The sequence below is a fragment of the Sphingomonas canadensis genome (genome assembly GCF_026013525.1).
In the GTDB taxonomy this organism is placed as follows: domain Bacteria; phylum Pseudomonadota; class Alphaproteobacteria; order Sphingomonadales; family Sphingomonadaceae; genus Sphingomonas; species Sphingomonas canadensis.
The window spans coordinates 1-53551 of the sequence record NZ_JAPDRA010000003.1 but is presented as its reverse complement, the minus strand read 5'-3'; the positions used below and the strand labels follow the sequence as shown (position 1 = coordinate 53551).

Sequence of the window (53551 nt, the reverse complement as noted above, 5' to 3'; positions counted from 1 at the left end):
GCCCGCCGCCCTGCCCCGGCCGGCGCTATTGCACGGGCGCGCTGGCGTTGCCGGCGGGCTGCTGTTCGGGCTGTTTCTGGTCCTTCTGCGGTTCGCCCTGCTTCGGGCCGGGCTTGTTCGGCGCCTGTCCGTCCTGCTTCGCGGGCGGGGTGCAGGCGGTGGAGACCGCGTCGGCGCTCACCCACAGCAGCGCCAGCCCGGCCGCGAACATCGCGATCCATACCGGCGCCTTGGTCAGTGCCTCGATCAGCTTGCCGATCGAATCGAGCAGCATGTTGACCGGGACCGCCTTGTGCGCGCCGGCTCCGCCGTCCGGCGCCCACAGCGCGGCGAGCTTCTCGACCAGCGCCATCACCGCCCCCGCCACGCCGATCGCGATCGCCGCGGCCAGGAACCACCACACCAGCTCCAGCCCCCATCCGCCCATCGCGGCGGAGAGCTTGTTGCAATAGTCCTGCATCTTGTCCTCCATCCCGTTGTGAAGCCCGGCTTCGGCGCGGCGGGTCAGGCCATCTTCGCGCGCACCACGCACTGCTGGAGCTTCGCCTGCAGCTCATCGAGCTGGATGGTGACGAAGCGCTTCTCCCGCTGCTGAAGCAGTTGAAGGGCCAGCGCGGCCTTGGCCCGCCCGGCATCGGTGTCGAGGTTCGATAGGAGCTGGGCATCGAGGTTCTTCCCGGCGTTCTTCACCTCCTCACCCGCCGCCCGTGTTTCTCCCGCAGCAACCTCCTCCTGCTTGAACAGCTTCTTCAACTCGTCGGTCACCCCGGCGGCGTCATATTTTCCCGAATCGCTCAGCCGGGTGGCCAGCACGCGCTCGACCGTGAGCAGCGCCGCCAGCACCATCTCGAAATACTGCCGCTCGGCGGGCACCGAGACGCTGGCGGGCGCATCGATTCCAAGCGCGCGCCAAAGCCCCTTCGCGCCGCCACCATCAGCGCCGGGAAGTTGCGCCGTCCTATCGAAATAATGCGCGCCGACCGACTCCATCTTGATGCACAGCAGCGCATCCAGCGCTGCGTTGAGGATGCCGGCCTTCTCCTTGGGTGCAAAATACCGGTTCGCACCGCCGGCCACCGCAGCGCCCCCCGCGATGATCGTCGCGCTGTTGTCGCCGATGCCCAGCGGCCCCGCCATCGCGGCGGTTGCCAGCGCGAGGAACGACGGAACCTCGAAAATCCGCCGTCCGTCCGTCGCCTGAACCTGCGCGCAGCGATAGGCGAGCACGAAATTGTCGATCAGCCTGGCAGCGCCGTCGATGGTCCGCGCGTCCAGCGCTACCGCTGCCTTCGCCGCGCCGGGGCACTTCTCAACCACCGCCGCCGTGCTGAGATTCACCGGCGGAGGCGCGAAGCTGAACGTCTGGCACCCCGCAAGCAGCGATCCCGCCGCAACCACCCCGGCCAATGCGCCGGCTTTCCGCACGATCCTGCTGCCCGTCATTCCTTCCTCCATCGCTGTTGGAGCCCCGAAATCCGGCACAGGATGCGCGATCCCCCTCCCCCCCGCGCGTGACCGCCGTCACGCCGCGCGACGATCCGCTTGCCGCCCGCCGCCGCAGCCCCCAAATGACCCGGGGCGCGTTGACCTGATGCGCCGCCTTCTGTACCCACCGGAACATAACTGGAACGGTCCCGACGCCCCATGGCACTCACCACCATTTCCGTGCGCGGCGCGCGCGAGCACAATCTGAAGGGCGTGGACGTGGATATCCCGCGCGACACGCTGACCGTGATCACGGGGCTTTCCGGATCGGGCAAATCCAGCCTGGCGTTCGACACCATCTATGCGGAGGGGCAGCGCCGCTACGTCGAATCGCTCTCCGCCTATGCGCGCCAGTTCCTGGAGCTGATGCAGAAGCCCGACGTCGAGCATATCGAGGGGCTGAGCCCCGCAATCTCGATCGAGCAGAAGACCACCAGCCGCAACCCGCGTTCCACCGTGGCGACGGTGACCGAGATCTATGATTACATGCGCCTGCTGTGGGCGCGCGTCGGAGTGCCGTACAGCCCGGCCACCGGCCTGCCGATCGCGGCGCAGACGGTGAGCCAGATGGTGGACCGCGTGCTCGCGCTGCCGGAGGGCACGCGCCTGCTGCTGCTCGCCCCCGTCGTGCGCGGCCGCAAGGGCGAGTATCGCAAGGAGCTGGCCGAGTGGCAGAAATCGGGCTTCCAGCGCGTCCGCATCGACGGCGAGACCTATCTGATCGAGGACGCCCCCGCGCTCGACAAGAAGTACAAGCACGATATCGAGGTGGTGGTGGACCGGCTGGTCGTCCGCCCGGACATCGCCACCCGGCTGGCCGAAAGCTTCGAGACCGCGCTCAAGCTGGCCGAGGGGCTGGCCTATGTCGACCTGGTGGACACGACGGTGGCCGATCTAGCTCCCCTCCCGCTTGCGGGAGGGGCTGTCCGGGAGATCCCCCAGACGTTCGTTGCGGAAGGCGACACGCCCTCCCCCGACCCCTCCCGCAAGCGGGAGGGGAGTTTGGGCGGCATGAAGAACACCGGTCTCCCCCCCAACCGCATCGTCTTCTCCGAAAAATTCGCCTGCCCGGTCAGCGGCTTCACCATTCCGGAGATCGAGCCGCGGCTGTTCAGCTTCAACGCGCCCCAGGGTGCCTGCCCGGCGTGCGACGGCCTTGGCGAGCGGCTGGTGTTCGACGAGGACCTCGTCGTCCCCAACCATGATCTCAGCATCAAGAAGGGCGCCGTGGTCCCCTGGGCCAAGTCCAACCCGCCCAGCCCCTATTATATGCAGGTGCTGGGCAGCCTGGCGCGCGAGTTCGGATTCAGCCTGGAAACGCCGTGGAAGGACCTGCCCGGCGAGGTGAAGCTGATCATCCTCCACGGCACCGGCGGCAAGCCCGTCACGCTCACCTTCGTCGACGGCAAGAAGTCCTACGACGTGCGCAAGCCGTTCGAGGGCGTGATCGGCAACCTCAACCGCCGCATGCTCCAGACCGAGAGCGCCTGGATGCGCGAAGAGCTGGGCAAATATCAGGCAAGCCACCCGTGCGAGACCTGCGAAGGCGCGCGGCTGAAGCCCGAGGCGCTGGCGGTGAAGGTGGCGGGGCAGGACATCAGCCACGCCACCCGCCTTTCCGTGGTGGACGCGCTCGCCTGGTTCAAGACGCTGCCGCAGAGCTTCACCCCGCAGCAGGCGGAGATCGCCCGCGCGATCCTGAAGGAGATCGACGAGCGGCTGGGCTTCCTCAACAACGTCGGGCTCGATTACCTCAACCTCGATCGCACCTCGGGCACGCTTTCCGGCGGCGAGAGCCAGCGCATCCGCCTGGCCAGCCAGATCGGCAGCGGGCTTTCGGGCGTGCTCTACGTCCTCGACGAGCCCTCGATCGGCCTGCACCAGCGCGACAACGACATGCTGCTCGCCACGCTCCGGCGGCTGCGCGATCTGGGCAACACCGTGCTGGTGGTGGAGCATGACGAGGACGCGATCCGCACCGCCGACCATATCATCGACATGGGGCCGGGCGCGGGCGTCCACGGCGGCCAGGTGGTGGCGCAGGGCACGCTGGAACAGGTGCTGTCGAGCGAGGGCAGCATCACCGCCGACTATCTGAACGGCACGCGCCGCGTTCCCCTGCCCCTCGTCCGGCGCAAGGGCACGGGCAAGTTCGTCACCGTGGAAAACGCCACCGCCAACAATCTGCGCGGCGTGACGGCGAAGATTCCGCTCGGCACCTTCACCTGCATCACCGGCGTCTCCGGATCGGGCAAGTCCAGCCTGACGATCGACACGCTCTATGCCGCCGCCGCGCGCCAGCTAAACGGCGCGCGCGTGCTGGCGGGCAAGCATGACCGGATCACCGGGCTGGAACAGCTCGACAAGGTGATCGACATCGATCAGTCGCCGATCGGCCGCACCCCGCGCAGCAACCCCGCGACCTACACCGGCGCCTTCACCAACATCCGCGACTGGTTCGCCGGCCTGCCCGAGGCGCAGGCGCGCGGATACAAGCCCGGCCGCTTCAGCTTCAACGTCAAGGGCGGCCGCTGCGAGGCATGCCAGGGCGACGGCGTGCTCAAGATCGAGATGCACTTCCTCCCCGATGTCTACGTCACCTGCGACGTGTGCCACGGCGCCCGCTACAACCGCGAGACGCTGGAGGTGAAGTTCAAGGGCAAATCCATCGCCGACGTGCTCGACATGACGGTCGAGGATGCGGTGGAGTTCTTCAAGGCCGTGCCGCCGATCCGCGATCGCATGGCGATGCTGGCGGAGGTGGGGCTGGGCTATGTGAAGGTCGGGCAACAGGCCACCACGCTGTCGGGCGGCGAGGCCCAGCGCGTGAAGCTCAGCAAGGAACTGTCGCGCCGCGCCACCGGCAACACGCTCTACATCCTCGACGAGCCCACCACCGGCCTCCATTTCGAGGACGTCCGCAAGCTGCTGGAGGTACTCCACGCGCTGGTGGACCAGGGCAACACGGTGGTGGTGATCGAACACAACCTCGACGTCATCAAGACCGCCGACTGGATCATCGACCTCGGCCCCGAAGGCGGCGTGAAGGGCGGCGAGATCGTCGCCGCGGGCACGCCCGAAGATGTGGTGAAGGAGGAACGGAGCTTCACGGGGCGGTATCTGCGGCCGTTGTTGGGGTGAGGTGTTCAGTCACACCGGTGTGAATCAATAACAGCCATGCAAGGCCGCATAGCGCACAGCAATTCCGGCCCTTGCCACCAATATTACCGCGCCCAACAATGGCCGCCCGCAAGTCATGTAAAATCCGGGGGGACGGCATGAGCCAGGCATTTCAGGTGCTTTTTCTGATCTTCGCGGTGGCGTTCCCGTTTATCGCGATGCCTCTGATGTGGCGCCGCATGAAGCGCGTCCGCGGCCAGGTTTACGGCGAGCGCGAGGAACCGTTGCACGAACAGCCGTGGCAGGAACCGGCTGGCGAAGCCGGAGCCGAACGTGGACTCGCCCGCTCCAGCAGCCCCAATGACGAACTCATCGCGCTGGGTGACCGGGCGCGGCACGGTCGCTGGCCGCTCGACAACCAATAGCGGAGCCGCCAGCGGTCCTCCCATATTCCACGGGACGGCTTCCGCCCGCCCCAGCTTCCCGCCCATCCCCCCATTCCACCGCGATGGGCAGTCCCCGCCCTGTTCGCACTTGCGAATTCGCGCGCGCCGCAGCAATCGGGCGGCGGGGGAAGGTTGATGGATTCGCAGAAGCTGCTCGGGCTGTGGCCCTATGTCCTGGTCGCGGCCGTGCTCGCGGGCGTGGTGTTCGCCGTGCGCATGCGGGTGGAGGCGCGGCGCAGCGCCCAGCGCGTCGAACGCGCCGAGGAGCGCCGCCGCAACATCGCCTATGACAAGCTGTGGCGGATGGTGATGCTCCGCCCCCGCCTCCAGCGCCTCACCGATCAGCGCCCGCGCGACGAATAGGGTCCGCGAAAAACCGCTGTCCTACAGACCCCCGGCTGGCATAGCTGGCCTGTCCGCCCCGCTGCACCAAGCGAAAGGACAGGACGATCATGGCAATGTTCGATATCGCCCCCGGGCTGCGTTTCTGCGCGCGCGCGGCATGGGGCGCCGATCCGCGGCTTCCCCGGCTGGGGGCGCCCGTGCCCCGGACGGCGCGCACGCATGTGTTCGTGCATCACTCCACCCTGGGCGAGCGCGACGCCACCCCCGCGCTGTGGGAGACGGAGGCGGGCATCTTCGCGGCGATGCGCACGCTCCAGCGCTGCCGCCCCGATCTGGGCCTGGACGTGCCGTACAGCTTCGTCGCCTTCCTGGCCGCGCCGAACGACGGGCTCTATATCTGCGAGGGCCGGGGCGAGGACCGTTCGGGCGCGCATACCGTGGGGCATAACAGCGCGGCGATCGGCATCGCCTTCGCGGGCGATTTCGAGAACCGGCCGCCCGCGCCCGACGCGATCGCGCGGCGCATGCCGGCGCTGTCGCGCTTCCTGGGCTGGCTGCGCCACGAATGCGCCCATCCCGGCTATGCGGCCCCCGCGCCGATGGAGCTGCTCGACAGCCGCCACCCGGCGGGCCGCGCGGTCTGGTTCCATTCGGATGTGAAGGCCACCGCCTGCCCCGGCCGCCACCTGAAGCCGCATCTGGAAGGCGTGATCTTCGCCCCTCCCGGCGGCTGAGGCCGTGCCGAAGGGGCATCGCGGGCTGGAAAGCCGCCCGATCCGCGCTAGGATCGGCGCCGTCCAACCCATGGCGAGGATCGCGCCGATGCCCCGTTTGCCCCATGTCGTGCCGCTGGCCGCCGCAGCCGCGCTGGCCGTGGCCGCCCCCGCGCATGCCTGTCCCCCGCCCGCGCCGCCGCCGCCGCCGCCCGCGCGCGAAATCGGCGAGAGCGACGCCGCCTATCAGGCGCGCTATGCCGCGATGCTCCAGGCCCAGGAGGCGGAGCGGCACCGCGCGGCGGAGGCGTGGATGCTCGCGCGCGACAGCGGCCTGTGGGCGGAGGCGCGCGCCGTCGTGCTCGCCACGGTGACCAAGGGCGACCTGCGCCGCAAGCGCAACGGGCTGGAGGTTTCGGCGGTGGAGATGCGCCCAGTACGCCGGCTGAAGGGCAAGATCCCTCCCGGCCGCTTCCTGGTGGCGCAGGAAGGGCTCACGAGTTGCGGCTTCTATGGCGGCGGCGATGCGATCGGGGCGCGGCCGGGCCAGCGCTTCGTGGTGTTCGTCCTGCCGCGCGGCGAACGCGGGCGGGCGGATCGGCACGATTCGCTGGGCGCCGAATCGGCGCGCGATCCCCGCACCCGCGCGGCGCTGGGGCTCGATTGAGCGCGGATCGAACGGCTTTCGATCCGGTCGCACCGGATCGCCGCGCGATTTTCCCCGTCTGCCGCGATTTCCGGGCAGCCGGGTGATTCACCCGGCCGCAATAGGCGCCATGCCGGCCCGCGGGGGGGAGCATCTTCCCGCGGGCCGGCGGCCGGTCACTGCTTCACGCACGCCTTCAGCGTGACATAGGGTGCGTTGGTGCCCGGCTGGATCGTCTCGCCGGGGTTCAGCGCCCGCGTCGGCCCGGCGCACGCAATTGCCGGCCGGGTCTAGCGGTGGAGGAGCCCAGATCCGCGTGACAGCCGTCACGCCTGCCGCGCCCCCGCGAAACCTTTTGCGCCGCCCGTGCATTCCCTTCCCCGCGGGGAAGAAAGGAGATGGACATGCGCGCAATCACCCTGGGATTGCTGGCCACGGCCGCGCTCGCCACCGGATGCACCGATACCGGCTATGGCTATGGCGCGGGCTATTCGGGCTACCGCGATTATGACTGGAACCGCCCGGATCCCAGCTACGGCGGCTATTACGCCGATCGTTATTACCGCAGCGACCGGCGCTATCGCCCGCACCGGATGAGCCGTTCCGACCGTGTCTATCGCGGGCAGGACGGTCGCTATTACTGCCGCCGGCCGGATGGCACCACCGGGCTGGTGGTCGGCGCGATCGCTGGCGGCGTGCTGGGCAACATCATCGCGCCGGGCGGATCGGAGACTCTGGGAACGCTGCTGGGCGCGGGCGTCGGCGCGGCCGTGGGTGCCGAGGTCGATCGCGGCAACGCGCGCTGCGAATAGCGCCCGTTCTCAGCCGAGGATCTGCAGCACTGAGAAGAGGAAGTAGAAGGCCAGGATCGCGCCGAGCAGCAGCCCCGTAGCCCAGTGCGGCTTCACCACCGCGGCCGCGGCCATCACCGCCAGCAGCCCGCCGTGCATCCCCAGCGCCGCCGGGGTCAGCATGGCGGGCGGCAGTTGCGAGAACATCGCCACGGTCGCCATCAGGTTCGCGGCGAAAACGCCCCCCAGCGCCCGCCGCTTGTACCGTTCGGCCCATAAATCGAAATCGGGCCAGTCGGCCGGATCGTCCGGAAACACCATCGACGCGGCGAAATAATAGACGCCGGTAATCGCCAGCCCCAGCAGCAGCACCCCGAAATTGGCGGGCACCAGATCGCGTATCTGCCACGCCGCGCTCCAGAACGACACCAGGTCCACCATCACGAACAGGCCCAGCAACGGCGTGACCCAGCCGATGCGCACCGCCCCGCGCAGCTTCAGCGTGCGCACCAGCCCGGACATCACCTCGACCAGGCTGAACCCCAGCAACAGGCCGAACAGCGAGAAGGTGAATTCGAACGCGCTCATCGCCCCCGCTCCGTCAGCGCCGGCCCAGCAGCCGCTCGATGCCCAGGTGGCGCGCGGGCTCATCCTGCCCGCATTCGCGCTCCAGCGTCTCGCGGATTGCCATCAGCTCGCGCTCGGTAAGATGCTCGATGCCGATGAACTCGTTGCGCCCGTTGTCCAGCGCGCGGATGATCTCGTCCAGCTTGGCCTGGATCGCCGATGCGTCGCGGTTCTGAGCATTCTGGATCAGGAACACCATCAGGAAGGTGACGATGGTGGTGCCGGTGTTGATCACCAACTGCCAGGTGTCGGAAAAGGCGAACAGCGGCCCCGTGATCCCCCAGACCACGATCACCATGAAGGCGAGGACGAAGGCCGGCGGACGCCCGGCCCAGCCCGCCACCGCCTGGGCGAATCGTTCGAACAGCCGGCCCACCATCGCGCATCTCTCCGCATCGCCGCGCCAGATGGCGGCGCGCATTGACTGGCGCGGAAGGCGGGGGCGCGCAAGGGGCGGGCGCGTGCGGCGGCGCGGGCACAGCAAAAGGGGGCCGGCATTGCTGCCAGCCCCCATGTCGCCGGTTTCGGCCGCATGCCCGGACGGGTGTAGCGGTCAGCTTCGGCGGCAGCCCATCCCGCGCCGGCAAGGGCATGCGGGCTTGGCGTCGGTCGTCGAGGCCGGCCGTTTTCCACCCCCGAAGGAGTTTCGGTTGCCGGCCTCGGCGACCCGCTCCACGTCTGCCCGGGGGCAGGCGCGAAGCCTTGCCGGATGTCCTGCTCCCAGTTGTCCGATCCTTCCGCATCGCTTGCGCAATCCGAACGATCGCTGGTCCCCGATCCTCCCGCACCGCTTGCGCGATCCGGGCGATCCCGCGGCCTTGGTCCCCGCTTTCGCGGTTTCCTCCACCCCGGTGCCTCCAGCCCCTTGCGAGGCTTTCCGCAGGCACGTCCGGTTCCCTTTCGGGTCCCTTCCGCGGGAGCTTCCGGTGTCGCTTGCGCGCCGCCTTCCGCTCCGGTCCGCCGGAACATCCCCGTCCCTGCAACTAGCGGTTTCCCGAAGGCACCTGCCCGTCGCCGGTCCGTTGTAGAGCCTTGATTTACCCCGGTTTCCCTGGGCGCCATCGCCTCTCTACAAGTCAGAGACTGTCACTGAATCGCGGGGTGCGGAAGCGGGAAAATGGCCGCTTCGGCCTGTTAATAACGTGGATAACGGGGATAATCCGGGCCTTGAGCTTGTTCGCCCTTGGCAGCTTCGGCCCCGGCCCGCCTGGACGGAACACACTCTATTCCACCCCCGGCGGAGCCCATCCCGGCGGCGCCAGCTCGAACCCGGCGAAGTCGAATCCGGGTACCACGGTGCAGCTCACCAGCCCCCAGCCCTCGCGCGCCTCGGTCGCCTGCCAGCGGCCGGCGGGCACGATTCCCTGCGGCGCGCAGCCCCCTAGCACATCGCCGCCCAGGCGCAACTCCGCGATCGCGCCGTCCGCCTGCTCGATCATCAGCGCCAGCGGGCTGCCGGCGTGCCACAGCCAGATCTCGTCGGCGTCCACCCGGTGCCAGTGCGATCGTTCGCCCGCCATGAGCAGGAAATAGATCGCCGTCCCCGCCGCGCGCGTGCCCTCCGCGCCGTCCGCGCGCCAGGTCTCGCGATACCAGCCGCCCTCCGGGTGCGGCTTCAGCCCCAGCCTGTCGATGATCGCGCGCGCCTGATCGTCCATCCGCCCGTTCCCCTTCCCCGCCTCCCTCGCCCGAAGCGGGGGCGGATGCAACCGCACGGCCGCCGGGACGTTGATTGCGCGCCCAGGCCGGCACCGACCGGCCCCGTAAAGGGAGTAGAACCATGCGTACCATCATGCTCGCGCTCGGCGCGGCCTCGCTCGCGATTCCGGCGGGATTCACCATCCCCGCCGCCCCGGCGCAAGCCAAGGCGGCGGCGGCGAAGGACAGCCAGGATCGTCGTTATCACAAGAAACGCTATGCCTATCGCGAATGGCGCGGGCGCGACGGCCGGATGTATTGCCGCAAGCCCAACGGCACCACCGGGCTGGTGGTCGGCGCCGCGGCGGGCGCGTTGATCGGCCGCAGCGTGGACACCCATGGCGAACGCACCACCGGCACGCTGATCGGCGCCGCCGCCGGCGCGCTGATCGGCCGCGACATCGATCGCAACAGCAGCCGCAAGCGCTATTGCCGCTAACCCGGCGCCGCCGGCCGCAAGCAGCATGTTAACCCGGCCGCGCTAAGGCCGGGAGCATGCTGCGCGTGCTGACCCTGGCGACGCTGTTCCCCGATGCGTCGCGGCCCAATTTCGGCATCTTCGTCGAACGGCAGACGCTGTCGCTCGCGCGGCGCGGCGATGTGGAGATCCGCGTCGTCGCGCCCGTCGGCATCCCGCCCTGGCCGCTGTCGCGCCACCCGCGCTATCGCGCGCTGGCCGGGCTGCCCGATCGCGAGCGTTGGAAGGGGATCGAGGTGCATCGCCCGCGCTTCCTCAACCTCCCCGGCACCGGCGGACGGTTCCACGCGCGCATGGTGGCGCGCGCCGCCGAACCGGTGATCGCCGCGATCCGCCGCAGCTATCGCTTCGACATCCTTGTGGGCGAATTCTCCTATCCGGACGGCCCGGCCGTGGTGGCGCTGGCGGAGCGTTTCGGCGTGCCCTGTTCCTTCACCGCGCGCGGGGCGGATATCTCGCACTGGGCGCACCAGCCCGCCACGGGCGCGCAGATCGTCGCCGCGTCGCGCCGTGCCAGTGGCATGCTGGCCGTCTCCGATGCGCTGCGCGACGAGATGATCGCGCTCGGCATGCCCGGCGATCGCATCCGCCAGAACACCACAGGCGTAGACCTTTCGCGCTTCGCCCCGCGCGACCGGGCCGCGGCCAGGCGCGCGCTGGGCGTCGCCGGCCCGCTGGTCGCCTCGGTCGGCGCGCTGATTCCGCGCAAGCGCCACGATATCGCGATCGACGCCGTCGCGCGCCTGCCGGGCGTATCGCTGCTGATCGCGGGCACCGGGCCGGAACAGGGGCGGCTCCAGGCGCGGATCGACCGGCTGGGCGTGGGCGATCGCGTGCGGCTGCTGGGCGCGGTGCCCGGCGAGGCGATGCCGGAGCTGCTGGGCGCCGCCGATGTGATGGCGCTGGGTTCCGAAAGCGAAGGCCTGGCCAATGTGTGGATGGAGGCGCTGGCCTGCGGCACCCCGGTGGTGGTGCCCGATGTCGGCGGGGCGCGCCAGTTGCTCACCGCGCCCGCCGGCGGCCGCATCGTCGCGCGCACGCCGGAGGCCTTTGCCGATGCGATCGCCGCCACGCTCGCCAGTCCGCCCGCCCCGGCCGATGTCCGCGCGCTGGCCGAGCCCTTCACCTGGGAAGCGAACAGCGCCCGCATCCACGCCTGGTATTCGGGGCTCGTCGCCGCAGGTCCGGTGGCTGCGGCCGCCTGACCGCGCGGGAACCGGCCGCCGCTTTCGCCCGTTCCTTCCCTGACAGGGGCGAAACGAAGGAGCAGGCCGATGCGCCTTACCCCCACCAATGCATCCCATGACCAGAATGGCACCCGCCGCCCGCCCCAGCGCCCCAAGCCGCGCCGCGCGGCTCCGCGTCTGCGCGAGGAAGAGCCCGATCTGCTCGAGATCATCTTCATCCCCGAGCCGCGGCGCCGCGACTCCTGATCCGGTGCGCAGTTGACAAGCCGGCACGCTTGCTGAGACGCTGCACGCCCGATCACGGAGACCGCCGATGGCCAAGAAGAGCGAACGCAAGCTGCTGCGCCTGCCCAAGAAGCTCGCCGGGGTGAAGATCCCCAAGGCGCTGCGCGATCAGGGCCATGCCATCGCCAAGCTGGCCAAGCATCCGCTGGTGGCCGATATCGTCGCCGCCGGGCTGGTCGCGCTCGCGGCGAAGGTGCGCGACGGCAAGGCCGGTCCCGCCGCCGATACCGCCCCCGCCGACGCGCCCAAGCCCGCCGAGCCGCTGAAGACCGCGCCGACGCGCAAGGCGCCAAAGGCCAAGGCACCGCCCGCGCCCGCCGATGCGGCACCGGCCGAGCCGCCGGCGCCCCTGGTTCCCGCGCCCGCCCCGGCTCCCGCTGCGAAGGCGGCAAAGCCCAAGGCCGCCGCCCCGCTGAAGAAGGCCGCCACGCGCAAGGCCCCTGCGGCGAAGCCGGCCGCGGCCCCCGCGCCATCGGCCTCCGCCGATGCGCTGGTCCCCGCCGCACCGGTCAAGAAGGCGCCGACGCGCAAGGCGCCCTCGGCCGCGAAGCCCGCCGCCGCCAAGCCTTCCGCCGTCCCGCCCAAGCGGCCGCGGCGCCGCCCGGCGGCCAAGCCGGGAAGCTGATCGCCTCTCAGCACGGGGGCGCCTTGGGGAACCGGCAACGGTGGTGCGGCGGCGGCGCTGGCTACAGCATCGCGTCTCGAATCCCGGTCGCGTTCTCTGTCGGATGGAACGCAGCCTTCCATAGAGGCGGGGCGGCGGTGCCCGCGCGGCGGCGTTGGACCGCCCCTGTTTGAATCACGCGACGGCGCGAAGAGGGGCCTGCTGCGACAGCGGCCCTCCATTCCCAGCGCCGCCGCGCGCGCAGACCGCCGAATAAGCGCCTTCGGCGCGATCGGGCGACGCATCCCAGCGCCCGCCGAGCCTCTACGCGAACCCAATTCTCTCTAGATCTCCGCGCCTTCGCGCCTTCGCGTGAAAAAAAGCGAAGCCGGGATAGCCCAGGGCGAACGGATCAAAGCCCGCCCCGTTGCGCAACGCCGGTACCCGCCCGATAAGGGCGCGCGCCGGGCGTCAGCCCTCGTCGCGCGGCCCCATGCGCTCGGCCCCGGCGATCGGCGAGGTCACTTCCTTCGGCACGAAGCTGTCGGGCTTCAGCCGCAGCCACAGCAGGATCGCGGCGGCGACATAGATCGACGAGAAGGTGCCGATCACGATGCCCAGCAGCATCGCCGCGGTGAAGCCGAAGATCACGTCCGGTCCCAGCACCAGCAGGATGGTGAGCACGATGCCCAGCGAAAGGCTGGTCACCACGGTGCGCGACAGCGTCTCGTTCACGCTCAGGTCGAGCAGCTCGGGGATCGCCATCTTGCGGTATTTGCGCAGATTCTCGCGGATACGGTCATAGACGACGATCGTATCGTTCAGCGAATAGCCGATGATCGTCAGGATCGCGGCGACGATGTTGAGGTCGAACTCCAACTGCGTCACCGCGAAGAAGCCCAGCGTCAGCACCACGTCGTGGAACAGCGCGAACAGCGCGCCCACCGCGAAATGCCATTCGAACCGCACCCAGATGTAGAGCGTGATGCCCAGCATCGCGAGGATCAGCGAGATCATGCCGGTGCGGAACAGTTCGTTCGAAACCTTGCCCGACACGCTTTCCACGCCGCCCACATGCGCGCCGGGATAGTTCTTCTCGATCATGGCGCGCATCGCCGCCGCGGCGCGATCGGCCGCGGCCGCGTCGCCTTCGGGCAGGGGCGCGCGGATGCCGATCTCGGTCGGCTTGCCATATTGCTGGATCGTCGCCTCGCCCACGCCCAGCGCGTCGAGCTTCGAACGCAACTGATCGAGCTGCACCGGCTGGGCAAAGGTGACGCGCACATTCTGGCCGCCGACGAAATCGATGCCCAGGTTGAACCCGTTGATGAAGCACAGCGTCAGGCTGCCGAGGATCAGCGCCAGGCTGAACGCCATCGCCCAGAAGCGATAGCGCAGGAACGGGAAGTTCGTGTTGTCCGGGACAAGCTTGAGGGGGCGCATGACCGGCAATTCCTCAGATGTTGATCGACTTCGGCCGGTTGCGCTTCAGCCAGTCCGCGACGAGCAGACGGGTGAAGGTGACGCCGGTGAAGACCGAGGTGACGATGCCGATCGCAAGCACGATCGCGAAGCCGCGGATCGGGCCGGATCCGAACGCGAACATGATCACGGCGGAAATCACGTTGGTGATGTTCGCGTCGAAGATCGCGCGGCTCGCTTCCTTATAGCCGAACTCGACCGAGGAGAGCGCGTTGCGGTTGCGGATGCGCTGCTCCTCGCGGATGCGCTCGTTGATCAGCACGTTGGCGTCCACCGCCGCACCGATCGTCAGCACGAAGCCGGCGATACCGGGCAGCGTCAGCGTGGCGTTGAACACCGCCATGATGCCGATGATCATCACCGCGTTCACCAGCAGCGCCAGCGTCGTATAGACGCCGAAGCGCATATAGGTGATCAGCATGAAGAAGATCAGCGCCGCCGTGCCCAGCACGCCGGCCAGCACGCCCTTCTCGATCGAATCGCGGCCCAGTTCGGGCGAAACCGTGCTTTCCTGAACCACCTTCAGCGCCACGGGCAGCTTGCCCGAACGCAGCGAGATCGCCAGCTCGTTCGCGCTCTCCACGGTGAAGCCGCCGGAGATGCGCGCCTGGCCGCCGATGATCGGCTCCTGGATGTTCGGCGCGGAGATCACCACGCCGTCGACGATGATCGCGAACGGCCGGTTGACGTTCTCGGTCGTCACCTTGGCGAAGCGCTTGCTGCCCGCGCCGTCCAGCGTCAGCGTCACGATCGGGCGGCCGTTCTGCTGGTCATAGTCCTGGATGGCGTTGACCACCATGTCGCCGGTGATCAGCGCGTTGCTGAACACCGCGATCTTGCCGCGGCCCGCGGGATCGCCGGGATAGCTCAGCACCTCGCTGCGCTCGCCGTTCGCGGTCGGCGCGACCAGGCCGGATTCCAGCTCCTTGTCGCTGGCGGCGGTGTTGACCAGCTTGAACTCCAGCTTGGCGGTCTGGCCCAACTGGCGCTTCAGCCCTTCCGGATCCTGCAGGCCCGGCACCTGGACCACGATGCGGTTGGTGCCCTGGCGCACGATCGTCGGCTCGCGCGTGCCCATCGCGTTGATGCGGCGCTCCACCACTTCGCGGGCGTCGCCCATCGCGGTGTCGATCGCCTCGTTCAGACCCTGCTTGGTGGGGGTCAGCACGAATTCCTGGCTGTTCACCACCTCGATGTTCCAGGTGCGCTGGCCGCTCATCCCGGCGCCGGTGGTGTAGGGGTTCAGCCGCTCGCGGACCAGGTCCACCTTCGAAGCGTCCGCCACCATGAAGCGCAGCTTGCCGTTCTCGGTGGAGATCGGGCTGATCTGGATCTTCTCGCGCCGCGTCTCGTTGCGCACATTCTCGCGCATCTGGTCCAGCTTGGCGGCGGCGACGTCCTTGGTGTCGGCCTCCAGCAGCAGATAGCTGCCGCCCGCCAGGTCCAGGCCCAGGCTGATCGTGGGGCGCATCCAGCCGGGCAGGCCGCTCAGCGCGCTGGCCGGAAGGAAGCTGGGCACGGCGAGCAGCGTCGTGACGACGATCGTCACGATAACCGCCCACACCTTCCAGCGCGGAAACTCGAGCATCAGTCGTTCGCTGGCTTGGCGCCGCCCGCGGGCCGGACTTCGGCGAGCGTGGACTTGACCGCGCGGACCTTCACATTGGTCCCCAGTTCGATCTCCACCTCGGCCTCGTCAACCTTGGTGACCTTGCCGATCAGGCCGCCGGCGGTGACGACCTGGTCGCCCTTCTTCACAGCGTTGATCGTGGCCTGATGCTCCTTCTGCCGCTTCTGCTGCGGACGGATCAGCAGGAAATAGAAGGCGACGAAGAGCAGCGCGAACTGGCCGAAGAACAGGACGGTCTGAATCGTACCGCCGCTATCGGCGGCCGCGCCTGCGGTCTGGGCATAAGCTGGGGTGATGAACATAGGTTCCCTGGGGCCTGGTTCCCGGGGCGGGATTATCCGCCTCCGTACAAGGGGCGCGCGCTATCACGCGCACATCGGCCGCGCAACTCTTGAAGATTTGCCGCGCCGTCCCCAGCGGCCCTGCGCCGGCCGCCGCATCCGCCCTTGCATCCCGCCGCACACCCGCCTAGATGCGCGTCCCTCGGTCGGGGCGTAGCGCAGCCTGGTAGCGCATCACACTGGGGGTGTGGGGGTCGCAGGTTCGAATCCTGTCGCCCCGACCAATTTTCCACATCATTAGAATCGCTTGCGCGAGTGCTTGCCAAGAGCACCACGCGGCACCGCGCACGCTCCTAGCATATTTCCAGCCGTCGCCCCCGAATGAACGCCATCAGCGATTGCTCCAGCGGCAGCACCTCGTTGCAGAATGCAGATTCTCCGCACCTCGTCGTCGATCATCGCCAGATTGCTCTCGGGGCAGCCACGTTAGGCAAGCTGCGGCCGGAAAAACCCGCAATGCCGCGGCGGGGGCGCCTTTGCAGCCCGCGTTTCGACGGAGGCGGGTTCGGCAAGACAATCCAGTGACGGGCTCATGGCTGCGCGGAGCCGATGTTCCCGTCTGCGGATTCGAGGGACCATCGAAATCGGCTCTCGAATGCACCGGGGACTGGCTTCCCCTGCGCATTCTTCGCTGGGTTGAAGCGAGCTCGTCGCATCAGGAGTGAGCATGTCGCGTTGTCCAGAACCGAATGACCACTTGACTGCGTGATCGTGCAAGCGACAGGCGATCCGGAAACATCGATGTCGATCCTGAAGCTCGTAACGCCTTGCTGCCCCGCGCGCCTCGCACCGGGCGGGTAGTCGTCATTCGTAACCCACGAGCCAACCATTCCGCGCGGCGACGCCGGGCTTGCTCCCACGGACGTGCGCGGCGGCACGTCCGGATCCGCGAACGGGTCCCGCGGATGCTTGCGCGCAAAATTCCCGCCGCACTTAACCAGCAAGAACACGGCCTTCGAGCTACCCTTCAAGCTCAGCTTTTCAACCCTTCTCCCGCGATATAGAAATGAAATACCGTCCGCCGCCGCGATATCGTCGAGCACTTCAGCATCCAATGTGATGCCCACTGCGCGACCGGAAACCCCCAGAAAATCCTTCGAGCCCCAGCCGTCGTCTGTCCGCCCCCGTGTGTGGAATAATATCTCTATCGGATAGATCGTCCCAGATTCCACCGAAGCGAACAGCTCGTTCGAAATGATCAACATGGAGGTTGAATCGTAGGCTCGGTAGGTGAAGGTAAGATCAGTACCACCGACGAAAGACGCAGTGGCGAAGCATCCGTCATTCGACTCAGCAATTAGCCAAGGCCCAACCTGCCCGTAAATTTCATCGCCCCGGGATTGCGCCCGTATCGGAGGCGCAACCACGATCAAAATCAAGATCATCAACCAACGTACTGATTTTCCTAAAAAACAAACGAATTCAGAAAAATAGAAATAATGATCTTCATTTGAATTCGACTGCAAATTTCGGCGCTCTGACTGTCTCATTTTCATGCTGGTCCTGATAACAGGACGGAGGATGCCAACGGTTATGACCGCTAGCAAACCTATTCTCGAGGGTTGTGGATCGAAGATAGAGAACCACGCCGCATGGAATATTGCGAGGGGCCATTCTTCCGAGGACGTTACCGCCGCGCCTCTGCGTGAACCAATGAGACACCTCCGGAATCCGAAGGACGCGGGAACGGGATAAACGATACTGGCACACAACCCACGGCGGCGGGCGCCGCGCCGCCCGCCGCCGCGGCCCTCACCCGATCAGCGCTTCGCCAGCTTCTTCGCGATCACCGGATGGGCGTAATGCACCGGCGTGTCCTGGCGGTACGGCCAGGTCTCGCGCTTGGTGTCGAGCAGCACGTCGGGGCCAAGCGGGTCTTCCGGATACAGCACCTGCGCCGGGCGCAGATGGGCGTCGGTGTGGGCCCAGCCGGTTTCGTAATCGGCCTGCCACTGCAGCATGTAATCCAGCCGCTTGATCTTCCACACGCCGTCCTCGCGGACATAGTCGTTCTCGTAGATGCCCGATTCCATGAACTGCTGGGGCACGCCTTCCGGCCGGAACTTGCGGATGTCGTGCGATCCGCCGAGCAGCACGCCGCGGAAGCGGCCCTTGGCGGTCTTGCGGTCGTCGGCGATGGTGATCACGTCCTGCATCTGGATGTGGTCGAACAGGAATCCGTCGTCGGCGCCCTCGCGGCCCTGGTTGAAGAGCTGCTGGATCCAGTCGATGTACAGGCGGCGGATGCCCGCGTGCCCCTTGTACACGCCGGAGAGGAAGATGACCTCCGCATCCTCGGCGAACAGGTTCACCACATCCTCATAATGGCAGTAATCGATGTAATAGCCGTAGGAGAACTGGATCCGGCGGATGTCGGTGATGTCCTCCAGCCGGCCCAGCCGGTCGGCCAGCTCGGCGTTCTGCTGCTTCAGCGCTTCGATCTCGTCCATGTCCTGCTTCCTGCGTTGGCGGGATCGCGATCCCGGGGTTCGTGGGGGGTGAAGGGAGGGGCTGCCTCAGCCGACGGCCAGCGTGCCCAGCACGCCGCCGTCGACCGACCATGACTGGCCGGTCACATGGCTGGCGGCTTCGGAAAGGAGGAAGGCGGCGACCTCGCCCGCTTCCTCCGCGCTACCCATCCGCTTCTGCGGGATCGATCGCGCCAGCCCGGCCAGCGCAGCGGGATCGATCGCGGCCATCATCGGCGTCTCGATGAAGCCGGGGATCAGGCAGTTGGAGCGGACGTTTGCGGGCGCCGCCTCGATCGCGATCGCGCGCGCCAGCCCCAGCAGGCCGTGCTTCGATGCGACATAGGCGGCGTTGTTGGCCATGCCCCGCGCGCTCGCCAGGCTGCCAGTGAAGAGCAGCGTGCCGCGCCCGCGCGCCATCATGCCGGGCAGCACGCGCTTCACCGCCCAGAAGGGGCTGGTCAGGTTGGTGCGGAGCACCGCGTCGAACTCGGCGTCGTCATAGTCTCCGGCGGCGGCGAAGCGCCCGCCCGATCCGGCGTTGGCGAACAGGCCGTATAGCGGGCCGAACGCCGCCTCCGCCGCGTCGATCGCGGCGTCGAGCTGGTCGCGGTCGGATATGTCGGCGGCCAGGCATTCGGCGATGCCGCCGGCCTCGCGGATCTCGCGCGCCGCCGTCTCCACCACCTCGCGCCGCCGCGCGACCAGGAACACCCGCGCGCCGCGCGCCGCCAGCAGCCCCGCGGTGGCGCGGCCGATGCCGGTCGATGCACCGGTGACCAGGATGGAATCGCCGTCGAACGTCAACTTCGAAGTCGACTTGTTATGCATCAGCATCTCTCCTGCCCCGGTTATTCCGCCTCCTCCGCCGCGCCGGAAGGGGTGCTCCGGTCATGTTGGACATGAATGGGATTCATGAATATGCCCGTTGCGGGCGAGCGGAACCGGGGAGAGGATGGATGGCGCGCCGCGATTCGCATGAGACGCTGCGGCGGCTGGACCTGAACCTGCTGGTGGTGTTCGACGCGATGATCCGCTTCGGCAGCATCACGCGGGCGGCCGGTCACCTGGGCATGACGCAGAGCGCCGCAAGCCATGCGCTGAAGCGCCTGCGCGGCTTCTTCGGCGATCCGCTGTTCGTGCGCAGCGGCCAGGGCATGCTGCCCACCAGCCGCGCCGAGGAGATCGGCCGGTCGGTGGCGGAGATCGTGGCGGTGCTGCGCAACACGCTGTTGACCAGGACCGGCTTCGATCCCTCGCTGGCCGATCGCGACATCACGCTGTTCCTGCACGATTACGGCGAGCTGGTGATCCTGCCCGCGCTGGCGGCGGAGCTGCGCGCGGCGGCGCCGCGATGCCGGATCAAGGTGGCGCCGGTCTCGGGCGACAGCCTGATCAAGGGGCTGGAGGAGGGCTGGATCGATCTCGCCATCTCAGGCCCCGCCGCCTTTTCGGGCGAGGTGCTGCAGCAGCGGCTGTTTGACGCGGGCTATGCGGTGGCGGCCAGCACCGCCGCGCGCTTTGCCGAGCCGCTGTCGGCGGAGGCCTTCGCGGCGCTGGACCAGGTGGTGATCCGCCCGGTGCGGCCGGACAAGCTGCCGGTCGACACGCTACTGGTGGAGAGCGAGATGCCGCGGCGCGAGCGGGTGGTGACGCCCTACACCATGGCGGTCCCGGCGCTGCTGGCGGCCAATCCGGACATGGTGGCGATCGTCCCCGGCGCCTTCATCGCCAGCCCGTCCGCCGCCGGGCTGATCCGCCGGGTGGAGACCGCATTCGGCTTTCCCAGCGTGCCCGTGTTCCAATATTGGCACCGGCGCCACCATGCCGATCCCTTCAGCGTCTGGCTGCGCGGCGTGGTGCGCAGGTTGTTCGGCGGCGGTGACGACCCCACCGCCCCTGCCCCCGCGGCGGCCGGCGGAGGTGCCCGGCCGATATGAACACCATTCATGGCCGGTGGGCAGGCCCCTACCGAGCCCCCGCCACCAGGATCGTCGTCCCCGCGACGTAGGATGCGCGGTCAGAGACGAGGTACATCACCGCATCCGCCACCTCCTGCGGCTCGCCGATGCGCTTCATCGGCAGGGCGTCGACGATGCGGTCCAGATGGCCCTCGGCATGGATCTCGGTGACGATCGGGCCGGGCGCCACGCCGTTCACGCGGATGCCCTCCGCCGCCACTTCCTTGGCCAGCCCGATCGTCAGGCTGTCGATCCCGCCCTTCGACGCGGCGTACCACACATGCTGCGCGGGCGATCCGATCTGCGATGCGCGCGAGGAGAGCAGGACGATCGAACCGCCCTGCCCGCCCAGCCGCGTCGACATCCGCCGGATCGCCTCGCGCGCGAAGATCAGCGCGCCGGTCAGGTTCACCTCGATCACGCGCGCCAGCGTCGCGTCGTCCTGATCCGCCAGCATCCCGACGCCGCCGGTGATTCCGCCGTTATAGACCGCGGCCGCCAGCGGCCCGCCCATCCGGTCGGCGGCGGCGAACAGCGCGGCCACGTCCTCCGGCCGCCCGGTATCGGCCCGCACGGCCTCTGCCACGCCGCCCTCCGCGCGGATCGCATCGGCCACCGCCTCGGCAGCATCCGCGCGCCCGGCATAGCTCAGCAGCACGCGGTATCCGGCCACGGCCGCGCTGCGCGCGATCGCCGCGCCGATGCCGCGGCTGCCGCCGGTGACGAGGAACAGAGGGCTGGTCATGCTGCGCGGCTCACCTTCCATCGGATCGGCCCCGGAGGGTCTGGCCGGTGCCGTGCCACCGGCGCGCGCCGGGGTCATGCACCATGCGGCAGCAATTTGCGCACGAAAGCCGTGCCCGGGTCAAACCTGCCCGTTGCCACCCCCGTGCCAGCGGCCGGGAACGGGCACCAGATCGAACAGCCCGCGCCCCTCGAACAGCAGCGCCGCGCCCAGCGATGCCGCCAGAAAGGCCGCCGCGGCGAGCAGCATCGCCAACGCCCCGGGCGCCATCCCGCGCAGCGCCTGCCCGGCCAGCGCGGCGATCGAGAGCAGCAGCATGCCCGCTGCGCGCAGCAGCAGGGCGGCGGAGGTGCGGCGATGCCATTCCATGCCGCTTCAGCTAGGCCCGCGCGCATAGGCAAGCGAGACGGGCGCCGCGCCAATCGCATTGGAATCGCATAAGGTTCGGCGGCGGCGCGGCTATCCCTCGGCGCCCATCAGCCGGTATCCCACGCCCAGTTCGTTGACCACGATCGCGGGCCGTGCCGGATCAGCCTCCAGCTTCTGGCGCAGGTTGCGGATCACCACGCGCAGATATTCGATGTGCCGTTCATGCTCCAGCGGCCACACCGCATCCAGGAGCTGACGGTGGGTGATGACGCGCCCGGGAAAGCGGGCCAGCTCGGCCACCACGGCGAACTCCTTGGGGGTCAGGTGGATCTCCTCCCCGTCCCGCGTCACGCGATGGTTGACCAGATCGAAGGCGACGCCGCCCGCGGTGACGCCCGTGCGCCCGCCCTCCGCCGTCAGCCGCCCGCGCAACGCCGCGCGCACCCGCGCCAGCAGCTCCTCGGTATCGAACGGCTTGGTGACGTAATCGACCGCGCCCAGATCGAGCGCGGTCACCTTCTGCTCGGTCGCCTCGCGCGCGGAGACCACCAGGATCGCGGCACGCGATTGCTTGCGGATCGCGGGGATCAGCTCCAGTCCGTCGCGATCGGGCAGGCCCAGGTCGAGCAGCACCACATCGGGCTGTGCCTGGGGCAGCGCCTCGATCGCCTGGCGGCCGTTGGCGGCCTCGGCCACGCGGTAGCCCGCGCGGGCCAGCGTGCCGCTCAACAGGCGGCGGATGTGCGGCTCGTCGTCGATCACCAGCACGGCGGGCAGGCTGCTCATAGGGCGCTCTCCTCTCCGGTCTCGCGGATCAGCAGCGCCTCGGGGAAGCGCAGCGTGAAGCGCGCGCCGCGCGGCTCGCCGCGGTTGGCGGCCTCCACGCTCAGCCCCATCGCCTCGGCAAAGCCCTTGACGATGGCCAGGCCCAGCCCGGTGCCGGTCTTGGACCGGTCCGATCCCTCCAGCCGGCGGAACCGCTCGAAAACCTCCGCCTCGCGCCCCGGGGGCAGGCCCGGCCCTTCGTCCAGCACCGACAGCGCGAGCGACCCGGCAGAACGCTCGGCGGCGATGGCGATCGGCGTGCCGGGATCGGCATAGCGCCCCGCATTGTCGAGCAGGTTGATCAGGCAATGGTGGAAGAGCTGCGGATCGACGCGCACCAGCGGCAGGCCGGGCGACACGTCCAGCCGCACCGCATGCCCGTCCAGCGTGGCGCGCGTATCATGGACCGCGGCGGCCACCGCGTCGGTCAGGTCCACCGGCTCGACGCCCAGCTTCATCGCCCCCGCCTCCACCCGCGCCATATCGAGCAGGTTGGCGACGAAACGGTTGAGCCGCTGCGATTCGGCGTCGATCGTCTCGATCAGCGCGGGGCTGGGCGCTTGGCGCAGCTCGCGCACCGCCGCCAGGATCGAGGTGAGCGGCGTGCGCAGATCGTGGCTGACCGACGAGAGCAGCGCCGCGCGCAGCCGGTCGCGCTCGCGCAGCTCGGCCACGCCGCGCATATCGTCGCGCAGCCGCATCCGCTCTAGTGCCAGCGCGGCCTGGTCGAGCAGGCTCATCAGCAGCGGGATCTGGTCCGAACGCACCGTGCCCTGCGCGTCGTCGCGCGCCAGCCCGATCGCGGCGATCGTGCCGCCCGCGGCCTTGAGCGGGTAGAACAGCCAGTCGGACGCGGTCAGCGTGTCCGATCCGCGGCCCGCGGGCAGGCCGCGCTCCAGCGTCCATTGCGCGGCGGCGCGCTCCATCGTCTCCAGCCGGTCCTCGGGCGGAAAGGCGGCGCGCAGCAACGGCCCGTCGGGCGACATGGTGAGCATCACCGTGCGCAGGTCCAGCAGCCGCGCGACCTCCGCGCACACCGCCTGCATCAGCTCCTCCTCGTTCGCCGCATCGCCCAGCCGCCGCAGGAATCCGGCCAGCGCCGCATTCTGCCGCGCGCTGCCCGCCGCCAGGTCCGCCTGCGCGCGCACCCGCGCCGAAAGCTGGCTGGTCGCCACCGCCACCCCCAGCAGGACGATGATCGTCACCACATTCTCGGGGTTCTGCACGGTCAGCGTGCCGGTGGGCGGCAGGAAGAAGAAGTTGTACGCCAGCGACGATATCGCGCCGGCATAGAGCGCCGGCCAGCGGCCGTAGAGGCTGGCCGCCACCATCACCGGCAGCAGATAGAGCAGCGCTACATTGCCCAGGTCCAGGATGTGGAGCAGCATGCTCCCCGCCATGGTCACCGCCGCCACCATCGCGGTGGTAAGGCCATAGGCGGCGGGCGAACCGTAATCGCGGCGGCGCTGGCGGGGGGCGGCCGGGGCGCCGCGCTCCATCGGCATCACGTGCACGGCCACCCCGGGGGTGGAGCGCACCAGCCGGTCCACCACCGATCCGTGGCGCAGCTCGAACCAGCGCGACCGCGCCGACTTGCCGACGATGAGCTGGGTCGCGCGCGCCTCCGCCAGATAGCTGCGGATGCCCTCGGTCACCGTCTCCGCGGGCACGGAGACCACCGCCGCGCCGAGCTGGCTCGCCAGGTTCAGCGCGGCGGCCAGGCGGCGGCGCTCCTCCTCGCCGAAATGCTGCTGGCGCGGGGTTTCGACATGCAACGCGGTCCAGGGCGCGCGCATCGCGTCGGCGGTGCGCTTGGCGGCGCGCACCAGCTCCTCCGATCCGGACAGCTCGCTCACCGCCACCACGATCCGCTCGCCCACCGCCCAGTTGCCCGCCAGCGCGTGGCTGCGCAGATAGTCGAGCATCTGCGTGTCCACCGCCTGCGCGGCGCGGCGCAGCGCCAGCTCGCGCAGCGCCGACAGGTTCGATTTGGAGAAGAAATGCGCCAGCGCGCGCGTCGCCTCCTCGGGGACATAGACCTTGCCGGCCTTCAGCCGCTCGATCAGCTCGTCGGGGGGCAGGTCCACCACCTCGATCTCGGCGCGCTCCAGCAGCCGGTCGGGCACCGTCTCGCGCACCCGGACATGGGTGAAGCTGGCGACGACGTCGTTCAGGCTCTCGATATGCTGGATGTTGACGGTGGTGAACACGTCGATCCCGGCATCGAGCAGCTCCTCCACATCCTGGTATCGCTTGGGATGGCGGCTGCCGGGCGCGTTGCTGTGCGCCAGCTCGTCGACCAGCACCAGCCCCGGGCGGCGGGCCAGGATGGCGTCGATGTCCATCTCGCGCAGCACATGGCCCTGGTGCGCGATCTCGCGCCGCGGCACGATCTCGTACCCGCGGGTCAGCGCCTCGGTCTCTGCGCGGCCGTGGGTTTCCACCACGCCGATGACGACATCGGCGCCGTCGCGCATCCGCTCCGCGCCGCCCAGCAGCATCTCATAGGTCTTGCCGACGCCGGGGGCGGCGCCCAGGAACACCTTCAGGCGCCCCCTGCCTTCCTGCGCGGCGACGCGCAGCAGGGCATCGGGATCGGGACGATCGGGATCGCTCACCGCGCGGCTGTAGCATCCAGCGCGCGGTTGAGCAGCAGCACATTGACGCGCGGCTCGCCCAGGAAGCCCAGCATCGGCCGCTCGATCTGCCGCGCGATCAGCGCGCGCACCGCGTCCTCGCGCATCCCGCGCGCCCTGGCGACGCGGGCGGCCTGGAAAAAGGCCGCCTCGGGGCTGACATGGGGATCGAGCCCCGAGGCGGAGGCAGTCACCAGATCGGCGGGAACCGGCTGGCCTGGTGCGGGGGACAGCGCGGCCGCATCGGCGCGCACGCGATCGGTGAGCGCCTGGCTGGCCGGGCCAAGGTTGGAGCCGGCGGAGGCGAGCGCGTCATAGCCCCTGCCCGCCGCCGAGGGGCGCGGGTGGAAATAGCGATCGGCGGCGAAGCCCTGGCCGATCAGGCTGGATCCGATCACATTGCCCTTCGCATCGCGGATCAGGCTGCCGTTGGCCTGCGCCGGGAACAGCGCCTGGCCGATGCCGGTCAGCGCCAGCGGATACAGGATGCCCAGCAGCATCGCGAACAGGATCGTCATTGCGATCGCGGGGCGGAGCGAGGTCTTGAGGTCTGCGAACATTGTCTTCTTCCTTCCCCCCTCCCGCAGGCGGGAGGGGTCGGGGGAGGGCCTGCTTGAAATCGCTGGGGACAGGCCCTCCCCCAGCCCCTCCCGCAAGCGGGAGGGGGGCTAGGCCAGGCCGATGGCGTTCACCGCCAGATCGATCGCCTTGATCCCCGCGAAGGGCACCAGCACCCCGCCCAGCCCGTAGACCAGCAGGTTGCGCCGCAGCAGCGGCCCGGCGCCGATCGGGCGATACTTCACGCCCTTCAGCGCCAGCGGCACCAGCGCCGGGATGATCAGCGCGTTGAAGATGATCGCGGAGAGGATCGCCGATCCGGGGCTCGCCAGCCCCATCACGTTGAGCACCCCCAGCCCCGGATAGAGCACCGCGAACATCGCCGGGATGATCGCGAAATATTTCGCGATGTCGTTGGCGACCGAGAAGGTGGTCAGCGATCCGCGCGTCATCAGGAGCTGCTTGCCCAGCCCCACGATCTCGATCAGCTTGGTCGGATCGCTGTCCAGGTCGACCATGTTGCCGGCCTCGCGCGCGGCCTGGGTGCCGGTGTTCATCGCCACCCCCACGTCCGCCTGCGCCAGCGCGGGCGCGTCGTTGGTGCCGTCGCCGCACATCGCGACCAGCTTGCCGCCGGCCTGCTCGCTGCGGATCAGCGCCAGCTTGTCCTCCGGCGTCGCCTGGGCCAGGAAATCGTCCACCCCTGCCTCGGCGGCGATGGCGGCGGCGGTCAGCGGATTGTCTCCGGTGATCATCACGGTGCGGATGCCCATGCGGCGCAGCTCGCCGAAGCGTTCGCGGATGCCGGCCTTCACCACGTCCTTCAGCGCCACCGCGCCCAGGATGCGGCCGTCCTTCGCCACCGCCAGCGGGGTCATGCCCGCGCGCGCGATCTCGTCGGTGGCGCGGCGCAGTTCGGTGGCGGCGGGCGTGTCGTCCAGCCCCGGATGCGCGCGCAGCACCGAATCGACCGCGCCCTTCTCGATCAGCACTGCGCCGGTGCGCACCCCCGATATGCGCGTCTGCGCGGTGAAGGGGATCACCTCCGCGCCCGCCGGCAGCGCCTCGTGGCCGATGTCGAAGCGTTCGCGCGCCAGCACCACGATCGAACGGCCCTCGGGCGTCTCGTCGGCCAGGCTGGCGAGCAGCGCGGCCTCGGCCAGCTCGCTCACCTGCACGCCGGGCACGGGGCGGAACTCGCTCGCCTGGCGGTCGCCCACGGTGATCGTGCCGGTCTTGTCGAGCAACAGCGTATCGACGTCGCCCGCCGCCTCCACCGCGCGGCCGGACTTGGCGAGCACGTTGAAGCGCACCAGCCGGTCCATCCCCGCGATGCCGATGGCGGAAAGCAGCGCCGCGATCGTCGTCGGGATCAGCGTGATCAGCAGCGCGGCCAGGATCACCACCGGGATCGCCCCGCCCGCATAGCCGGCAAAGGCGGGGATGGTGCCCACCGCGATCAGGAAGATGATCGTCAGCCCGACGAGCAGGATCGTCAGCGCGATCTCGTTCGGGGTCTTCTGCCGCTCGGCGCCCTCGACCAGCGCGATCATGCGATCCAGGAATCCCTGGCCGGGGTTCACCGTCACACGGACCTTGATCTGGTCGGATATGACGCGCGTGCCCGCGGTGACGGCGGAACGGTCACCGCCCGCCTCGCGGATCACGGGCGCGCTCTCGCCGGTGATCGCGGCCTCGTTCACCGATGCCACGCCCTCCACCACCTCGCCGTCGGCGGGGATCAGGTCGCCGGTCTCCACCAGCACGACGTCGCCGATGCGCAGCTCGCCCGCGCCCACCTGCTCGACGCGGCCGTTCCTCAGCCGCTTGGCCGTCAGCTCGGCCTTGGTCGCGCGCAGCGACGCGGCCTGCGCCTTGCCGCGCCCCTCGGCCAGCGCCTCGGCGAAGGTGCCGAACAGCACCGTCAGCCACAGCCAGATCACGATCTGCGCCTTGAAGCCCAGGCCCAGCGGGTCCTGCCCCAGCACGAGCAGCACGGTGAGCAGCGCCGCCACGCAGGCTGTGACGAACAGCACCGGGTTGCGCACCAACTGGCGCGGATCGAGCTTGCGGAACGCTCCGCCGATCGCGGGCGCGATCAGCTCGGCGGTGAACAGCGATTTGCTTGCGGTTCTTGTCATGGTTGCGGTTCCGGTCACGAGAGCGTGCCGCCGATCATCGCCAGATGATCGGCAATGGGTCCCAGCGCCAGGCCGGGCAGGAAGGTGAGGCCGCCGAGGATCAGGATCGTGCCGATCAGTAGCCCGACCCACAGCCCGCCCGTGGTGGGGAACGAGCCCGCCGTCTCCGGCGTGTAGCGCTTGGCGGCGAGCGAGCCCGCGATCGCCAGCATCGGCACGATCACGAAGAAGCGCCCCACCCACATCGCGATGCCCAGCGTCAGGTTGTAGAAGGGCGTTCCCGCGGTCAGCCCGGCAAAGGCCGATCCGTTGTTCCCCGTCGCGCTGGAGAAGGCGTAGAGGATCTCCGAAAAGCCGTGCGGCCCCTTGTTCAGCGGCCCCGCCAGCCCGGCCGGCAGCACCGCCGCCAGCGCCGTGCCGCCCAGAATGAACAGCGGCAGCACCGCGATCGCCAGCACCGCCAGCTTCACCTCGCGCGCTTCGATCTTCTTGCCCACATATTCGGGGGTGCGCCCCACCATCAGCCCCGCGACGAACACGGCCAGGATGGCGAACAGCAGGAAGCCATAGATGCCCGCGCCCACGCCGCCGACCACGATCTCGCCAAGCTGCATGTTGACCAGCGGCACCAGCCCGCCCAGCGCGGTGAAGCTGTCGTGCATCGCGTTGACCGCGCCGCACGAGGCCGCCGTAGTGATCGCCGCGAACAGCGAGGACGCGGCGATGCCGAAGCGCACCTCCTTGCCCTCCATGTTGCCGCCGGCCACGCCGAGCTGGTGGAGCGCCGGGTTGCCCGCCGCTTCCTGCCAATAGGCGATGCCGGTTCCGGCAAGGAACAGCAGCATCATCGCCGCCAGGATCGCCCAGCCCTGCCGCGTGTTGCCCACCGCCTTGCCGAAGCACCAGGTAAGCCCCACGCCGATCGCGAAGATCGACAGCATCTGCACCAGGTTGGTCAGCGCGCCGGGGTTCTCGAACGGATGCGCGCTGTTGGCGTTGAAGAAGCCGCCGCCGTTGGTGCCCAGCATCTTGATCGCCTCCTGCGAGGCGACGGGGCCAAGCGCGATCGCCTGTTTCGCGCCCTCCATCGTGGTGGCCGTCACCTGCTGGTCCAGCGTCTGCGGCACGCCCGCCGCGATCAGGTAGATCGCATAGACGACGCACAGCGGCAGCAGCAGATACAGCGTCACGCGGGTGATATCGGCCCAGAAGTTGCCGATGCCGCCCGCGGTTTCGTTTGGGGCCTGGCGCCGTGCGAACCCGCGGAACAGCGCGAAGGCCAGCGCGATGCCGGTCGCGGCGGAAAGGAAATTGTGGATGGTCAGCCCCAGCATCTGGCTGAGGTTCCCCATCGCCGCCTCGCCCGAATACCATTGCCAGTTGGTGTTGGTGGTGAAGCTCACCGCGGTGTTGAACGCGCCGTCCGGCCCGATATTGGCCATCCCGCCGCTCAGCGGCAGCCACGCCTGGGTGCGCAGCACGGCATAGGTGAGCAACAGCAGCGCGACGTTGAAGACCAGCATGTGGGTGGCGTATTTGCGCCAGCCCATCTCCGCCGCCGGATCGATGCCCGAAAGCCGGTAGAAGCCGCGCTCGACGGGGCCGAGGACGGCGTGGAGCGGCGTGCGCCGCCCTTCGTAAAGCGCGAACAGCCACACGCCCATGGGCTTGGCGATCGCGACGATCAGCGCGGTGAACACCGCGATCAGGGTCCATCCCTGCCAGGTCATGGAATCCCTCCTGTCAGAAGCGTTCCGGCCGCAGCAGCACCGCGACCAGATAGGCGAGAAGGCCGAGCGCCACCGCGCCGGCCAGCCAGAGTTCGAACGTCATGGCGGTCATGCCTCGTCGCACAGCCGGGCATAGCCGAGCGTCGCCGCCAGCAGCCCGAGGACAAGGCCGACCCAAAGGAGATCCTGCATCTTGTGCCTCCATGGAAATCGTCAGGCGCCCGATTAGGAGCGCGCCGCGTTTGGAAGCGAGACGCCAAGCCGTGCCGTGCATTTGTTTTGCATAGGAATCGCGGATTTGCCGGGCAGCCCACAGATCCTCCCCGAGCTCGCCTCGGGGAGGGGGACCGCCGCCGAAGGCGGTGGTGGAGGGGCGGCGCGAAGCGCCGATGTTCCTTTCCGCGGCGGCCCCTCCACTACGCCGCTTCGCCCCGCGCCCGGCTACCCTGCCCGCCGCCGGTATTCGCTGGGCGCCTCTCCCGCATGCCGCGCGAAGAAGCGCGAGAAATAGGCCGGATCGGCGAAGCCCAGCGCATAGCCGATCTCCGCAACGGTCAGCGTCGAATAGAGCAGCGCCCGCCGCGCCTCCAGCAGCGCGCGATCGTCCAGCATCGCCATCGGCGATTGGCCCGCCGCAGCCGCGCAGGCCGCGCGCAGCGTGCTCACGCTCACCCCCAGCGCCGCCGCATGCGCCTCCACCGGCTCGCGCAGGCGGAAGCGCTGCTCGATCCGCTCGCGCAGCCGCGCCACCAGTTCCGCCTGCCGCCCCGGCCGCGGCGCCCCGCCCGCCGCGCCGCGCAGCCGCAGCAGCCCGACGAGCAGCTCCAGCAGCACCGCCTCCGCCGCCGCGCGATGCCCCGGCGCCGCCCAGCTCAGCTCGCGCGCCAGCCGCGCCGCGCGCGCCTCGATCTGGGCGCTCATGTCCCTATCCACCGGAATCGCCCCCAGCCGGATCACCCCCGCCAGCCCGGGATCGCGCAGCTCCAGCCCGCGCAGATAGCCGCTCGACGCGGTGATCACCCAGCCGCGCGATTCGGGATCGAAGTCGAATCCATGCACCGTCCCCGCCGGCACGGTGAGCACGCAGGGCGCGGCGAAGCGCAGCGCCTCGCCCTCGGCGGTCAGCGTGCCGCCGCCCTCCACGATATGCAGCATATGTGCGAGCTGGGCATGGGCATGCGGGCGGATCGTCCATTCGCTGGGGCGCGATCGATCGTCCAGGCTTTCGATGTGCAGGAAGCCCTCGTCCACCTGCCGGTGCGGCTCTCCATAGAGATAGAAGCGCGGCACCGCGCCGTTCGCGCCCTCCCCCGCCGCCTTCCCTGCTCCGCGCATCGCCCGCTCCTTCGGCGAATCGTCCAATGAAACTGCCGCCGCATCCATGGCCCCTTCCCCCCGTCCGCGGCAAGCTCAGGCTTCCAGGGAGAGGTTCATGCGGACACAGGTTGCGATCATCGGCGCCGGCCCGGCAGGCATGCTGCTGGCCCATCTTCTGCATCGCGAGGGCGTGGATTCGGTGGTGCTGGAGCACCGCGACCGCGACTATGTGGAGGGCCGCGTGCGCGCCGGCGTTCTGGAACAGGTGGCGGTCGACCTGATCGACCGGCTCGGCCTGGGCGAGCGCATGCACCGCGAAGGGCTGGTCCATGAAGGCACCAACCTGGCCATCGACGGCGCGATGTTCCGCATCGATATGGCCGCGCTCACGGGCGGCAAGGCGGTGTGGGTCTATGGCCAGCAGGAGGTGATGCGCGACCTGTTCGACGCCGCCGCCCCGCGCGGGATCGAGCCGCTGTGGGGTTCGGAGGACGTGGCGCTCCACGGCATCGACAGCGCGACGCCGCACGTCACCTTCCGCCGCAATGGGCAGGAACATCGCCTCGACTGCGATTTCATCGCCGGGTGCGACGGGTTCCACGGCGTCAGCCGCGCCGCGATGCCCGCCAGCGTGCTGAAGACCTTCGAGCGCGTCTATCCCTTCGGCTGGCTCGGCATCCTGGCAGAGGTGCCGCCCGCCGATCACGAACTGATCTACGCCAACCATGAACGCGGCTTCGCGCTCGCCTCGATGCGCTCGGCGACGCGCAGTCGCTATTATGTCCAGTGCGGCCTCGACGACCGGATCGAGGATTGGAGCGACGCGCGCGTGTGGGACGAAGTGTGCCTGCGCCTCGGCCCCGTGGCCGCGGCGAAGGTGACGCGCGGGCCATCCTTCGAAAAATCCATCGCGCCGTTGCGCAGCTTCGTCGCGGAGCCGATGCGCCACGGCCGGCTGTTCCTGGCGGGCGACGCCGCGCATATCGTGCCGCCCACCGGCGCCAAGGGGCTGAACCTGGCCGCCACCGACGTGATCTTCCTGGCCGAGGCGCTGGCCGATCATTTCCGCACCGGCGCCAGCGCCGGGATCGACGGCTATTCGGCGCGGGCGCTGGCGCGGGTGTGGAAGGCGGAACGCTTCAGTTGGTGGTTCACCAGCCTGACGCACCGTTTCCCGGACATGGACCCCTTCGCGCGGCGCATGCAGATGGCCGAGCTGGACTATATCCGCGGCTCCGAAGCCGCCCAGCGCACCGTCGCCGAAAACTATGTCGGCCTGCCGCTGGACTGAGGCGCTCCCCGCACCGGGGAAGCAGGAACAGCCCGCCGCCCAGCTCCCCGATATGGAGCAGGACACCACCAACCCCGTTCGCCCCGAGCCCGTCGAAGGGCGTCAGCCACAGACGACTCGCTTGAGGGACGCGCGCTTCGGCATCCCCAGGGCGAACGGGCAGGAGTGCCCCCGCCGCTACAGCACGTAGCGGCTGAGGTCCGTGTTCCGCGCCACGCTGGAAAGCTGGCCGTCGACATAGGCCGCGTCGATCACCAGCGCCGATCCGGCGCGGTCCTCCGCGTCGAAGCTCACCTCCTCCAGCAGCTTTTCCATCACCGTCTGCAGGCGGCGGGCGCCGATATTCTCGATCTCCGCGTTCACCTCCGCGGCGATCTTCGCCACCGCGCGGATGCCGTCTTCGGTGAAGTCGATCGTCACCCCCTCGGTGCCCAGCAGCGCGGCATATTGCTGCACCAGGCTGGCCTTGGTGTCCGACAGGATCGCGACGAAATCCTCCTCGGTCAGCGCCTTCAGCTCGACGCGGATCGGCAGGCGGCCCTGAAGCTCGGGCAGCAGGTCGCTGGGCTTGGCGACGTGGAAGGCGCCGCTGGCGATGAACAGGATGTGGTCGGTCTTCATCGGCCCATATTTGGTGGCCACCGTGGTGCCCTCGATCAGCGGCAGCAGGTCGCGCTGCACGCCCTCGCGGCTCACCGATCCGCCGCGCACGTCGCTGACCGCGATCTTGTCGATCTCGTCCAGGAAGACGATGCCGTTGGCCTCCGCGTCCGCCAGCGCGACGCGGCTCACCTCCTCCTGGTCCAGCCTTTTGTCGGCCTCTTCCTCGACCAGCTTGGCCCAGGCGGCGGGGACGGTCATCTTGCGGCGCTTCAGCGGCGGGCCGCCGAACGCCTTGCCCATCATCTCGCCCAGGTTGATCATCTGCGGGCCGGCGCCGGGGACGTCGAACGGCATCTGCGGCGCCTGCTCCACCTCGATCTCGATCTCGGTCGCGTCGAGCACGCCGTCGTGGAAGCGCTGCTTGAACGCCTCGCGCGTGGCGGTGGAGCTGTCCTTGCCGGTCAGCGCATCGAGCAGCCGGGCCATCGCCGCCTCCTCCGCCTTGTCCTTCACGGCGGCGCGGCGGCGCTCCTTCTCAAGCCGGATCGATTCCTCCACCAGGTCGCGGGCGATCTGCTCGACGTCGCGGCCGACATAGCCGACCTCGGTGAACTTGGTCGCCTCCACCTTGATGAACGGCGCGTCGGCCAGCTTGGCCAGGCGGCGGCTGATCTCGGTCTTGCCGCATCCGGTGGGGCCGATCATCAGGATGTTCTTGGGCGTCACCTCGTCGCGCAGCTCGGGGGCGAGCTGCTGGCGGCGCCAGCGGTTGCGCAGCGCGACGGCGACCGCCTTCTTCGCGTCCTTCTGGCCGATGATATGCGCGTCCAGCGCGGCGACGATCGTCTTGGGGGTAAGATTCTGGTTCATGCTTCTTTCTCTCCCCTCCCGCTCGCGGGAGGGGCCGGGGGATGGGGTGATGCCCGCTTGCGAAGCGGCCCGGGGGAACACGCCCTCCGCTGGCCCTTCCCGCAGGCGGGAGGGGATTCAGGTCGCGCTGTCCATCGCCTCCACGGTCAGCCGGTCGTTGGTGTAGACGCACAGCTCCGCCGCGATCGCCATCGCCTTGCGCGCCAGCGTCTCGGCGTCCTGCTCATAATCCACCAGCGCGCGCGCGGCGGCGAGCGCATAATTGCCGCCCGATCCGATCGCGGCGACTCCGCCTTCGGGCTCCAGCACGTCGCCGTTGCCGGTGATCACCAGCGTCGCCTCCTTGTCGGCGACGATCAGCATCGCTTCCAGGTTGCGCAGATATTTGTCGGTGCGCCAATCCTTGGCCAGTTCCACCGCGGCGCGCATCAGATGGCCGTTGTGCCGCTCCAGCTTGGCCTCCAGCCGCTCGAACAGGGTAAACGCATCCGCGGTCGCCCCGGCGAAGCCCGCGATCACCTTGCCGTCGCCCAAAGGCCGTACTTTCCGTGCGTTGGGCTTCATCACCGTCTGGCCGGCGGTAACCTGGCCGTCTCCGGCGATAACCACCTTCCCGCTCTTCCTAACCGACAGGATGGTGGTACCATGCCATGCCGGCGCTTTCCCGTTCTCGCTCATGGCGAGCCATATGGGGAGGGCCGGGCGCCGCAATCAAGGGCAGTTGCCCGAAGGCGGGCGTGTTCGCGTTCGATGCAAGCGGAGGTGGCCGATGATCGAGCGGATCAGGAATCTGATCGCCAACCCCAGGGAGGAATGGGGCCGGATCGACGCCGAGCCGATGCGCGTGCGCGGCATAGTGACCGGCTGGGTACTGCCGCTTGCGGCGATCGGCCCGGTGGCGTCCACGATCGCGCTGATCGCCTTCGGCCTGCCTTCGTTCGGCGAGGTGGTGCGGCCTTCCGCCGTCTATCTCGTGGCCGGGGCCGTGCTGGGCTATGCGCTGGCGGTCGCCGGCATCTATCTGCTGTCGATGGTCATCGACATGCTGGCGCCGGGCTTCGGCGGCCAGCGCGAGCCGGTGCAGGCGATGAAGGTCGCCGCCTATTCGGCCACCGCGAGCTGGCTTTCCCAGATATTCCTGATCGTCCCGCTGCTGAACGTGCTGGTGGTGGTGGGGCTCTATTCGATCTTTCTGTTGTGGACCGGCCTGCCGCGGCTGATGCGCGCCAATCGCGAGCAGGCGGCGGCCTATACCGTCGTCGTGCTGGTGGCCGCGGTGGTGATCCAGATCCTGATCTCCACCATCTCCAATTCGGTGCTGGACCGGATCGGGCCGCCGGCACCACCCCTGTTGCTGCCCGCCCGCTGAACCGGCGGCAGAGTGCGTGCGCGTAACGCTTACCGTTCCTGCGTAGCCATTCCTGCGACGGAGAAGTTCATGGACAACGGTTTCTTCGGCAAATTGCTGAGTTTCGACGAGATGATCGGCGGCATGCTGATCCGGATCCTCTACTATATCGGGCTGGTGGGCATCGCGATCTACTCGCTGGTGCTGCTGGCGGCGGCCTTTTCGGCCGCGCAATATTCGGTGGGCTATTTCCTGCTCGGGATCGGCGCGGCGGTGATCTGCCTGGTGGTGGGCACGCTGTTCTGGCGCTTCTATTGCGAGCTGATGATCCTGATGTTCCGGATCTATGACCGCATGGGCGAGATCCGCGACCGGCTGCCCCCCGCACCCTAGGACGGCGACGGCGTGGCGGCCGGGCGAATCCGCCCCGGCCGCCGCGCGCGCCTCATTTGTCGACGCCCTTGATCTTCCCCCACTGGCGCGCGGCCGTATAGCCCAGATAGCCGGTGCCGAAGAGCGCGTAGAGCGGCTCCGGGATGCCCGCCAGATAGGCGTTCATGCTCGTCGCGATGGCGCGCGCCGTCTCCGGTTGGGCGGCACCGATCAGCCCCATCGGGATCGCCCACAGCAGCAGCGCGTACATCACATAGAGGAAGCTCGGCCGCGCCCGGCTGGTCCAGGGATCGGCCGATTGCGCCTCGGCCACGATCGCGCTGAGCTGGGTGCGCACCGCCTCCATCTCCTGGCTGCCCTGCAGCTTGAGCAGCTCCAGCTTGGCCGCGTCGCGTGCCTTGGGATCGGGGATCACCTTGTCGATCAGCCCCGCGATCGGGCCGATCAGCGATTCGAGGATGCCCATGTTCCTGTCCTTTCCGTCATGCCGGGCGGCGGAACGGATATAACCCAATTGGATCGCTGTAGGACAGACTGTGAACCAATATCGATAAAGACCTATCCGCGCACGAACAGGTTCTTCAGCCACAGCGGGCCGGTCCGCACCGCCAGGCGCCAATCGCCGTCCTCGTCGCGCTCCTCGGGACGCCAGCCCCAGGGATCGAGCAGCCGGACGCGCCCGGCGCGGAACGCGGCGGCATCGCGCGTGACCAGCGTCAGCCCATGTTCCAGCGCGGTCGCGGCGATCAACCCGTCGCGCGTGCTGGCATAGCCGATCTGCGCCGCGCGCCGTGCCACCGCCGCGTCCACCGGCAGGATGCGTCCCTCGAACGCGCGCAGCACCTGCCCTTCGATCCAGGCGCGGATCGCCGCGGCGGCGGGCTTGTCGCTGCGGGCCAGCCGGGTGGCGCCGCTCTCCAGCTCGACCAGGCTCAGCGCCGACAGGAACAGGCTGCGCGGCGGCGCGGCCTGTGCCCAGGCCGCCAGCCCGGGATCGGTGCGTCCGGCCGCCGCCTTGCGCAGCTCGCCGACGATGCCGGTGTCGAGCAGGAACATCGCCCTCAAAGCTCCGCCGCGCGTTCCCAGGCAGCGTCGGCGTCATGCGCCCCGCCCGGCTCGCCCGGCGCGGACATCGCCAGCAGATCGACGATCGATTCACCGCTTCCGGCAAGCTGATGGAACGCCTCGATGCTCATCAGCACGTGCGTGGGCCGCCCGCGATCGGTGACCAGCACCGGCCCGGCGAGCGCGAATCGCTTCGCGGCCGACACATCCTGGTTGAACTCCCTGCTGGTTACGGACTTCATCGCAGGACCTCCGCCGCGCCGGAATGGTAGCGCTCCCATATAGGTACATTACTACATCCGGCGCCGCGGGCAACGGTTTCGGCCATCTCACGAAAAAGTCCCCGGGCGGCGCGGAAGCGGGTTGTGCGGGGCGATCCGATCTGCCTTGTTCATCGCAACCCGCGGCAAAGGCACGCGAGAGCGGTTAGGGGGGAGAGACGGTTGAGGGGGATCGTGCGCGGCTTTTTCGAAAGCCGGATATTTTGCGGCTGGTGGGGCGGCATGATGCTGCTGTGGGTGGCGCTGTTCGCACTGCGCAACTCGATCCCGTTCCTGATCGAGCATTGGTATTATCCCGCGATCATGGTGCTGGGCGCCTTCATCGCGGGGCTCACGCCCGAAGGCGGCGGGGCGGCGGCCTTTCCGGTGCTCAGCGTATTCCTGGACGTGAAGCGCGAGATGGCGCGCGACTTCAGCCTGATGATCCAGAGCGTGGGGATGACCAGCGCCAGCATCTGGATCCTGTCGCAGCGCGGGCATCACCTGCCCAGCTATGCGCCGGTGCTGTGGTTCGTTCCCGTCAGCTTCCTGGGCTTCGTATTTGGGATGCAGGCGATGCAGGCGATCCCGGTCTACATCATCCAGGCGCTGTTCCTCAGCCTGATCCTCACCTTCACGCTGGCCTATATCTCCAGCAAGCATCGCGGCGAGCTGCATCTGCTCCATGCGCGCGGGTTCGCCGATCATGCGATGCTGGCGGCGGTGCTGTTCGCGGGCGGGATCGCCGCCAGCCTGTTCGGCACCGGCGCGGACATCGCGATCTACACGCTGCTCGTCACCCGCTTCCGCATGGATGAGAAGGTAGCCACGCACATCAGCATCATGCTGATGGCGGCGATCAGCATCCTGGGATGCGCCTATCGCTTCTTCTGGGACGGCGACGTCACCGATTATCAGGTGCGCACCTGGCTATGCGCCTATCCAGTGGTGCTCTTCATGGCGCCGTTCGGCAGCTATGTGCTCAGCCGCCTCAACGTAGAATGGATGCTGCGCGCGATCGTGGCGCTCAACATCTTCCAGATCGCCTATTTCAACCTGAAGAACCCCACTTGGGCGAAGCTGGCGTGGTCCACCGGCTTCTCCGTGGTGCTGTTCGCGGTCTTCTGGTTCTCGCTCGCCCGTATCGTCCGCCAGACCGCGCGGCGGCGCGCGGCCGGCGCGGGCGCCTGAGCGGCCTCATCGGAAGGAAACGGACAGATGACCGAACTCTATGGCGAACTGGTCCGCACGATCGGCGGGGTGATGGGCGCCCACGGCCCGGCGGTAAATGCCGCCAAAAGCTATGCCCCCGGCGATTACAGCATCCATTTCTTCCTGCAGATCGCGGTGATCCTGCTCGCCTGCCGCGTCGTCGGCTGGCTGGCGAAGCGGCTGCTGGGCCAGCCGCAGGTGGTGGGCGAGATGATCGCGGGCGTGGTACTCGGCCCGTCGCTGCTGGGGTTGCTCTTCCCCGATTTCCAGCTCGCGCTGTTTCCCAAGGAGACGCGCAACATATTGTACGTCGGCGCGCAGTTCGGCGTCGGGCTTTACATGTTCCTGGTCGGCACCACGCTGCGCCTCGATCACTTCCAGTCCAAGGCGAAGAGCGCGTTCGGCGTGTCCGCGGCGGGGATCGGGGCGCCGTTCGTCTTCGCGATCCTGATCACGCCGTTCCTGCTCCAGGTGCCGGGGCTGTTCGCGCCAGGGATCAGCCAGTCCAACGCCACGCTGTTCATGGGCGCCTGCATCGCGCTCACCGCCTTTCCGATGCTTGCGCGGATCATCAACGAACGCGGGCTGGCCAATACGTCGCTCGGCACGCTCTCGCTGACCGCGGGAGCGTTCGACGATGCCGCATCCTGGTGCGTGCTGGCGGTGGTGCTGGCGACCTTCGGCGGCGGGCCGGGCGTGGCGATCCTCGCGATCGGCGGCGGGCTTGCCTATGCGGCCTTCATGCTGATCTTCGGCGCGCGGCTGCTCGCCCCGCTCGGCCGCGCCGTGGAGGCGCGCGGCGAGATAAGCCACACGGTGCTGGCTGTCACGCTGATGCTCTACGCGATGTCGGCCTTCGTGATGGACGCGGTGGGCATCCATGCGGTGTTCGGCGGCTTCCTGCTCGGCGTATGCATGCCGCGCGGCCTGTTCGCCGACGAGCTGAAGCGCAAGCTGGAGCCGATGACGGTGGTGTTCCTGCTGCCGATGTTCTTCACCTATTCGGGCCTCAACACGCGGCTGGACATGGTGAACTCGCTCACGCTGCTGGCGATCGCGCTGGGCATCCTGATCGTGTCGGTTGCGGCAAAGTTCGGCGCCTGCTGGGCGGCCGCGCGGCTGGCGGGGGAAGACAACCGCACCGCGCTGGGCATCGGCGCGCTGATGAACGCGCGCGGGCTGATGGAGCTGATCATCATCAACATCGGGCTGCAGAAGGGCATCATCGGCCCCACGCTGTTCTCGATGATGGTGCTGATGGCGATCGTCACCACGGTGATGGCCGGGCCGCTGTTCGAGCTGGTCTATGGCCGCAAGGCGCGCGCGACCGGCGAGCTGGGTTCGCTGAAGGATGCCGCCCCCGCCTGAACGTTCAGGCCGGAAGCGCCTCCGCGCCCGCGTTGATCTGGCGGATCAGCTCGCGGTGGGAGGGCAGGTCCTGCGCCGCGCGCTCGCCGAACTTGCCGATCCGCGCGAACAGCCGCTCGGCCTCCGCCACGTTCGGGAACTCGTTGCGCACCGGCGACAGGTCGGTTTTGAACTCCATCCCGTACAGGATGTACTGATAGTTGAAGAAGGCGAAGCTCTCCAAATCCAGGATGAAGTCGAACCGGCCCGGCGGGCGATAGCGCCACTGGTCGAGCAGCTCGCGCAGCCGTTCGGGGATCGACGCGGGATCGGCGTTGTCGCGCCAGAAGGGCTCCTCGCGCCGGCTGAGGCAATAGTGGAGCTTCAGGAACGCCGCGATGTTCTGAAAGCGCGCCGTGATCAGCTCGTTGAAGCGGCGGGCGGGGGCGTCGGCGGGGCCGTTGTGCGGGAACAGCTCGGCGATCATCCGCACCGCCGCCTCGATCAGCACCACGCCCGTCGATTCCAGCGGCTCCAGGAACCCGCCCGAAAGGCCCACGGCGACGCAGTTCTTCACCCATTGCCGCTCGCGATAGCCCGCCTCGAACGGGATCAGCTTCGGCTCGACCGGATGGCCGGCATAGGCCTCCAGCAGCTCCGCCGCGCGATCGTCCGAGACATGGTCGCCGGAATAGACGCAGCCGATGCCGCGCGCGCCCTCCAGCCCGATGTCCCAGGTCCAGCCGCCCTCATGCGCGGCGGCGATGGTGAAACTCTCCAGCGGCGCGTCCGGCCGGCCATAGGGGATCTTGCAGGCGAGCGCGCGATTGGTGAACAGCGTGTCGCGCACCGGACGGAAGGGCGTCCCCAACGCCCGCCCGATCAGCTCCGCGCGGAAGCCCGAGCAATCAACGTACAGGTCGGCGCACATCGCGCCATGCTCGCGCGTCACCACATGGGCGATCGACCCGTCCGGCCCCAGCACGGCATGCTCCAACAGCCCGGTGACGTGGCGAACGCCCAGCGCCACCGCCTGTTCGGTCAGCACCCGCGCCAGCCGCGCTGCGTCGAAATGATAGGCATAGTTCAGCGGCCCGGTGAACTCGCCCTCCCCCGGCCGCTTGGGCGCGCGGCGGCGCTCGGCCACGCGATGCTGCACCGTCACCGCCTCGGCGAAGGGCGGGCGCGCGGCCGCGTCCATCAGCAGCCAATAGGGCACCAGCCCCAGCCCCTCGGTGTAATAGGGCGCCTCGAACGGGTGGAGATAGCTGTGGCGCCGCCCGTCCGCCCCCGGCGCGTGCAGCCAGTCATTGAAGCGTATGCCCTGCTTGAACGTGGCGGAGGTGGCGCGCATGAAGCGCGTCTCGTCGATGCCGATGTAGCGCAGCGTTTCGCGGATCGTGGGAAAGGTGCCCTCGCCCACGCCGATGATGCCGATCTCCGGCGATTCGAGCAGCGTGATCTCCAGGTGCGGATTGTCGCGGATCTCCAGGAACCGCGCCAGATAGGCCGCGGTCAGCCAGCCCGCCGTGCCCCCGCCGACGATCAGGATGCTGCGTTTTCGCGCCATGCGCCCAGCATAGCGGAGGGGCGGAAGGCGGAACAGGGGGCGGCGCCCTCGCCGCTCGGCGCCGCGCATGATAGGCTGCCGCCCCGGCAGTCTGGCGGAAACAGGGGGGCACCATGAACCGCGGCATCTTCAGGATCGCATTCGCGCTGGCGGCGGTGACGCTGCTGCCCGGCGCTTCGGCCTCCGCGCCGCCCGTCCCGCTGCCGCTGGGCAAGCCCGTGGTGGGCAAGCCCGCGCCCGATTTCCGCATCAAGATGTTCGACGGCACCAGCGTCAGCCTGTCCGATCTGCGCGGGCAGGTGGTGGTGCTGAACCTCTGGGCGTCATGGTGCGGCCCGTGCAAGACGGAGATGCCCGCGCTCGATCTGATGCAGGTCAACGGCGGCCGGCACGGGCTGCGCATCTTCGGCGTGAAGGTGATGGACGCGACGCCGCGGCAGAAGCTGCGCAAGCTCGAATCGCTGCTCCACTATCCGCTCGCGACCGATATCAGCGGCGGTTACGTGCCGATCGGCCGCGCGGTGCCCACCAACTATATCATCGATCGCAAGGGCGTGGTCCGCTACGCGCGCCCCGCCGTCCTCACCAAGGAGGATTTCGCGGACCTGCTGGTGCCGCTGCTCAACGAAAAACCCTGATTCCGGCTGGACTTGGGGCGGCCGCCGCTCCACGCTGCGCTGCAAGACGGGCGCAGCGAAAGGATCGGGAATGAAGCTGGGTGGCATGGCGTTTGCGGCGGCCGCGGGGCTGCTGCTTTCCACGGGCACCGGCGCGCAGGAGCTGCCCAAGCCCCCCGTCGCCGAAAAGCGCCCCCATGTGGTGAAGGCCCCCTTCGGCGCCGAGCGGACCGACGAATATTACTGGCTGCGCGACGATACGCGGAAGGACCCCGCCGTCCTCGCCTATCTCACCGCCGAGAACGCCTATGCCGATGCGGTGCTGGCGCCGACGAAGCCGGTCGCGGCAAAGCTGTTCGCGGAGACCGTATCGCGCATCAAGCAGGACGACAGCACCGTCCCCTGGCTGATGCGCGGTTACTGGTATTACACGCGGTTCGAGGCGGGGGCCGATTATCCCATCCTGGCGCGGCGCAAGGGCAGCATGGACGCGCCCGAGGAGATCCTGCTCGACCAGCAGGCGATGGCCGCGGGCAAGAGCTTCTTCCAGGTCGCGGGCTGGGCCGTCAGCCAGGACAACCGCTACCTCGCCTGGGCCGACGACGACGTGGGCCGCCGCCAATATGTGGTGCGCGTGAAGGATCTGGCTACCGGCAGGATGCTGGCCGACACCATCCCCAATGTGGACGAGGCGCCGGTCTGGTCGAACGACGGCAAGACGCTGTTCTACATCGACAAGGACCCGGTGACGCTCCTGTCGAAGCGGATCAAGGCGCATGCGATCGGCACCGCGTCCGCGGACGACCGGCTCGTCCATGACGAGAAGGACGACAGCTATTACCTCAGCATCACCCGCACCTCGGACGACAAGTTCCTCTGCATTTATCTGTCGGCCACGGTCAGCACCGAACAGCGCTGCGCCAGCGCGGACGATCCGCGCGAATTCGTGCCGATCGCCGCGCGCGAACGCGATTTCGAATATCAGGCCGATCACGCCGGCGGCCGCTGGGTGGTGCGCACCAACTGGAAGGCGCCGAACTTCCGGCTGATGACCGCCGCCGATGCCGACGGGTTCAAGGGCCGCGCCGCCTGGAAGGATCTGGTCCCCGCCAGCGCCGATGTGTTCATCGAGGATTTCCAGCCCTTCGACGGTTTCCTGGCGATCGAGGAGCGTTCGGGCGGCAACAAGCGGCTGCGCATCCTGCCCGCCAAGGGAGAGGCCCGCCATGTCGCGGCGGACGAGCCCGCCTATTCGATGACGCTGGATACCAATCCCGATCCCGCTTCGGCCTGGCTGCGCTACCGCTATGATTCGCTGCTCAGCCCCACCGCCACCTGGGAGGTGAACGCCGCCACCGGCGAGCGCCGCCTGCTCAAGGTGAAGGCCGCGCCGGGCTATGATCCCGCGAAATATGTCACCGAGCGCGTCTGGGTCACCGCGCGCGACGGGGCGAAGGTGCCCGTCAGCCTGATCTACGCCAAGGGCTTCCGGAAAGACGGTACCGCCGCGCTGCTCCAGGAAGCCTATGGCAGCTACGGCAATTCCTATGATCCCGAATTCACGCCGAAGATCGCCAGCCTGCTCGATCGCGGCATGGTCTATGCCCTCGCCCATATCCGCGGCGGGCAAGAGATGGGCCGCGCCTGGTACGAGGACGGCCGGCTGCTGAAGAAGCAGAACAGCTTCAACGATTTCATCGACGTCACCCGCGCGCTGGTGAAACAGGGCTATGCCGCCCCCGGCCGCGTGGCGGCGACGGGGGGCAGCGCGGGCGGGCTGCTGATGGGCGGCATCGCCAACATGGCGCCGGGCGATTATCGCGTGATCCGCGCGCGCGTGCCCTTCGTCGATGCGGTCACAACGATGCTCGATGCGTCGATCCCGCTCACCACCAACGAATATGACGAATGGGGCAACCCGGAGAACAAGGCCTATTACGACTATATCCTGGGCTATTCGCCCTACGACAATATCGCGGCGAGGGACTATCCGGCGCTGTTCGTGACGACCGGGCTGTGGGACAGCCAGGTGCAATATTACGAGCCCGCCAAATGGGTCGCCCGCCTGCGCGCGAAAAAGACCGACGCCAACCCGCTGGTCTTCCGCATCGACATGACGTCGGGCCATGGCGGCAAGTCCGGCCGGCTGGAACGCCACCGGCAGGAGGCCGAATGGATGGCCTTCATGCTCCAGCAGCTCGGGGTGAAGGAGTAAACGGCCGCCCCGGCGCGGCCCGCGCCTCAGATCATCCGGAACCCGTTCGCGCGGCCCGCCCCCGCGCCGCTATTTCCGGTAGGGCGTGAACTTGCCCAGCCGGCACTGCGGGCCGGGAATGTTCGCCCCCGGAGTAACCGCACGCACGCGATCGCTGCTGCAAAGCTGCGATCCGAACATCTCCACGATCAGGATGTCGCCCGGCTGCATCCCCGGGCACGCCGCGGGCAGATCGTTGCGCCACACCGTCCCCATCTCGCGATAGAGCAGCGTGTCGCCGTCGATGATCTGCGGGCCGTTGGAACGATCGGCGCGGATACAGTCCACCGGCTCTCCCGCGGTGCGCCCGGCCAGCGCCTTGGCCAGCTCGCGCTCGGCGCGCGCCTTGGACGTGTCGCTCAACTCCGCGCTGGCGGTGCATCCGGCCAGCGCGACCATCGCGAGCAGGATGCGGGCGGGCGCGGCGGCGCGCATCGCCCGGATCACTTCTTGTAGGGCACGAACGCGCCCAGCGTGCAGGTGCCGGTGAAGGTGCCCGTCGCGCGCGAGCGCGTCTCCACGATGTCGCCGCGGCAATATTGGCTGCTGGGGCTGCGATAGATCAGGATGTCGTCGCTGTTGCGCCGGCCACAGCTTCCGCTGGTGTCGTTGCGCCACACCACGCTCTTGCTGCGCATGTACAGCATCGTCTTGTCATAGGTCTTGACGCTGTTCACGCCGAAACGCGGGATGCAGCTCTGCTCCTTGCCCGGTTTCAGGCCGGTCAGCGCCTTGTCGAGCGCCTCGGAAGCCGCGCCCCCCGGGGTCTGGCTGGTCGCGGACGGTGCCGCCAGCGCCATCAGCAGCGCGGCGGGAACGGCAAAACGGATCATCGCAATCCTCCTCTCGCGCCCCCGCTGCACACTATAGCGCATTCAGCCGCGGAAACCATCCTTGGCCGCGCGCCGCCCGGCCAGTTCGGCCGCGCTGGAGGCGCGCAGGAAGGGGTTGGTCGCCAGCTCCAGCGCGATGGTGGTGGGAACCGTCGGCTCGCCCGCGGCGCGCGCAGCGTCCACCTCGGCCATGCGCGCGCGGATCGCCTGGTTGTCCGGCTCGGCGGCCAGCGCATAGCGGCCGTTCGACTGGGTATATTCGTGCGCGCAATAGACGCGCGTTTCCGGGGGCAGCGCGCCCAGCCGGCGCATGTTGGCGAACATCTGCTCCGCCGTCCCCTCGAACAGCCTTCCGCATCCCATCGCGAACATCGTGTCGCCCACGAACACCGCGCCGTCTTGCGCGAAATGATAGGCGATGTGCCCCGCGGTATGCGCCGGCACTTCCATCACCCGCGCCGCATGCGCGCCCAGCGTCACCGTGTCGCCCTCGCCCACCAGCCGGTCGGCAGTGGGGATCTTCGCCGCTTCGGCCGCGGGCGCGATCACGGTGGCGCCGGTCGCTTCCTTGATCGCGGCGTTGCCGCCGGTGTGATCGGGGTGCCAATGGGTGTTCCAGACGGCGCCGATCGTCCAGCCGCGCTTCGCCGCCTCGGCCAGCACCGGCGCGGCCTCCGCGGGATCGACCACCATGGTCGCGCCGCTGGCGCCGTCATGGACCAGCCAGATGTAATTGTCGCTCAGCGCGGGGATGCGGACGATCTCAAGCGCCATGGCGGATCACCACTCGCCCGTGTTGGGCATCGACGCCCAGGGTTCCTGCGGCGGCAGATGGCCGTCCTGCAGGATCTCGATCGAGATATTGTCGGGGGTGCGGACGAACGCCATGTGCCCGTCGCGCGGCGGGCGGTTGATCGTCACGCCCGCGTCCATCAGCCGCTGGCAGGTCTCGTAGATATTCTCGACGCGATAGGCCAGGTGGCCGAAATTGCGCCCGCCGCCATAGGTCTCGGCGCTGCCGTCCTCGGCTGGCCAGTTGTAGGTCAGCTCCACCTGCGCGTCCTCGTCGCCGGGCGCGGCCAGGAAGATCAGCGTGAACCGCCCGCGCTCGCTCTCGATCCGGCGCAGCTCCTTCAGCCCCAGCAGTTCGAAAAAGCGGACGGTTGCCACCGGATCGGTGACGCGGATCATCGTGTGGAGATATTTCATGGTTCGTGGTTCCCCGGCAGGATGCGGAAACGGGATTGGTACCGGTCCGCTCCTCCACCCGGCCACCCAGCGGCAGTATCTTGTGGGTGGCCGGGTGGGGGAGCGGGCCGGCGCCGCCGCAGCGACACAGCCCCAAATCTAGGCGCCCGCCCGCCCGCTTACCAGAGCCACGCCGGCCCTTTCATCCGCCCGCGGCGAATTGCGCCAGCGCGCCGCGCGCCGCCTCCGCCTCGCGGCTGCCGGGCGCCACCTCGGTCACGCGCGTCCAGTGCCGCCGCGCGGCCGCTTCGTCGCCCGCCATGGCGGCGATGTTGCCCGCCTCCAGCAGCGTCACCGGATCGTCGGGCGCCAGGCCCAGCGCCTCGCCGATGTCGCTAGCGGCGCGGACTGGATCGTCCATCCGCCGCGCCAGCGCCGCCGACAGCAGCCAGGCGAGCTGCACCCCCGGCGCCTCGCGCAGCGCGACGTCCAGATCGGCCCGCGCGCCCGGCTTGTCGCCCAGCGCCATCCGCGCCCGCGCGCGATCCAGATGCGCCTCGCCCAGCGGCGTGCCGGCCAACCCGCCGGTTATCGCCAGGTCCAGCGCATCGCGCGCCTGTTCCGGCTCGCCCGCCGCCAGCCATGCGTTGCCCGCCAGCGCCCACATCGGGCCAGCGCGTTCGCCGGGCACCGCCTCGCTCTCGCGCGCGGCTTGGGCAAAGGCGGCGGCGGCGTCCGCCCAGCGTCCCTGATTGGCCAGCGCCACGCCCAGGCACTGGCGGGCACGCTGCGCGCCGCCATCCGCGATCCAGCGCCGCGCCTGCGCCTCGGCCTCTGCCGTGTCGCCACGCGCCAGCAACAGGCATTGGGACAGCCGCCGCTCGGGCGCCTCGCCCGCGGGCGGGGCCTCCTGCGCGGCCAGGATCAGGGCAAGGGCGGCGGCTGCATGCATCGCTCGGAAACCTCCTCCACCGCGCGGATCAGCGCGGCGATATCCTGCTCGCGCGACAGGCGGTGGTCGCCGTCCTTGACCAGCGTCAGGTGAACGTCCTCCGAACGCAGATACTGCATCAGCGCCTGGCTGCGCTGCCACGGCACGTCGGTGTCGCGCATGCCGTGGAGCAGGCGCACCGGCACGGCGATGTCGATGCTGCCCTGCATCACCCGGTTGGCCTCGCCCGATGCCCAGAAGGCGCGGGTCGTCACCGTCGGCCGCTCCGAATAGGGCGACGGCTTCTCCAGCCGCCCTTCCTGCAGGATCGTCATCTTCTCCGCCTGGCTGAAGCCCCAATCGGTGAAGTCGGGCGCGGCGGCGATGCCCACCAGCCCCACGATCCGCTCGCGCCGCGCGCGCGCGACGAGCAGCATGATCCAGCCGCCCATCGACGATCCGGCCAGGATCACCGGCCCCTCGGCCACCTCGTCGATCATCAGCAGCGCGTCGTCGCGCCACGCGGCCAGCGTCTGCTGCTCGAAATCGCCCCCGCTCTGCCCGCACCCGCCATAGTCGAAGCGCAGGAAGGCGCGGCCGTTGGCCTTGGCCCATTCCTCCAGCGCGATCGCCTTGGTGCCGGTCATGTCGGAGGCATAGCCGGGCAGGAACACCACCACCGGCCCCTCCCCCGGGGTGTATTCATAGGCGAGCGCGGTCTGCCCGGCGTCGTCCGCGGTGTCGGTCACGATGTCAGATATCTCCCTTGAACGTGTCGCACTGGCCCGGATCGCCGCTGTCCAGCCCGCGCTTCAGCCACTTCATCCGCTGTTCGGAGGTGCCGTGGGTGAAGCTGTCGGGCACCACGCGGCCCTGTGCCTGCTTCTGCAGCGTATCGTCGCCGATCGCGTTGGCGGCGGTCATCCCTTCCTCGATGTCGCCGGGCTCCAGCCGCCCGCTGCGCGTGGCCCAGACGCCCGCGAAGCAATCCGCCTGAAGCTCCAGCCGCACCGACAGCGCGTTGCTCTCGGTCTCGCTCGATTTCGCCTGCATCCGCGACACCTGCTCCGAGGTGCCGAGCAGGTTCTGGATGTGATGGCCGATCTCGTGCGCGATCACATAGGCGCGCGCCGCGTCACCCTGCGCGCCGAAGCGGCTGGCGAGTTCGTCGAAGAAGGCGGTGTCCAGATAGACGCCCTCGTCGGCCGGGCAATAGAATGGCCCCACCGCGGAGCTGGCGAAGCCGCAGCGCGAATTGGCGCCGCCGGTGAAGAAGTTGATCGTCGCCGGCTTGTACTGGCGGCCCGCCTGCTGGAAGATCTGGCCCCACACCTGCTCGGTGCTGGTCATCACGCGGCACGCCTCCAGCCGTTCGCCGGTGCTGCACGCCGCGGCGCCCTGGCCGCCGCCGCCGCCGGGCGCCGCCACCTGCCCGCCACCGCCGGCGCTGCCCAGCATCCCGCCCAGCCCGCCGCCGCCGCTCATCGCCACCCAGACCGCGCCGATCGCCAGCAGCAGCACGATCGTGCCGCATCCCATCCGCCGCCCGAACAGGATCGGCAGCAGCGCGAACAGCGGGAAACCGCCGCCGCTTCCGCCGCTGCCCAGGTCGCGGGCGTTTTCGGTGGGATCGAGATCGTCGAGGCGCATCGCGGACACTTTCGTCGTTCGGGATGCGGTTAATGCCTCAGCGCGCGGGCGGATGCACCCCGGAATCTGCGCGCGCGCCGTCCGCGGCGGCCCCGCCTTCGCAACCGCGAAAATCCGCATTGCCGCGCGCGCCGCGATGCACCACATGCCCCGCATGGCAGATGCCGGCCGACTCAAGCGCAGCGCCTCCCCCGCGGGCCTTCCGCTACCCGAAACGGTGGCGCTGGTGCTTCAGGGTGGCGGCGCGCTGGGCAGCTACCAGGCTGGCGTGGTCGAGGCGCTGGGCGAGGCCGGGATCACGGTGGATTGGGTCGCCGGCATCTCGATCGGCGCGGTCAACGCCGCGATCTTCGCCGGCAACCCGCCGGAACGCCGCGTCGCCCGGCTGCGCGAATTCTGGGGCCGCGTCACCGCCGCCCTGCCCAGCTTCCCCCTCCCCGACTGGGATCAGGCGCGGGAGATCGCGCACGAATGGTCCGCCGCGATGGTGCTCGCCACGGGCGTCCCCGGCTTCTTCCGGCCGCGGCTCGTGCCCCCCGCCTTCGCCGCCCCCGGAACGCCGGAGGCGCTGAGCTTCTACGACAGCGCGCCGCTGCGCGAGACGCTGGACGAACTGGTCGACTGGGATCTGCTCAATTCCGGCCCCGTCCGCCTCTCGGTCGGCGCGGTGGATATCGAAAGCGGCAACTTCCGCTATTTCGACACGCGCGACGAACGGCTTGACGCGCGCCACATCATGGCGTCGGGCGCGCTGCCGCCGGGCCTGCCCCCGGTGGAGATCGACGGCCGCTGGTATTGGGACGGTGGCATCGTCTCCAATACGCCGCTCACCCATGTGCTGGACCGGCAGGAGGCCGGGATGCTGGTGTTCCAGGTCGATCTCTTCCCCGCCGCGGACCAGCGCCCGCACACGATCACCGACGTTCTGGCGCGCGAGAAGGAGATCCGCTTCTCCAGCCGCACCCGCCAGGTGTCGGACGAGCGGCTGCGGCTGCGCTGCGATCGCGAGCTGGCGCGGCGCGTGATCGCCAAGCTACCGGCGGAGCTGCGCGACGATCCGGACGTGCGCGCGCTCGCCGAACGATCGGCGGAGCTGCCGGTCAGCCTCGTCCACCTCATCTATCGCGCGAATGCCTGGGAGGGCGGCAGCCGCGATTTCGAATTCTCGGCGCGCTCGATGCACGAACATTGGCTCGCCGGCCGCGCCGCGGTGGCGGAGACGATGGCCCAGTCGCGCCTGCTCGCCAGCAACATCCTCGACGGCAAGACCGCCGCGTTCGATCTGACCCGCAAATGAGCGTCTGAGCAAAGGAGTATCCCATGTTCCTCAAGGGCAAGTCCGCCATCGTCACCGGCTCCACCTCGGGCATCGGCCTGGCCTATGCCAAGGCGCTCGCGGGCGCGGGCGCGTCGGTGATGATCAACGGCTTCGGCGATGCCGCCGCGATCGAGACCGAGCGCGCAGGGCTGGAGGCGCTGAGCGGCGCCAAGGCGCTCTACGACGCCGCCGACATGAGCAAGCCCGATCAGATCGCGGCGATGGTCGCGCGCGCCAATGCGGAGCTGGGCGGGCCGGACATCGTCGTTTCCAACGCCGGCATCCAGCATGTCTCGAAGATCGAGGATTTCCCGCCGGAGAAGTGGGACGCGATCCTGGCGATCAACCTCAGCTCCACCTTCCACCTGATGCGCCTGGCCGTGCCGCATATGAAGGCGAAGGGCTGGGGCCGGATCATCTCCACCGCGTCTGCGCACAGCCTGGTCGCCAGCCCGAACAAGGCGGCCTATGTCGCCGCCAAGCACGGGCTGGCCGGCCTGACCAAGACGGTGGCACTGGAAACCGCGACCTTCGGCATCACGGTCAACTGCATCTCGCCGGGCTATGTCTGGACGCCGCTGGTGGAAAACCAGATCCCCGACACCATGGCCTCGCGCGGCCTGACGCGCGAGCAGGTGGTCAACGACGTCCTCCTCGCCGCCCAGCCGACCAAGCAGTTCGTCCAGCCCGATCAGGTCGCCGCGATGATGCTGTACCTCTGCCGCGACGAGGCTTCCGCGATCACCGGTGCCAATATGTCGATCGACGGAGGCTGGACCGCGGCCTGATCCCGATACACAATGGCCGCATCCCCGGGGGCGGGAAGCGAGGACCGATGTATTGGAAGCCGATCGCAGCCGCACTCCTGCCGGGGCTGCTTCTCAGCGGATGCGCAGGCGGCGCCGCCCGGGCAGGCACCGGGACCGCCGCCGAGCGCGTGACGAGCTGGCGCAAGGTCGCGACCGAGGCGGATCGCAAGCGGCTGCGCGACTGGCACCGCGCCTGGGATAGCGCGCTCCCCCGCGCGCGCACCGCGGATGGCGGCGCAATCGCCGCCGATCCCGCGCTGTTCGCGCCCGATGAGGCGCGCTCCGGCCCGGCGCTGCCCCCCGGCGGCTATCGCTGCCGCGTGTTCAAGCTGGGCGCCGCGGGCACGGCGATGCGCGAGTTCACCGCCTATCCGGCCTTCCGCTGCAAGATCAGCGACGAAGGCGGCATGGCCAGCTTCCAGAAGCTCACCGGATCGCAGCGCCCCACCGGCCTGCTGTTCCCCGACGATGGCACGCGCATGGTGTTCGTCGGCACGCTGATGCTGGGCGACGAGACCGCGCCGCTGCGCTACGGCGCCGATCCCCAGCGCGACATGATCGGCTATGTCGATCGCATCGGCGAACGGCGCTGGCGGCTGGTGCTGCCCTGGCCCAGCTTCGAATCGCAGCTCGACGTGATCGAGCTGGTGCCGGAGGAAGCGGGAGCCGCGCCGTAAATCTGAATCGGGTTGTTCGAACGTTCGCCCCGAGCCTGCCGAACGGCAGCTTGCCGCGTGCGATACGCCGATGGACGGCCCCTGCTGTAGCCGCCCCCGCCCGCTCCCCGGCCGCGCCATCCCGCTTGCGTCCCCGCCCGCCATCCGCGAAGCTGCGTGGACAACCGCTTGGGGGAACGCCTCGATGATCCGCAACCTGCTCCTCGCCTCCGCGATCGCCGGCATGGCGCTGCCCGCCGCGGCCGATCCGGTGCGCGACGCCACCCGCGCGGCGATGCCGGCGCTGATGGACATCTATCGCGATCTCCACGCCAGCCCCGAGCTGAGCCTCCAGGAGGTGAAGACCGCCGCCAAGCTGGCGGCCGAGGCGCGCAAGGCCGGGTTCGAGGTTACCGAGAAGGTGGGCGGCACGGGCGTGGTCGCGGTGCTGCGCAACGGCCCCGGCCCGGTGCTGCTGATCCGCGCGGACATGGACGGTCTGCCCGTGATCGAGCAGACCGGCCTGCCCTTCGCGTCAAAGGTGCGCGCCGCCACGCCCGACGGGCTGGAAACCGGGGTAATGCACGCCTGCGGCCACGATACGCATATGGCCGCCTGGATCGGCACGCTGCGCAACCTGGCGGCGATGAAGGACAAATGGCGCGGCACGCTGGTGATGATCGCCCAGCCCGCCGAAGAGGTGGGTAAGGGCGCCGCCGCGATGCTGGCGGACGGGCTCTATACGCGCTTTCCCAAGCCGCAGTTCGCGATCGCCTTCCACGATGCCGCCAACATCCCGGCGGGCACGATCGGCATCAAGTCCGGCTATGCGCTGGCCAATGTCGATTCGGTCGATGTGGTGGTGAAGGGCGTCGGCGGCCACGGCGCCTATCCGCACACCACCAAGGACCCGATCGTGCTGGCGTCGAAGATCGTGATGGCGCTGCAGACGCTGGTCAGCCGCGAGGTGGACCCGCAACAGCCCTCGGTCGTCACCGTCGGCAGCTTCCACGGCGGATCGAAGCACAACGTCATCGGCGACGAGGCCGTCCTCCAGCTCACCGTGCGCAGCTACACGCCCGAGGTGCGCAAGCAGTTGCTGGACGGCATCGCCCGCATCGCGCGCGGTGAGGCGATCGCGGCGGGCATCCCAGACGATCGCATGCCGGTGGTAACGGTGAAGGACGAATTCACGCCCTCCACCTTCAACACCGAGCCCTTTTCGGGCCGCGTCTCGGCGCTGTTCACCCAGCGCTTCGGCAAGGATCGCGTCGTCGCCACGCCCGCGGTGATGGGGGGCGAGGATTTCAGCCGCTACTGGCTGGCCGATCAGTCGATCCAGAGCCTGATCTTCTGGGTCGGCGGCGTGCCCAGGGACAAGTGGGACGCCGCACAGGCGGGCAAGGGCCAGCTCCCCTCGCTCCACAGCCCCTTCTGGGCGCCCGATGCCGACGCGGTGATCGCCACCGCCACCGAAGCGCTGACCGCCGCGGCGCTGGACGTGCTCAAGAAGTAACGCGCGCGCAGTCGCGAGCCGCTCGCTTCCTGGCCCTATCCCGCTTGCGGGAGAGGGTTGGGCAAGGGCCTTCTTCGGCCTTTCCTCGCGCCGCGCTCGCCGGCCAGCCCGGCAATCCGCTCGCGCAGAGCCCGTCGCAGGGCGCCCGGGCAAAGCTCCCGGCGCCGCCCGGCCCTGCCCGCGCCGGTCAGGCGAAGCCCAGCCGCACCATCGCCCGGCCCAGCCAGCCGCGGCCCTTCATCGCCGCGCGGCGGCGCTCGGCCTTGGCATCATAGCCGGAGGATTTGGGCGCGTGCTGATGCACCGGCTGGGTCGATGCGGGCGGATCGGATGCGTCCATCGATTCGTCCAGCGCGCGGTCCAGCCGCGCCTCGCGGCTCTCGGGGTTGCGCTCCAGCCGTTCGGCGATCGATTCGTCGGTGCCGGCGTCGGCTGCGATCGCCGGCCCGGCCGCGTCCTTGGGCGCGGGCTTGCGGCGAATGATGCTCGGGGTCTTGGCTTCGGCCATCGGGGATACTCCTCGATACTATCCCCGCGAAAACGCCCATCCCCCGCGCCGCGTTCCCGCCCGGCGCTTTCTGGCAGGAGCCTTCAGCCCTTCTCCCGCCCAAACGGAAACGGCCCGGCGGTTTCCCGCCGGGCCGTCGATCCATGCCGTCCGCGTTGCGCGGTCAGTCGCGCGCGCTGCCGAACAGGCGCAGCAGGAACAGGAACATGTTGATGAAGTCGAGGTAGAGCGTCAGCGCGCCCATCACCACCGCACGTCCCTGATATTCGGTGCCGGCCACCTGATCGTAGATCAGCTTGATCTTCTGCGTGTCATAGGCGGTCAGCCCCGCGAAGATCAGCACGCCCACCACGCTCACGATCAGGTCCATCTCGCCCGAACGGAAGAACAGCGTGTTGAGCAGCATCGCCACGATCAGCCCGAACAGGCCCATCACCAGGAAGGTGCCGAAGCCGCTCAGGTCGCGCTTGGTGGTGTAGCCCCACAGGCTTAGGTTGAATCGACATTCAGCACCAGAAGCTGAGGGCGGCCAAGCATAGGCTGGCGAGGTAGTTTTGGGGGATGCGGTCGTATCGGGTTGCGATGCGCCGGAGTTGTTTGAGCTTGCCGATGGTCCGCTCGATTTGGTTTCGCAGCTTGTATTTGATCGGATCGAATGCGCGTTGGCGAGGCATGCAAGTGCGC

Annotated in this window: 57 protein-coding genes, 1 tRNA gene and 1 pseudogene; 24 read left to right on the top strand and 35 right to left on the bottom strand. The window is 69.1% G+C overall.

What is annotated here, in order from left to right:
- Nucleotides 1–25: 25 nt before the first annotated feature.
- Together OM513_RS07760 and OM513_RS07755 are read right to left on the bottom strand one after the other, a co-directional pair.
- Nucleotides 26–532: a hypothetical protein gene (locus OM513_RS07760; RefSeq protein ID WP_264943598.1), complete on the bottom strand. Its 507-nt coding sequence runs from the start codon at nt 530–532 to the stop codon at nt 26–28.
- Entirely contained in the window at nt 505–1443 is a 939-nt protein-coding gene (locus tag OM513_RS07755) for a hypothetical protein (RefSeq protein ID WP_264943597.1), read from the bottom strand. The genes OM513_RS07760 and OM513_RS07755 overlap by 28 nt, the downstream gene beginning before the upstream one ends.
- A gap of 201 nt (nt 1444–1644) precedes the next feature.
- On the opposite strand from OM513_RS07755, the gene uvrA reads away from it, so the two are divergent.
- The 6 genes from uvrA to OM513_RS07725 all read left to right on the top strand — a co-directional run bounded on the left by uvrA (nt 1645) and on the right by OM513_RS07725 (nt 7567).
- Entirely contained in the window at nt 1645–4626 is a 2982-nt protein-coding gene (uvrA, locus tag OM513_RS07750) for an excinuclease ABC subunit UvrA (protein WP_264943596.1), read from the top strand.
- 137 nt (nt 4627–4763) lie between these two features.
- Complete coding sequence (locus OM513_RS07745; RefSeq protein WP_264943595.1) at nt 4764–5030, top strand: hypothetical protein; 267 nt, start codon at nt 4764–4766, stop codon at nt 5028–5030.
- A 156-nt stretch (nt 5031–5186) separates the two neighbouring features.
- Nucleotides 5187–5414: a hypothetical protein gene (locus OM513_RS07740; RefSeq protein WP_264943594.1), complete on the top strand. Its 228-nt coding sequence runs from the start codon at nt 5187–5189 to the stop codon at nt 5412–5414.
- 89 nt (nt 5415–5503) lie between these two features.
- Nucleotides 5504–6130, top strand: a complete 627-nt coding sequence (locus tag OM513_RS07735) for a peptidoglycan recognition protein family protein (protein WP_264943593.1) — start codon at nt 5504–5506, stop codon at nt 6128–6130.
- Nucleotides 6131–6218: 88 nt separating this feature from the next.
- Nucleotides 6219–6776 carry a hypothetical protein gene (locus OM513_RS07730; protein ID WP_264943592.1) on the top strand — a complete coding sequence of 186 codons (558 nt, stop codon included), beginning with the start codon at nt 6219–6221 and terminating at the stop codon, nt 6774–6776.
- A gap of 383 nt (nt 6777–7159) precedes the next feature.
- Nucleotides 7160–7567, top strand: coding sequence for a glycine zipper 2TM domain-containing protein (locus OM513_RS07725; protein WP_264943591.1), 408 nt, complete (start codon nt 7160–7162; stop codon nt 7565–7567).
- Nucleotides 7568–7576: 9 nt separating this feature from the next.
- On the opposite strand, the gene OM513_RS07720 is transcribed toward OM513_RS07725, so the two are convergent.
- The 3 genes from OM513_RS07720 to OM513_RS07710 form a co-directional block, all read right to left on the bottom strand.
- Nucleotides 7577–8134, bottom strand: coding sequence for a hypothetical protein (locus OM513_RS07720; protein WP_264943590.1), 558 nt, complete (start codon nt 8132–8134; stop codon nt 7577–7579).
- A 13-nt stretch (nt 8135–8147) separates the two neighbouring features.
- Nucleotides 8148–8549 carry a low affinity iron permease family protein gene (locus tag OM513_RS07715; RefSeq protein WP_380916299.1) on the bottom strand — a complete coding sequence of 134 codons (402 nt, stop codon included), beginning with the start codon at nt 8547–8549 and terminating at the stop codon, nt 8148–8150.
- A gap of 847 nt (nt 8550–9396) precedes the next feature.
- Entirely contained in the window at nt 9397–9831 is a 435-nt protein-coding gene (locus OM513_RS07710; RefSeq protein WP_264943589.1) for a cupin domain-containing protein, read from the bottom strand.
- Between the two features lie 122 nt (nt 9832–9953).
- On the opposite strand from OM513_RS07710, the gene OM513_RS07705 reads away from it, so the two are divergent.
- The 4 genes from OM513_RS07705 to OM513_RS07690 all read left to right on the top strand — a co-directional run bounded on the left by OM513_RS07705 (nt 9954) and on the right by OM513_RS07690 (nt 12446).
- Nucleotides 9954–10310, top strand: coding sequence for a glycine zipper 2TM domain-containing protein (locus tag OM513_RS07705; protein WP_264943588.1), 357 nt, complete (start codon nt 9954–9956; stop codon nt 10308–10310).
- Nucleotides 10311–10366: 56 nt separating this feature from the next.
- On the top strand, nt 10367–11554 hold the full coding sequence (locus tag OM513_RS07700) for a glycosyltransferase (RefSeq protein ID WP_264943587.1): 1188 nt from the start codon (nt 10367–10369) through the stop codon (nt 11552–11554).
- A gap of 69 nt (nt 11555–11623) precedes the next feature.
- On the top strand, nt 11624–11782 hold the full coding sequence (locus OM513_RS07695; protein WP_264943586.1) for a hypothetical protein: 159 nt from the start codon (nt 11624–11626) through the stop codon (nt 11780–11782).
- Between the two features lie 67 nt (nt 11783–11849).
- A complete protein-coding gene (locus OM513_RS07690) occupies nt 11850–12446 on the top strand; it encodes a hypothetical protein (RefSeq protein ID WP_264943585.1) in 597 nt (198 codons plus the stop codon).
- A gap of 450 nt (nt 12447–12896) precedes the next feature.
- On the opposite strand, the gene secF is transcribed toward OM513_RS07690, so the two are convergent.
- Genes secF through yajC form a run of 3 tightly spaced genes read right to left on the bottom strand, consistent with a single transcriptional unit; the run spans nt 12897 to nt 15839 of the window.
- Nucleotides 12897–13868 (bottom strand): protein translocase subunit SecF, encoded by a 972-nt coding sequence (gene secF / locus OM513_RS07685; RefSeq protein WP_264943584.1) that lies wholly within the window; start codon nt 13866–13868, stop codon nt 12897–12899.
- A gap of 13 nt (nt 13869–13881) precedes the next feature.
- A complete protein-coding gene (gene secD / locus OM513_RS07680; protein WP_264943583.1) occupies nt 13882–15495 on the bottom strand; it encodes a protein translocase subunit SecD in 1614 nt (537 codons plus the stop codon).
- A complete protein-coding gene (gene yajC / locus OM513_RS07675) occupies nt 15495–15839 on the bottom strand; it encodes a preprotein translocase subunit YajC (RefSeq protein ID WP_264943582.1) in 345 nt (114 codons plus the stop codon). The genes secD and yajC overlap by 1 nt, the downstream gene beginning before the upstream one ends.
- A gap of 186 nt (nt 15840–16025) precedes the next feature.
- On the opposite strand from yajC, the gene OM513_RS07670 reads away from it, so the two are divergent.
- Together OM513_RS07670 and OM513_RS07665 are read left to right on the top strand one after the other, a co-directional pair.
- Nucleotides 16026–16102, top strand: a tRNA-Pro gene (locus OM513_RS07670).
- A gap of 97 nt (nt 16103–16199) precedes the next feature.
- Entirely contained in the window at nt 16200–16403 is a 204-nt protein-coding gene (locus OM513_RS07665; RefSeq protein ID WP_264943581.1) for a hypothetical protein, read from the top strand.
- A gap of 5 nt (nt 16404–16408) precedes the next feature.
- On the opposite strand, the gene OM513_RS07660 is transcribed toward OM513_RS07665, so the two are convergent.
- From OM513_RS07660 to OM513_RS07650, 3 genes are all read right to left on the bottom strand, one after another.
- Nucleotides 16409–17374, bottom strand: a complete 966-nt coding sequence (locus OM513_RS07660; RefSeq protein WP_264943580.1) for an energy transducer TonB — start codon at nt 17372–17374, stop codon at nt 16409–16411.
- A 264-nt stretch (nt 17375–17638) separates the two neighbouring features.
- Nucleotides 17639–18328 (bottom strand): nuclear transport factor 2 family protein, encoded by a 690-nt coding sequence (locus tag OM513_RS07655; RefSeq protein ID WP_264943579.1) that lies wholly within the window; start codon nt 18326–18328, stop codon nt 17639–17641.
- Nucleotides 18329–18394: 66 nt separating this feature from the next.
- Entirely contained in the window at nt 18395–19177 is a 783-nt protein-coding gene (locus OM513_RS07650; RefSeq protein ID WP_264943578.1) for an SDR family NAD(P)-dependent oxidoreductase, read from the bottom strand.
- 128 nt (nt 19178–19305) lie between these two features.
- On the opposite strand from OM513_RS07650, the gene OM513_RS07645 reads away from it, so the two are divergent.
- Nucleotides 19306–20286: a LysR family transcriptional regulator gene (locus OM513_RS07645; protein WP_264943577.1), complete on the top strand. Its 981-nt coding sequence runs from the start codon at nt 19306–19308 to the stop codon at nt 20284–20286.
- A 28-nt stretch (nt 20287–20314) separates the two neighbouring features.
- Here OM513_RS07645 and OM513_RS07640 read toward each other — a convergent pair whose 3' ends face one another.
- The 9 genes from OM513_RS07640 to OM513_RS07600 all read right to left on the bottom strand — a co-directional run bounded on the left by OM513_RS07640 (nt 20315) and on the right by OM513_RS07600 (nt 30646).
- Entirely contained in the window at nt 20315–21052 is a 738-nt protein-coding gene (locus tag OM513_RS07640) for an SDR family oxidoreductase (RefSeq protein WP_264943576.1), read from the bottom strand.
- Between the two features lie 120 nt (nt 21053–21172).
- Entirely contained in the window at nt 21173–21421 is a 249-nt protein-coding gene (locus tag OM513_RS07635; RefSeq protein ID WP_264943575.1) for a hypothetical protein, read from the bottom strand.
- Nucleotides 21422–21511: 90 nt separating this feature from the next.
- On the bottom strand, nt 21512–22207 hold the full coding sequence (locus OM513_RS07630; protein ID WP_264943574.1) for a response regulator: 696 nt from the start codon (nt 22205–22207) through the stop codon (nt 21512–21514).
- Complete coding sequence (locus tag OM513_RS07625; RefSeq protein WP_264943573.1) at nt 22204–24864, bottom strand: sensor histidine kinase; 2661 nt, start codon at nt 24862–24864, stop codon at nt 22204–22206. Before OM513_RS07625 ends, OM513_RS07630 begins: the two co-directional genes overlap by 4 nt.
- Nucleotides 24861–25442, bottom strand: coding sequence for a potassium-transporting ATPase subunit KdpC (gene kdpC, locus OM513_RS07620; RefSeq protein ID WP_264943572.1), 582 nt, complete (start codon nt 25440–25442; stop codon nt 24861–24863). The genes OM513_RS07625 and kdpC overlap by 4 nt, the downstream gene beginning before the upstream one ends.
- 108 nt (nt 25443–25550) lie before the next feature.
- A complete protein-coding gene (gene kdpB / locus OM513_RS07615; protein ID WP_264943571.1) occupies nt 25551–27581 on the bottom strand; it encodes a potassium-transporting ATPase subunit KdpB in 2031 nt (676 codons plus the stop codon).
- 14 nt (nt 27582–27595) lie between these two features.
- The gene (gene kdpA, locus OM513_RS07610) at nt 27596–29311 is read right to left on the bottom strand and encodes a potassium-transporting ATPase subunit KdpA (protein ID WP_264943570.1); all 1716 of its coding nucleotides are present in this window, start codon (nt 29309–29311) and stop codon (nt 27596–27598) included.
- Nucleotides 29312–29324: 13 nt separating this feature from the next.
- Nucleotides 29325–29414, bottom strand: coding sequence for a K(+)-transporting ATPase subunit F (gene kdpF / locus OM513_RS07605; RefSeq protein ID WP_264943569.1), 90 nt, complete (start codon nt 29412–29414; stop codon nt 29325–29327).
- 338 nt (nt 29415–29752) lie between these two features.
- Entirely contained in the window at nt 29753–30646 is an 894-nt protein-coding gene (locus OM513_RS07600) for a helix-turn-helix domain-containing protein (RefSeq protein ID WP_264943568.1), read from the bottom strand.
- Between the two features lie 97 nt (nt 30647–30743).
- Here OM513_RS07600 and pobA point away from each other — a divergent pair, with 97 nt between their 5' ends.
- Entirely contained in the window at nt 30744–31919 is a 1176-nt protein-coding gene (gene pobA, locus OM513_RS07595) for a 4-hydroxybenzoate 3-monooxygenase (protein WP_264943567.1), read from the top strand.
- Nucleotides 31920–32096: 177 nt separating this feature from the next.
- Here pobA and hslU read toward each other — a convergent pair whose 3' ends face one another.
- Entirely contained in the window at nt 32097–33392 is a 1296-nt protein-coding gene (gene hslU / locus OM513_RS07590) for an ATP-dependent protease ATPase subunit HslU (RefSeq protein WP_264943566.1), read from the bottom strand.
- Between the two features lie 117 nt (nt 33393–33509).
- Nucleotides 33510–34070 (bottom strand): ATP-dependent protease subunit HslV, encoded by a 561-nt coding sequence (gene hslV / locus OM513_RS07585; protein WP_264943565.1) that lies wholly within the window; start codon nt 34068–34070, stop codon nt 33510–33512.
- A gap of 91 nt (nt 34071–34161) precedes the next feature.
- Between hslV and OM513_RS07580 the strand changes: the two genes are divergently transcribed.
- Complete coding sequence (locus OM513_RS07580; protein ID WP_264943564.1) at nt 34162–34761, top strand: Yip1 family protein; 600 nt, start codon at nt 34162–34164, stop codon at nt 34759–34761.
- Nucleotides 34762–34830: 69 nt separating this feature from the next.
- Nucleotides 34831–35133, top strand: coding sequence for a DUF4282 domain-containing protein (locus tag OM513_RS07575; RefSeq protein ID WP_264943563.1), 303 nt, complete (start codon nt 34831–34833; stop codon nt 35131–35133).
- Nucleotides 35134–35185: 52 nt separating this feature from the next.
- On the opposite strand, the gene OM513_RS07570 is transcribed toward OM513_RS07575, so the two are convergent.
- The 3 genes from OM513_RS07570 to OM513_RS07560 form a co-directional block, all read right to left on the bottom strand.
- Nucleotides 35186–35599 carry a holin family protein gene (locus OM513_RS07570; RefSeq protein ID WP_264943562.1) on the bottom strand — a complete coding sequence of 138 codons (414 nt, stop codon included), beginning with the start codon at nt 35597–35599 and terminating at the stop codon, nt 35186–35188.
- Between the two features lie 92 nt (nt 35600–35691).
- The gene (locus OM513_RS07565; RefSeq protein WP_264943561.1) at nt 35692–36189 is read right to left on the bottom strand and encodes a PIN domain-containing protein; all 498 of its coding nucleotides are present in this window, start codon (nt 36187–36189) and stop codon (nt 35692–35694) included.
- A gap of 5 nt (nt 36190–36194) precedes the next feature.
- Entirely contained in the window at nt 36195–36440 is a 246-nt protein-coding gene (locus OM513_RS07560) for a type II toxin-antitoxin system Phd/YefM family antitoxin (RefSeq protein ID WP_264943560.1), read from the bottom strand.
- A gap of 201 nt (nt 36441–36641) precedes the next feature.
- Here OM513_RS07560 and OM513_RS07555 point away from each other — a divergent pair, with 201 nt between their 5' ends.
- Together OM513_RS07555 and OM513_RS07550 are read left to right on the top strand one after the other, a co-directional pair.
- On the top strand, nt 36642–37649 hold the full coding sequence (locus OM513_RS07555; protein WP_264943559.1) for a sulfite exporter TauE/SafE family protein: 1008 nt from the start codon (nt 36642–36644) through the stop codon (nt 37647–37649).
- A 27-nt stretch (nt 37650–37676) separates the two neighbouring features.
- Nucleotides 37677–39038 carry a cation:proton antiporter gene (locus OM513_RS07550; protein WP_264943558.1) on the top strand — a complete coding sequence of 454 codons (1362 nt, stop codon included), beginning with the start codon at nt 37677–37679 and terminating at the stop codon, nt 39036–39038.
- A gap of 4 nt (nt 39039–39042) precedes the next feature.
- On the opposite strand, the gene OM513_RS07545 is transcribed toward OM513_RS07550, so the two are convergent.
- Nucleotides 39043–40587, bottom strand: a complete 1545-nt coding sequence (locus tag OM513_RS07545; protein ID WP_264943557.1) for a tryptophan halogenase family protein — start codon at nt 40585–40587, stop codon at nt 39043–39045.
- Nucleotides 40588–40700: 113 nt separating this feature from the next.
- Between OM513_RS07545 and OM513_RS07540 the strand changes: the two genes are divergently transcribed.
- The gene (locus OM513_RS07540; protein ID WP_264943556.1) at nt 40701–41225 is read left to right on the top strand and encodes a TlpA family protein disulfide reductase; all 525 of its coding nucleotides are present in this window, start codon (nt 40701–40703) and stop codon (nt 41223–41225) included.
- Between the two features lie 70 nt (nt 41226–41295).
- Complete coding sequence (locus OM513_RS07535) at nt 41296–43419, top strand: S9 family peptidase (protein WP_264943555.1); 2124 nt, start codon at nt 41296–41298, stop codon at nt 43417–43419.
- A 69-nt stretch (nt 43420–43488) separates the two neighbouring features.
- Here OM513_RS07535 and OM513_RS07530 read toward each other — a convergent pair whose 3' ends face one another.
- From OM513_RS07530 to ypfJ, 7 genes are all read right to left on the bottom strand, one after another.
- Nucleotides 43489–43893, bottom strand: coding sequence for a DUF6491 family protein (locus OM513_RS07530; RefSeq protein ID WP_264943554.1), 405 nt, complete (start codon nt 43891–43893; stop codon nt 43489–43491).
- An 8-nt stretch (nt 43894–43901) separates the two neighbouring features.
- Nucleotides 43902–44291, bottom strand: a complete 390-nt coding sequence (locus OM513_RS07525; RefSeq protein WP_264943553.1) for a hypothetical protein — start codon at nt 44289–44291, stop codon at nt 43902–43904.
- 42 nt (nt 44292–44333) lie between these two features.
- Nucleotides 44334–45065 carry a hydroxyacylglutathione hydrolase gene (gene gloB / locus OM513_RS07520; protein ID WP_264943552.1) on the bottom strand — a complete coding sequence of 244 codons (732 nt, stop codon included), beginning with the start codon at nt 45063–45065 and terminating at the stop codon, nt 44334–44336.
- A 6-nt stretch (nt 45066–45071) separates the two neighbouring features.
- Nucleotides 45072–45500, bottom strand: coding sequence for a VOC family protein (locus tag OM513_RS07515; RefSeq protein ID WP_264943551.1), 429 nt, complete (start codon nt 45498–45500; stop codon nt 45072–45074).
- Nucleotides 45501–45681: 181 nt separating this feature from the next.
- Nucleotides 45682–46431: a hypothetical protein gene (locus OM513_RS07510; RefSeq protein WP_264943550.1), complete on the bottom strand. Its 750-nt coding sequence runs from the start codon at nt 46429–46431 to the stop codon at nt 45682–45684.
- Nucleotides 46404–47159, bottom strand: coding sequence for an alpha/beta fold hydrolase (locus tag OM513_RS07505; protein ID WP_264943549.1), 756 nt, complete (start codon nt 47157–47159; stop codon nt 46404–46406). The genes OM513_RS07510 and OM513_RS07505 overlap by 28 nt, the downstream gene beginning before the upstream one ends.
- Nucleotides 47160–47163: 4 nt before the next feature.
- Nucleotides 47164–48060 carry a KPN_02809 family neutral zinc metallopeptidase gene (gene ypfJ / locus OM513_RS07500; protein WP_264943548.1) on the bottom strand — a complete coding sequence of 299 codons (897 nt, stop codon included), beginning with the start codon at nt 48058–48060 and terminating at the stop codon, nt 47164–47166.
- 154 nt (nt 48061–48214) lie between these two features.
- Here ypfJ and OM513_RS07495 point away from each other — a divergent pair, with 154 nt between their 5' ends.
- From OM513_RS07495 to OM513_RS07480, 4 genes are all read left to right on the top strand, one after another.
- The gene (locus OM513_RS07495; protein WP_264943547.1) at nt 48215–49357 is read left to right on the top strand and encodes a patatin-like phospholipase family protein; all 1143 of its coding nucleotides are present in this window, start codon (nt 48215–48217) and stop codon (nt 49355–49357) included.
- 23 nt (nt 49358–49380) lie between these two features.
- Nucleotides 49381–50166: a 3-hydroxybutyrate dehydrogenase gene (locus OM513_RS07490; protein WP_264943546.1), complete on the top strand. Its 786-nt coding sequence runs from the start codon at nt 49381–49383 to the stop codon at nt 50164–50166.
- Between the two features lie 47 nt (nt 50167–50213).
- On the top strand, nt 50214–50864 hold the full coding sequence (locus OM513_RS07485) for a DUF4893 domain-containing protein (RefSeq protein ID WP_264943545.1): 651 nt from the start codon (nt 50214–50216) through the stop codon (nt 50862–50864).
- A 184-nt stretch (nt 50865–51048) separates the two neighbouring features.
- Nucleotides 51049–52359, top strand: a complete 1311-nt coding sequence (locus OM513_RS07480) for an amidohydrolase (RefSeq protein ID WP_264943544.1) — start codon at nt 51049–51051, stop codon at nt 52357–52359.
- A gap of 187 nt (nt 52360–52546) precedes the next feature.
- On the opposite strand, the gene OM513_RS07475 is transcribed toward OM513_RS07480, so the two are convergent.
- Both OM513_RS07475 and OM513_RS07470 read right to left on the bottom strand, forming a co-directional pair.
- The gene (locus OM513_RS07475) at nt 52547–52867 is read right to left on the bottom strand and encodes a hypothetical protein (protein ID WP_264943543.1); all 321 of its coding nucleotides are present in this window, start codon (nt 52865–52867) and stop codon (nt 52547–52549) included.
- 163 nt (nt 52868–53030) lie between these two features.
- A pseudogene (locus OM513_RS07470) lies at nt 53031–53360 on the bottom strand (Bax inhibitor-1/YccA family protein); the annotation flags it as partial.
- Nucleotides 53361–53551 lie beyond the last annotated feature (191 nt).

Coding starts and splice junctions, on each gene's coding strand:
- OM513_RS07755 (WP_264943597.1), bottom strand. CDS start 1,443: ATGACGGGCAGCAGGATCGTGCGGAAAGCCGGCGCATTGGCCGGGGTG.
- uvrA (WP_264943596.1), top strand. CDS start 1,645: ATGGCACTCACCACCATTTCCGTGCGCGGCGCGCGCGAGCACAATCTG.
- OM513_RS07745 (WP_264943595.1), top strand. CDS start 4,764: ATGAGCCAGGCATTTCAGGTGCTTTTTCTGATCTTCGCGGTGGCGTTC.
- OM513_RS07740 (WP_264943594.1), top strand. CDS start 5,187: ATGGATTCGCAGAAGCTGCTCGGGCTGTGGCCCTATGTCCTGGTCGCG.
- OM513_RS07735 (WP_264943593.1), top strand. CDS start 5,504: ATGGCAATGTTCGATATCGCCCCCGGGCTGCGTTTCTGCGCGCGCGCG.
- OM513_RS07730 (WP_264943592.1), top strand. CDS start 6,219: ATGCCCCGTTTGCCCCATGTCGTGCCGCTGGCCGCCGCAGCCGCGCTG.
- OM513_RS07725 (WP_264943591.1), top strand. CDS start 7,160: ATGCGCGCAATCACCCTGGGATTGCTGGCCACGGCCGCGCTCGCCACC.
- OM513_RS07720 (WP_264943590.1), bottom strand. CDS start 8,134: ATGAGCGCGTTCGAATTCACCTTCTCGCTGTTCGGCCTGTTGCTGGGG.
- OM513_RS07710 (WP_264943589.1), bottom strand. CDS start 9,831: ATGGACGATCAGGCGCGCGCGATCATCGACAGGCTGGGGCTGAAGCCG.
- OM513_RS07705 (WP_264943588.1), top strand. CDS start 9,954: ATGCGTACCATCATGCTCGCGCTCGGCGCGGCCTCGCTCGCGATTCCG.
- OM513_RS07700 (WP_264943587.1), top strand. CDS start 10,367: ATGCTGCGCGTGCTGACCCTGGCGACGCTGTTCCCCGATGCGTCGCGG.
- OM513_RS07695 (WP_264943586.1), top strand. CDS start 11,624: ATGCGCCTTACCCCCACCAATGCATCCCATGACCAGAATGGCACCCGC.
- OM513_RS07690 (WP_264943585.1), top strand. CDS start 11,850: ATGGCCAAGAAGAGCGAACGCAAGCTGCTGCGCCTGCCCAAGAAGCTC.
- secF (WP_264943584.1), bottom strand. CDS start 13,868: ATGCGCCCCCTCAAGCTTGTCCCGGACAACACGAACTTCCCGTTCCTG.
- secD (WP_264943583.1), bottom strand. CDS start 15,495: ATGCTCGAGTTTCCGCGCTGGAAGGTGTGGGCGGTTATCGTGACGATC.
- yajC (WP_264943582.1), bottom strand. CDS start 15,839: ATGTTCATCACCCCAGCTTATGCCCAGACCGCAGGCGCGGCCGCCGAT.
- OM513_RS07665 (WP_264943581.1), top strand. CDS start 16,200: ATGAACGCCATCAGCGATTGCTCCAGCGGCAGCACCTCGTTGCAGAAT.
- OM513_RS07660 (WP_264943580.1), bottom strand. CDS start 17,374: ATGAAAATGAGACAGTCAGAGCGCCGAAATTTGCAGTCGAATTCAAAT.
- OM513_RS07655 (WP_264943579.1), bottom strand. CDS start 18,328: ATGGACGAGATCGAAGCGCTGAAGCAGCAGAACGCCGAGCTGGCCGAC.
- OM513_RS07650 (WP_264943578.1), bottom strand. CDS start 19,177: ATGCATAACAAGTCGACTTCGAAGTTGACGTTCGACGGCGATTCCATC.
- OM513_RS07645 (WP_264943577.1), top strand. CDS start 19,306: ATGGCGCGCCGCGATTCGCATGAGACGCTGCGGCGGCTGGACCTGAAC.
- OM513_RS07640 (WP_264943576.1), bottom strand. CDS start 21,052: ATGACCAGCCCTCTGTTCCTCGTCACCGGCGGCAGCCGCGGCATCGGC.
- OM513_RS07635 (WP_264943575.1), bottom strand. CDS start 21,421: ATGGAATGGCATCGCCGCACCTCCGCCGCCCTGCTGCTGCGCGCAGCG.
- OM513_RS07630 (WP_264943574.1), bottom strand. CDS start 22,207: ATGAGCAGCCTGCCCGCCGTGCTGGTGATCGACGACGAGCCGCACATC.
- kdpC (WP_264943572.1), bottom strand. CDS start 25,442: ATGTTCGCAGACCTCAAGACCTCGCTCCGCCCCGCGATCGCAATGACG.
- kdpB (WP_264943571.1), bottom strand. CDS start 27,581: ATGACAAGAACCGCAAGCAAATCGCTGTTCACCGCCGAGCTGATCGCG.
- kdpA (WP_264943570.1), bottom strand. CDS start 29,311: ATGACCTGGCAGGGATGGACCCTGATCGCGGTGTTCACCGCGCTGATC.
- kdpF (WP_264943569.1), bottom strand. CDS start 29,414: ATGACGTTCGAACTCTGGCTGGCCGGCGCGGTGGCGCTCGGCCTTCTC.
- OM513_RS07600 (WP_264943568.1), bottom strand. CDS start 30,646: ATGCGCGGAGCAGGGAAGGCGGCGGGGGAGGGCGCGAACGGCGCGGTG.
- pobA (WP_264943567.1), top strand. CDS start 30,744: ATGCGGACACAGGTTGCGATCATCGGCGCCGGCCCGGCAGGCATGCTG.
- hslU (WP_264943566.1), bottom strand. CDS start 33,392: ATGAACCAGAATCTTACCCCCAAGACGATCGTCGCCGCGCTGGACGCG.
- hslV (WP_264943565.1), bottom strand. CDS start 34,070: ATGAGCGAGAACGGGAAAGCGCCGGCATGGCATGGTACCACCATCCTG.
- OM513_RS07580 (WP_264943564.1), top strand. CDS start 34,162: ATGATCGAGCGGATCAGGAATCTGATCGCCAACCCCAGGGAGGAATGG.
- OM513_RS07575 (WP_264943563.1), top strand. CDS start 34,831: ATGGACAACGGTTTCTTCGGCAAATTGCTGAGTTTCGACGAGATGATC.
- OM513_RS07570 (WP_264943562.1), bottom strand. CDS start 35,599: ATGGGCATCCTCGAATCGCTGATCGGCCCGATCGCGGGGCTGATCGAC.
- OM513_RS07565 (WP_264943561.1), bottom strand. CDS start 36,189: ATGTTCCTGCTCGACACCGGCATCGTCGGCGAGCTGCGCAAGGCGGCG.
- OM513_RS07560 (WP_264943560.1), bottom strand. CDS start 36,440: ATGAAGTCCGTAACCAGCAGGGAGTTCAACCAGGATGTGTCGGCCGCG.
- OM513_RS07550 (WP_264943558.1), top strand. CDS start 37,677: ATGACCGAACTCTATGGCGAACTGGTCCGCACGATCGGCGGGGTGATG.
- OM513_RS07545 (WP_264943557.1), bottom strand. CDS start 40,587: ATGGCGCGAAAACGCAGCATCCTGATCGTCGGCGGGGGCACGGCGGGC.
- OM513_RS07540 (WP_264943556.1), top strand. CDS start 40,701: ATGAACCGCGGCATCTTCAGGATCGCATTCGCGCTGGCGGCGGTGACG.
- OM513_RS07535 (WP_264943555.1), top strand. CDS start 41,296: ATGAAGCTGGGTGGCATGGCGTTTGCGGCGGCCGCGGGGCTGCTGCTT.
- OM513_RS07530 (WP_264943554.1), bottom strand. CDS start 43,893: ATGCGCGCCGCCGCGCCCGCCCGCATCCTGCTCGCGATGGTCGCGCTG.
- OM513_RS07525 (WP_264943553.1), bottom strand. CDS start 44,291: ATGATCCGTTTTGCCGTTCCCGCCGCGCTGCTGATGGCGCTGGCGGCA.
- gloB (WP_264943552.1), bottom strand. CDS start 45,065: ATGGCGCTTGAGATCGTCCGCATCCCCGCGCTGAGCGACAATTACATC.
- OM513_RS07515 (WP_264943551.1), bottom strand. CDS start 45,500: ATGAAATATCTCCACACGATGATCCGCGTCACCGATCCGGTGGCAACC.
- OM513_RS07510 (WP_264943550.1), bottom strand. CDS start 46,431: ATGCATGCAGCCGCCGCCCTTGCCCTGATCCTGGCCGCGCAGGAGGCC.
- ypfJ (WP_264943548.1), bottom strand. CDS start 48,060: ATGCGCCTCGACGATCTCGATCCCACCGAAAACGCCCGCGACCTGGGC.
- OM513_RS07495 (WP_264943547.1), top strand. CDS start 48,215: ATGGCAGATGCCGGCCGACTCAAGCGCAGCGCCTCCCCCGCGGGCCTT.
- OM513_RS07490 (WP_264943546.1), top strand. CDS start 49,381: ATGTTCCTCAAGGGCAAGTCCGCCATCGTCACCGGCTCCACCTCGGGC.
- OM513_RS07485 (WP_264943545.1), top strand. CDS start 50,214: ATGTATTGGAAGCCGATCGCAGCCGCACTCCTGCCGGGGCTGCTTCTC.
- OM513_RS07480 (WP_264943544.1), top strand. CDS start 51,049: ATGATCCGCAACCTGCTCCTCGCCTCCGCGATCGCCGGCATGGCGCTG.
- OM513_RS07475 (WP_264943543.1), bottom strand. CDS start 52,867: ATGGCCGAAGCCAAGACCCCGAGCATCATTCGCCGCAAGCCCGCGCCC.